At 32.9% G+C, this 57,671-nt stretch carries 62 protein-coding genes (2 of these 62 cut by a window edge); 23 read left to right on the forward strand and 39 right to left on the reverse strand.

The features are described 5' to 3' along the window. Both AAFP94_RS02075 and AAFP94_RS02080 read right to left on the reverse strand, forming a co-directional pair. Positions 1–375: the start of a dimethylarginine dimethylaminohydrolase family protein gene (locus AAFP94_RS02075; protein ID WP_316660810.1), read on the reverse strand. The gene continues 504 nt to the left of window position 1, outside the view; 375 of the gene's 879 nt are visible here — the first part of the coding sequence; it begins with the start codon at positions 373–375; its stop codon lies off the left edge, out of view. Continuing rightward, complete coding sequence (locus AAFP94_RS02080) at positions 376–1,680, reverse strand: amino acid permease (RefSeq protein WP_316660809.1); 1,305 nt, start codon at positions 1,678–1,680, stop codon at positions 376–378. Positions 1,681–1,826: 146 nt separating this feature from the next. Between AAFP94_RS02080 and AAFP94_RS02085 the strand changes: the two genes are divergently transcribed. From AAFP94_RS02085 to AAFP94_RS02100, 4 genes are read left to right on the forward strand one after another with little or no spacing between them, the layout of a single operon-like run. Next, positions 1,827–3,005 (forward strand): acyl-CoA dehydrogenase family protein, encoded by a 1,179-nt coding sequence (locus AAFP94_RS02085; protein WP_316660807.1) that lies wholly within the window; start codon positions 1,827–1,829, stop codon positions 3,003–3,005. Between the two features lie 34 nt (positions 3,006–3,039). Then, positions 3,040–3,816 (forward strand): SGNH/GDSL hydrolase family protein, encoded by a 777-nt coding sequence (locus tag AAFP94_RS02090; protein WP_316660805.1) that lies wholly within the window; start codon positions 3,040–3,042, stop codon positions 3,814–3,816. A gap of 28 nt (positions 3,817–3,844) precedes the next feature. Beyond that, a complete protein-coding gene (locus AAFP94_RS02095) occupies positions 3,845–4,741 on the forward strand; it encodes a metallophosphoesterase family protein (protein ID WP_316660804.1) in 897 nt (298 codons plus the stop codon). Positions 4,742–4,747: 6 nt separating this feature from the next. After that, positions 4,748–5,848 carry a bestrophin family protein gene (locus AAFP94_RS02100; RefSeq protein WP_316660803.1) on the forward strand — a complete coding sequence of 367 codons (1,101 nt, stop codon included), beginning with the start codon at positions 4,748–4,750 and terminating at the stop codon, positions 5,846–5,848. A gap of 3 nt (positions 5,849–5,851) precedes the next feature. Here AAFP94_RS02100 and AAFP94_RS02105 read toward each other — a convergent pair whose 3' ends face one another. The 15 genes from AAFP94_RS02105 to AAFP94_RS02175 all read right to left on the reverse strand — a co-directional run bounded on the left by AAFP94_RS02105 (position 5,852) and on the right by AAFP94_RS02175 (position 19,419). Beyond that, a complete protein-coding gene (locus tag AAFP94_RS02105) occupies positions 5,852–6,181 on the reverse strand; it encodes a 2Fe-2S iron-sulfur cluster-binding family protein (RefSeq protein WP_316660802.1) in 330 nt (109 codons plus the stop codon). A gap of 155 nt (positions 6,182–6,336) precedes the next feature. Then, positions 6,337–6,666: a hypothetical protein gene (locus AAFP94_RS02110; RefSeq protein ID WP_316660801.1), complete on the reverse strand. Its 330-nt coding sequence runs from the start codon at positions 6,664–6,666 to the stop codon at positions 6,337–6,339. A gap of 5 nt (positions 6,667–6,671) precedes the next feature. Further along, complete coding sequence (locus AAFP94_RS02115) at positions 6,672–8,075, reverse strand: NADH-quinone oxidoreductase subunit N (protein WP_316660799.1); 1,404 nt, start codon at positions 8,073–8,075, stop codon at positions 6,672–6,674. 36 nt (positions 8,076–8,111) lie between these two features. Further along, positions 8,112–9,599 carry a complex I subunit 4 family protein gene (locus tag AAFP94_RS02120; RefSeq protein ID WP_316660798.1) on the reverse strand — a complete coding sequence of 496 codons (1,488 nt, stop codon included), beginning with the start codon at positions 9,597–9,599 and terminating at the stop codon, positions 8,112–8,114. A 9-nt stretch (positions 9,600–9,608) separates the two neighbouring features. Next, complete coding sequence (gene nuoL, locus AAFP94_RS02125; protein ID WP_316660797.1) at positions 9,609–11,528, reverse strand: NADH-quinone oxidoreductase subunit L; 1,920 nt, start codon at positions 11,526–11,528, stop codon at positions 9,609–9,611. A gap of 10 nt (positions 11,529–11,538) precedes the next feature. After that, positions 11,539–11,856 carry an NADH-quinone oxidoreductase subunit NuoK gene (gene nuoK, locus AAFP94_RS02130; protein ID WP_316660795.1) on the reverse strand — a complete coding sequence of 106 codons (318 nt, stop codon included), beginning with the start codon at positions 11,854–11,856 and terminating at the stop codon, positions 11,539–11,541. Between the two features lie 2 nt (positions 11,857–11,858). Continuing rightward, complete coding sequence (locus AAFP94_RS02135; protein WP_316660794.1) at positions 11,859–12,377, reverse strand: NADH-quinone oxidoreductase subunit J family protein; 519 nt, start codon at positions 12,375–12,377, stop codon at positions 11,859–11,861. Between the two features lie 4 nt (positions 12,378–12,381). Beyond that, a complete protein-coding gene (locus AAFP94_RS02140) occupies positions 12,382–12,858 on the reverse strand; it encodes a 4Fe-4S binding protein (protein ID WP_316660793.1) in 477 nt (158 codons plus the stop codon). A gap of 4 nt (positions 12,859–12,862) precedes the next feature. Next, positions 12,863–13,927, reverse strand: a complete 1,065-nt coding sequence (gene nuoH / locus AAFP94_RS02145; protein WP_316660791.1) for an NADH-quinone oxidoreductase subunit NuoH — start codon at positions 13,925–13,927, stop codon at positions 12,863–12,865. Positions 13,928–13,937: 10 nt separating this feature from the next. Beyond that, positions 13,938–15,059, reverse strand: a complete 1,122-nt coding sequence (locus AAFP94_RS02150) for an NADH-quinone oxidoreductase subunit D (protein WP_316660789.1) — start codon at positions 15,057–15,059, stop codon at positions 13,938–13,940. A 3-nt stretch (positions 15,060–15,062) separates the two neighbouring features. Next, complete coding sequence (locus AAFP94_RS02155; RefSeq protein ID WP_316660787.1) at positions 15,063–15,623, reverse strand: NADH-quinone oxidoreductase subunit C; 561 nt, start codon at positions 15,621–15,623, stop codon at positions 15,063–15,065. Between the two features lie 2 nt (positions 15,624–15,625). Beyond that, positions 15,626–16,195 (reverse strand): NADH-quinone oxidoreductase subunit B, encoded by a 570-nt coding sequence (locus AAFP94_RS02160; protein ID WP_316660786.1) that lies wholly within the window; start codon positions 16,193–16,195, stop codon positions 15,626–15,628. Continuing rightward, complete coding sequence (locus tag AAFP94_RS02165) at positions 16,186–16,536, reverse strand: NADH-quinone oxidoreductase subunit A (protein ID WP_316660784.1); 351 nt, start codon at positions 16,534–16,536, stop codon at positions 16,186–16,188. Before AAFP94_RS02165 ends, AAFP94_RS02160 begins: the two co-directional genes overlap by 10 nt. 11 nt (positions 16,537–16,547) lie before the next feature. After that, the gene (locus tag AAFP94_RS02170; RefSeq protein WP_316660782.1) at positions 16,548–17,561 is read right to left on the reverse strand and encodes a 2-oxoacid:ferredoxin oxidoreductase subunit beta; all 1,014 of its coding nucleotides are present in this window, start codon (positions 17,559–17,561) and stop codon (positions 16,548–16,550) included. 1 nt (position 17,562) lies between these two features. Beyond that, positions 17,563–19,419, reverse strand: a complete 1,857-nt coding sequence (locus tag AAFP94_RS02175) for a 2-oxoacid:acceptor oxidoreductase subunit alpha (protein WP_316660781.1) — start codon at positions 19,417–19,419, stop codon at positions 17,563–17,565. 174 nt (positions 19,420–19,593) lie between these two features. Between AAFP94_RS02175 and AAFP94_RS02180 the strand changes: the two genes are divergently transcribed. From AAFP94_RS02180 to AAFP94_RS02190, 3 genes are all read left to right on the forward strand, one after another. Beyond that, positions 19,594–19,944, forward strand: a complete 351-nt coding sequence (locus AAFP94_RS02180; protein WP_316660779.1) for a 4Fe-4S dicluster domain-containing protein — start codon at positions 19,594–19,596, stop codon at positions 19,942–19,944. 288 nt (positions 19,945–20,232) lie between these two features. Next, positions 20,233–23,763 (forward strand): pyruvate:ferredoxin (flavodoxin) oxidoreductase, encoded by a 3,531-nt coding sequence (gene nifJ, locus AAFP94_RS02185; RefSeq protein ID WP_316660778.1) that lies wholly within the window; start codon positions 20,233–20,235, stop codon positions 23,761–23,763. 78 nt (positions 23,764–23,841) lie between these two features. Continuing rightward, positions 23,842–24,216 (forward strand): hypothetical protein, encoded by a 375-nt coding sequence (locus tag AAFP94_RS02190; protein ID WP_316660777.1) that lies wholly within the window; start codon positions 23,842–23,844, stop codon positions 24,214–24,216. Between the two features lie 17 nt (positions 24,217–24,233). Here AAFP94_RS02190 and AAFP94_RS02195 read toward each other — a convergent pair whose 3' ends face one another. The 5 genes from AAFP94_RS02195 to trmB all read right to left on the reverse strand — a co-directional run bounded on the left by AAFP94_RS02195 (position 24,234) and on the right by trmB (position 27,347). Beyond that, positions 24,234–24,473 (reverse strand): NifU family protein, encoded by a 240-nt coding sequence (locus tag AAFP94_RS02195; protein WP_316660776.1) that lies wholly within the window; start codon positions 24,471–24,473, stop codon positions 24,234–24,236. Further along, the gene (locus AAFP94_RS02200; protein ID WP_316660774.1) at positions 24,474–25,613 is read right to left on the reverse strand and encodes an Mrp/NBP35 family ATP-binding protein; all 1,140 of its coding nucleotides are present in this window, start codon (positions 25,611–25,613) and stop codon (positions 24,474–24,476) included. A gap of 94 nt (positions 25,614–25,707) precedes the next feature. Further along, on the reverse strand, positions 25,708–26,037 hold the full coding sequence (locus tag AAFP94_RS02205; protein ID WP_316660773.1) for an MGMT family protein: 330 nt from the start codon (positions 26,035–26,037) through the stop codon (positions 25,708–25,710). Positions 26,038–26,040: 3 nt separating this feature from the next. After that, positions 26,041–26,670, reverse strand: coding sequence for a lysine transporter LysE (locus tag AAFP94_RS02210; protein ID WP_316660772.1), 630 nt, complete (start codon positions 26,668–26,670; stop codon positions 26,041–26,043). A 2-nt stretch (positions 26,671–26,672) separates the two neighbouring features. Next, positions 26,673–27,347, reverse strand: coding sequence for a tRNA (guanosine(46)-N7)-methyltransferase TrmB (gene trmB / locus AAFP94_RS02215; RefSeq protein WP_316660771.1), 675 nt, complete (start codon positions 27,345–27,347; stop codon positions 26,673–26,675). Between the two features lie 75 nt (positions 27,348–27,422). Between trmB and AAFP94_RS02220 the strand changes: the two genes are divergently transcribed. After that, positions 27,423–28,475, forward strand: coding sequence for a glycosyltransferase family protein (locus AAFP94_RS02220; RefSeq protein WP_316660769.1), 1,053 nt, complete (start codon positions 27,423–27,425; stop codon positions 28,473–28,475). On the opposite strand, the gene AAFP94_RS02225 is transcribed toward AAFP94_RS02220, so the two are convergent. Both AAFP94_RS02225 and AAFP94_RS02230 read right to left on the reverse strand, forming a co-directional pair. Beyond that, entirely contained in the window at positions 28,458–29,501 is a 1,044-nt protein-coding gene (locus AAFP94_RS02225) for a sensor histidine kinase (RefSeq protein ID WP_316660768.1), read from the reverse strand. The two genes, AAFP94_RS02220 and AAFP94_RS02225, sit on opposite strands and share 18 nt — an antisense overlap. Continuing rightward, complete coding sequence (locus tag AAFP94_RS02230; RefSeq protein ID WP_316660767.1) at positions 29,501–30,184, reverse strand: response regulator transcription factor; 684 nt, start codon at positions 30,182–30,184, stop codon at positions 29,501–29,503. Before AAFP94_RS02230 ends, AAFP94_RS02225 begins: the two co-directional genes overlap by 1 nt. A gap of 201 nt (positions 30,185–30,385) precedes the next feature. On the opposite strand from AAFP94_RS02230, the gene AAFP94_RS02235 reads away from it, so the two are divergent. From AAFP94_RS02235 to AAFP94_RS02245, 3 genes are all read left to right on the forward strand, one after another. Next, complete coding sequence (locus tag AAFP94_RS02235) at positions 30,386–30,718, forward strand: T9SS type A sorting domain-containing protein (RefSeq protein ID WP_316660766.1); 333 nt, start codon at positions 30,386–30,388, stop codon at positions 30,716–30,718. A gap of 108 nt (positions 30,719–30,826) precedes the next feature. Then, positions 30,827–31,741 (forward strand): T9SS type A sorting domain-containing protein, encoded by a 915-nt coding sequence (locus AAFP94_RS02240; protein ID WP_316660765.1) that lies wholly within the window; start codon positions 30,827–30,829, stop codon positions 31,739–31,741. A gap of 70 nt (positions 31,742–31,811) precedes the next feature. Beyond that, positions 31,812–32,792 carry a LuxE/PaaK family acyltransferase gene (locus AAFP94_RS02245; RefSeq protein WP_316660764.1) on the forward strand — a complete coding sequence of 327 codons (981 nt, stop codon included), beginning with the start codon at positions 31,812–31,814 and terminating at the stop codon, positions 32,790–32,792. Positions 32,793–32,893: 101 nt separating this feature from the next. Here AAFP94_RS02245 and tyrS read toward each other — a convergent pair whose 3' ends face one another. Continuing rightward, a complete protein-coding gene (gene tyrS / locus AAFP94_RS02250) occupies positions 32,894–34,189 on the reverse strand; it encodes a tyrosine--tRNA ligase (RefSeq protein WP_316660763.1) in 1,296 nt (431 codons plus the stop codon). Positions 34,190–34,277: 88 nt separating this feature from the next. On the opposite strand from tyrS, the gene AAFP94_RS02255 reads away from it, so the two are divergent. Beyond that, complete coding sequence (locus tag AAFP94_RS02255) at positions 34,278–35,285, forward strand: NAD-dependent epimerase/dehydratase family protein (protein ID WP_316660761.1); 1,008 nt, start codon at positions 34,278–34,280, stop codon at positions 35,283–35,285. Here the strand turns inward: AAFP94_RS02255 and AAFP94_RS02260 are convergent. Genes AAFP94_RS02260 through AAFP94_RS02270 form a run of 3 tightly spaced genes read right to left on the reverse strand, consistent with a single transcriptional unit; the run spans position 35,248 to position 37,791 of the window. After that, positions 35,248–35,724 (reverse strand): DUF4296 domain-containing protein, encoded by a 477-nt coding sequence (locus AAFP94_RS02260; protein ID WP_316660760.1) that lies wholly within the window; start codon positions 35,722–35,724, stop codon positions 35,248–35,250. The genes AAFP94_RS02255 and AAFP94_RS02260 overlap by 38 nt on opposite strands. Next, on the reverse strand, positions 35,721–37,067 hold the full coding sequence (locus AAFP94_RS02265) for a dihydroorotase (protein ID WP_316660759.1): 1,347 nt from the start codon (positions 37,065–37,067) through the stop codon (positions 35,721–35,723). Before AAFP94_RS02265 ends, AAFP94_RS02260 begins: the two co-directional genes overlap by 4 nt. Positions 37,068–37,071: 4 nt before the next feature. After that, complete coding sequence (locus tag AAFP94_RS02270) at positions 37,072–37,791, reverse strand: polyprenol monophosphomannose synthase (RefSeq protein WP_316660758.1); 720 nt, start codon at positions 37,789–37,791, stop codon at positions 37,072–37,074. Between the two features lie 107 nt (positions 37,792–37,898). Between AAFP94_RS02270 and AAFP94_RS02275 the strand changes: the two genes are divergently transcribed. Together AAFP94_RS02275 and AAFP94_RS02280 are read left to right on the forward strand one after the other, a co-directional pair. Continuing rightward, entirely contained in the window at positions 37,899–38,546 is a 648-nt protein-coding gene (locus AAFP94_RS02275) for a DUF4271 domain-containing protein (protein WP_316660757.1), read from the forward strand. A gap of 23 nt (positions 38,547–38,569) precedes the next feature. Beyond that, on the forward strand, positions 38,570–39,319 hold the full coding sequence (locus AAFP94_RS02280; protein WP_316660756.1) for a uroporphyrinogen-III synthase: 750 nt from the start codon (positions 38,570–38,572) through the stop codon (positions 39,317–39,319). Positions 39,320–39,400: 81 nt separating this feature from the next. Here the strand turns inward: AAFP94_RS02280 and AAFP94_RS02285 are convergent, their stop codons facing one another. The 3 genes from AAFP94_RS02285 to AAFP94_RS02295 form a co-directional block, all read right to left on the reverse strand. Next, a complete protein-coding gene (locus AAFP94_RS02285) occupies positions 39,401–40,354 on the reverse strand; it encodes a T9SS type A sorting domain-containing protein (RefSeq protein ID WP_316660755.1) in 954 nt (317 codons plus the stop codon). Positions 40,355–40,478: 124 nt separating this feature from the next. Further along, entirely contained in the window at positions 40,479–42,095 is a 1,617-nt protein-coding gene (gene pckA / locus AAFP94_RS02290) for a phosphoenolpyruvate carboxykinase (ATP) (protein ID WP_316660754.1), read from the reverse strand. Between the two features lie 64 nt (positions 42,096–42,159). After that, positions 42,160–42,552 carry a DUF423 domain-containing protein gene (locus AAFP94_RS02295; protein WP_316660753.1) on the reverse strand — a complete coding sequence of 131 codons (393 nt, stop codon included), beginning with the start codon at positions 42,550–42,552 and terminating at the stop codon, positions 42,160–42,162. Positions 42,553–42,630: 78 nt separating this feature from the next. Between AAFP94_RS02295 and AAFP94_RS02300 the strand changes: the two genes are divergently transcribed. After that, the gene (locus tag AAFP94_RS02300; protein ID WP_316660752.1) at positions 42,631–43,995 is read left to right on the forward strand and encodes a saccharopine dehydrogenase family protein; all 1,365 of its coding nucleotides are present in this window, start codon (positions 42,631–42,633) and stop codon (positions 43,993–43,995) included. A 63-nt stretch (positions 43,996–44,058) separates the two neighbouring features. After that, positions 44,059–44,529 carry an Lrp/AsnC ligand binding domain-containing protein gene (locus AAFP94_RS02305; protein WP_316660751.1) on the forward strand — a complete coding sequence of 157 codons (471 nt, stop codon included), beginning with the start codon at positions 44,059–44,061 and terminating at the stop codon, positions 44,527–44,529. A 47-nt stretch (positions 44,530–44,576) separates the two neighbouring features. On the opposite strand, the gene AAFP94_RS02310 is transcribed toward AAFP94_RS02305, so the two are convergent. The 5 genes from AAFP94_RS02310 to AAFP94_RS02330 all read right to left on the reverse strand — a co-directional run bounded on the left by AAFP94_RS02310 (position 44,577) and on the right by AAFP94_RS02330 (position 50,212). Continuing rightward, positions 44,577–45,269 carry a zinc metallopeptidase gene (locus AAFP94_RS02310; RefSeq protein ID WP_316660750.1) on the reverse strand — a complete coding sequence of 231 codons (693 nt, stop codon included), beginning with the start codon at positions 45,267–45,269 and terminating at the stop codon, positions 44,577–44,579. A 76-nt stretch (positions 45,270–45,345) separates the two neighbouring features. Further along, positions 45,346–45,609, reverse strand: coding sequence for a SemiSWEET family sugar transporter (locus AAFP94_RS02315; protein ID WP_316660749.1), 264 nt, complete (start codon positions 45,607–45,609; stop codon positions 45,346–45,348). Between the two features lie 162 nt (positions 45,610–45,771). Next, positions 45,772–46,041, reverse strand: coding sequence for a SemiSWEET family sugar transporter (locus AAFP94_RS02320; RefSeq protein ID WP_316660748.1), 270 nt, complete (start codon positions 46,039–46,041; stop codon positions 45,772–45,774). 122 nt (positions 46,042–46,163) lie between these two features. After that, positions 46,164–49,145, reverse strand: a complete 2,982-nt coding sequence (locus AAFP94_RS02325; protein WP_316660747.1) for a leucine--tRNA ligase — start codon at positions 49,143–49,145, stop codon at positions 46,164–46,166. A 140-nt stretch (positions 49,146–49,285) separates the two neighbouring features. Further along, a complete protein-coding gene (locus tag AAFP94_RS02330) occupies positions 49,286–50,212 on the reverse strand; it encodes a ketopantoate reductase family protein (RefSeq protein WP_316660746.1) in 927 nt (308 codons plus the stop codon). 70 nt (positions 50,213–50,282) lie between these two features. Between AAFP94_RS02330 and AAFP94_RS02335 the strand changes: the two genes are divergently transcribed. The 5 genes from AAFP94_RS02335 to AAFP94_RS02355 all read left to right on the forward strand — a co-directional run bounded on the left by AAFP94_RS02335 (position 50,283) and on the right by AAFP94_RS02355 (position 53,756). Further along, positions 50,283–51,164: a cell division protein FtsX gene (locus AAFP94_RS02335; protein WP_316660745.1), complete on the forward strand. Its 882-nt coding sequence runs from the start codon at positions 50,283–50,285 to the stop codon at positions 51,162–51,164. A gap of 65 nt (positions 51,165–51,229) precedes the next feature. Continuing rightward, entirely contained in the window at positions 51,230–51,484 is a 255-nt protein-coding gene (locus AAFP94_RS02340) for a DUF3098 domain-containing protein (protein ID WP_316660744.1), read from the forward strand. Further along, the gene (locus AAFP94_RS02345) at positions 51,484–52,278 is read left to right on the forward strand and encodes an undecaprenyl-diphosphate phosphatase (RefSeq protein WP_316660743.1); all 795 of its coding nucleotides are present in this window, start codon (positions 51,484–51,486) and stop codon (positions 52,276–52,278) included. Before AAFP94_RS02340 ends, AAFP94_RS02345 begins: the two co-directional genes overlap by 1 nt. A 1-nt stretch (position 52,279) precedes the next feature. Beyond that, positions 52,280–52,972: a tRNA pseudouridine(55) synthase TruB gene (truB, locus tag AAFP94_RS02350; RefSeq protein ID WP_316660742.1), complete on the forward strand. Its 693-nt coding sequence runs from the start codon at positions 52,280–52,282 to the stop codon at positions 52,970–52,972. Between the two features lie 64 nt (positions 52,973–53,036). After that, complete coding sequence (locus AAFP94_RS02355; protein WP_316660741.1) at positions 53,037–53,756, forward strand: energy transducer TonB family protein; 720 nt, start codon at positions 53,037–53,039, stop codon at positions 53,754–53,756. Here the strand turns inward: AAFP94_RS02355 and AAFP94_RS02360 are convergent. Continuing rightward, positions 53,740–54,357: a thioredoxin family protein gene (locus tag AAFP94_RS02360; RefSeq protein WP_316660740.1), complete on the reverse strand. Its 618-nt coding sequence runs from the start codon at positions 54,355–54,357 to the stop codon at positions 53,740–53,742. The two genes, AAFP94_RS02355 and AAFP94_RS02360, sit on opposite strands and share 17 nt — an antisense overlap. A 109-nt stretch (positions 54,358–54,466) precedes the next feature. Here AAFP94_RS02360 and AAFP94_RS02365 point away from each other — a divergent pair, with 109 nt between their 5' ends. Next, a complete protein-coding gene (locus AAFP94_RS02365; RefSeq protein WP_316660739.1) occupies positions 54,467–55,033 on the forward strand; it encodes a DNA-3-methyladenine glycosylase I in 567 nt (188 codons plus the stop codon). 110 nt (positions 55,034–55,143) lie between these two features. Here AAFP94_RS02365 and AAFP94_RS02370 read toward each other — a convergent pair whose 3' ends face one another. Together AAFP94_RS02370 and AAFP94_RS02375 are read right to left on the reverse strand one after the other, a co-directional pair. Beyond that, positions 55,144–56,688: a ribonuclease E/G gene (locus AAFP94_RS02370; RefSeq protein ID WP_316660738.1), complete on the reverse strand. Its 1,545-nt coding sequence runs from the start codon at positions 56,686–56,688 to the stop codon at positions 55,144–55,146. A gap of 304 nt (positions 56,689–56,992) precedes the next feature. After that, entirely contained in the window at positions 56,993–57,283 is a 291-nt protein-coding gene (locus tag AAFP94_RS02375) for an HU family DNA-binding protein (protein WP_055442767.1), read from the reverse strand. A gap of 135 nt (positions 57,284–57,418) precedes the next feature. Between AAFP94_RS02375 and mutY the strand changes: the two genes are divergently transcribed. After that, on the forward strand, positions 57,419–57,671 hold the start of the coding sequence (gene mutY, locus AAFP94_RS02380; protein ID WP_316660736.1) for an A/G-specific adenine glycosylase. It continues 788 nt past the right edge of the window; the window shows 253 of its 1,041 coding nt (coding positions 1–253); the start codon lies at positions 57,419–57,421; its stop codon lies off the right edge, out of view.

Consider the following 57,671-nt stretch of genomic DNA (forward strand, 5'->3'; position numbering starts at 1 on the left):
AATTTCTCCCAGAATAGAAATATTACATTTTAAATATTCTTCTCTATGGGATTTTGGTTCGTTGATTCTACCCGCTTTACCCATATTACAAAGTATCATTCCAAAATCTGTTGCTATAGAGGCATCTCTGCAATAGATTGAATCTATTTTTACAGAATTGTCTTCTGGGAAATATTTTAAATCAATTTTTGAAGCTTTCAATAATTTTTCAAATGCTCTATATTCTTTGATGGCCACTTCAAAATCAGGCTGTGCTAAATAATTCAATTCTTTCCATTGTTTATTTAATTCATTTTGAGAAACGAATGCATTTTCAGCTGATTTGATATAAACCGATTTAAGTTTTAAATATTCTGAATGACTTGTTGTTTTCATTTACTTTTCGCGTTTATTCCATTGCATCAATACATAGAACGGAATCCCTGCCAGCAATAACAAAAATCCATAAAAAACAGTATTGGGTCCTGCACCAAAAATAGCCCAGATGGAGTATGTAGCTCCAAGAGTTCCTAAAGTGAATGTTTTAAAAGCATTATTCAAATGAAGTTTCTTTTCTATTAAAACTATAATATAGGCAGCAGCCGTAAATAAATAAGGGATAAGGGCTGTGAAAACAACCAAATTAGCAATAAATGAAAATTGATCTACCAACCCTTTGGTGTAATTCATCAACATTACCACAGAAGTTAAGATACTTCCAATAATTAACCCTAAATATGGTGCACTATTTTTATTTTCTTTCTTAAAAACTCTTGGGAACATATTATCATTCGCTGTGGCCATTGGTAATTGCCCAGACATTAAAATCCATCCGTTTAAACATCCTAAAGCAGAGATAGCAGCGCCTGCCGCAACAAAATATCCTGCATATTCACCTCCAATAATTTTCCCAGCATCTGCAAAAGGTGCTGGTGAAGTTTGTAAAGTATCAATTGGTAACATCCCAAATAACACAACCGTTCCTAAAATATAAACAAGTGTAGAAATGATGGTTCCTAACATAGTTGCTCTTGGAATTGTTTTCTCCGGATTCTTGACACTTCCAGCTGGAATTGAAGCAGATTCAATGCCTAAAAAAGCATAAAGTGTAAACGTTGCAGCTCCAGCTAATGCAGCCAAATCAGAATTTCCAGTTAAATTAAATGATGGGAAGTTGTTGCTATTAAAATAAAATACCCCAAATAAAATAACAAATACTAAAGGGGAAAGTTTTAAAATTGTAGTAATCACCTGAAATTTTCCCGAAGCACTAACACCTCTACTATTAATCCAGGTTAACAACCAAATTATTCCCAATCCAATAGAAATTGCCAAAATGGAATTGGTTTTTAACTCTGGAAAAAATACACTTAATGCGCTTATAATTGCAGTAATCAAAGCTGCATTACTTACCCAAATTGATATCCAATAGCCCCAAGCCACCAAAAATCCTATAAAATCCCCAAAACCAGCTTTAGAATAGGCATAAGGTCCACCACTTATTCCCGGGAGAATTCTACTCATGTTGCTAAATATTTTAGCCAAAATCATTGCCCCAACAGCTGTAAACAACCAACCTAGTAAACTTATACTTCCATATTTAGCCAATGTTGCTGGCAATAAAAATATTCCCGCGCCAATCATATTCCCTACAACTAATGACGTGGTGGTTATTAATCCGATTTTTTGAGGTTTTGACATGCTGTTAATGGTTAGTTAAGAATGAACTAAATGTACAATTATATTATTTATGAAAGAAAATTCTTTATCGTACAAAATATTTCTATAGAATTTAAATCGTTTTCACTAGATATAGTTAACTTTGAAAACATTAAATTCAACCTTAAATGAGACCAGATTTATTTGAAGCTCCTGACTATTACAATCTTGATGAACTTCTATCAGATGAGCACAAATTAGTGCGAGATGCCTCCAGAGAATGGGTAAAACGAAGTGTATCTCCTATCATTGAAGAATATGCGCAAAAAGCAGAATTTCCTACACAAATTATAAATGGCTTGGCAGAAATTGGGGCTTTTGGCCCATATATTCCTATCGAATATGGTGGCGCAGGTTTAGATCAGATTTCTTATGGGCTGATCATGCAAGAAATAGAACGGGGTGATTCTGGTGTTCGTTCAACTGCATCTGTTCAATCATCTTTAGTGATGTATCCTATCTGGAAATACGGTACTGAAGAACAACGTCAAAAATACTTGCCTAAATTAGCTTCTGGTGAATGGATGGGTTGTTTCGGATTAACGGAACCAGATCATGGAAGTAATCCTGCTGGTATGGTAACCAACTTTAAAGATAAAGGTGATCATTATCTTTTAAACGGTGCCAAAATGTGGATAAGCAATGCGCCTTTTGCTCAAGTTGCAATTGTTTGGGCAAAAAATGAAGAAGGTCGTATTCATGGATTAATAGTAGAACGTGGAATGGAAGGTTTTTCTACTCCAGAAACGCATAACAAGTGGTCGCTTCGGGCAAGTGCAACTGGAGAACTTATTTTTGATAATGTTAAAGTACCCAAAGAAAATTTATTGCCTAATAAATCAGGGCTTGGTGCACCGCTTGGCTGTCTAGATTCTGCGCGTTATGGCATTGCTTGGGGAGCTATTGGAGCAGCTATGGACTGTTACGATACCGCACTTCGGTATAGTAAAGAACGCATGCAATTTGGGAAACCCATTGGACAATTTCAGTTACAACAAAAAAAACTAGCTGAAATGATTACCGAAATTACCAAAGCTCAATTACTAACTTGGCGATTGGGTGTTTTACGTAACGAAGGTAAAGCAACTTCAGCACAAATTTCAATGGCAAAACGCAACAATGTAGACATGGCTATTAATATTGCAAGAAAAGCAAGGCAGATTTTAGGCGGTATGGGAATTACTGGAGAATACAGTATTATGCGCCACTCAATGAATCTTGAAAGCGTTATTACTTATGAAGGCACTCATGATATTCATCTTTTAATAACTGGATTGGATATTACAGGATTGAACGCATTTAAGTAATACATAAAATTTTAAAGCCAATTTAAGTTTAAACATGAAAAAAGTATTACTAATATGTTCATGTATGATTTGCATTCTGCTGTCATGCCATGGAAATCAAGATATGGCTTTATCATCAAATATAAATTTAGATAATCAGGGTAATCTAGACGATGATAATGATGAAAGCAATACAGTAGATAATGAAGAAGAAATACTGATCAAAGAATTCAAAATTTTATCATTAGGAGATAGTTATACAATAGGACAAAGCGTCTGTGAAACTTGTAGATTCCCAGAACAACTTAAAGACAGTTTAATTAATAATATTGCAAATAGTAATTATACTTTAGATGTTATTGCTAAAACAGGTTGGACAACCACTGACCTTAAAAATGCAATAAACTCTCAAAACACTTCTCAAGATTATGATTTAGTTACACTTCTTATAGGAGTAAACAATCAGTATCAAAATAAACCTTTTAGTTTGTATGAAACTGAATTTCCTGAATTACTTGATACTGCTATTATTCATGCACAAGGCAACAAAAATAAAGTCATAGTTATTTCAATTCCTGATTATGCCTATACTCTTTTTGGTCAAGGCATCTCAAATTCTGAACAAATATCTGAAGAATTAAATCACTATAATGACTTCGCGAAGCAATATTCAACTGAAAAAGATGTCACTTTTATCTACATTACAGATATAACTAGAGAAGGTTTAAACAATCCTAATTTAGTTGCTTCTGATGATTTACATCCATCTGAATTTGCATATTCATTATTCGTTGAGCGCCTACTCCCAAATGCTATAGAAAAATTACAATAAGTTTTACTACATTAGTTAAAACTATTTTATGTCTTCAAAATCCAGATTTGATAGAGCTTATAAAAATGCCAATATTATAGATTTTGACAATAATAGTAAGTTTATATTATTTAGTGATTGTCATCGTGGCGATAATAGTTTTGCAGACGATTTTGCTAACAACCGAAATATTTATTTTCATGCTTTAAAGCATTACTACAATGAAGGGTTTACCTATTGTGAATTAGGTGATGGCGATGAACTATGGGAGAATTTGTCTTTCCAACCTATTCTGCAAGCTCACAAAAATGTTTATATGTTGATGAAACAATTTCATCAACAGGATAGGCTGCATATGATTTGGGGAAATCATGATATGGTATATAGAAACCCCAATTATGTTGAAAAAAACCTAACCACCTATTTTGACCAAAAACTAGGTGAAGATGTAGAATTGTTTTGCGACTTGAAATACCATGAAGGCATCATATTAAAACACTCCGAAACTGGGCAGGAATTGTTTTTAACTCATGGGCATCAAGCAGATTGGTGGAACTATACGATTTGGAAATGGAGTAGATTTTTAGTTAGAATACTTTGGAAGCCATTAAACGTAATGGGTATTGCAGACCCAACAAGCCCAGCAAAAAATTATAAAGAGCTTATTAAAGTTGAACGCAGAACAAAAAAATGGATCATAGAAAATAACAATCTCATAACGATTGTTGGACATACACATAGGCCTCGTTTTCCTGAACCAGGAGATATTGCTTTTTTTAATGATGGTAGTTGTGTACATCCTAGAAGTATTACCGGTTTAGAAATTGAAAATGGAGAAATATCACTTATAAAATGGCAAATATCGACTAAAGAAGATGGCACACTTCAAATTGTGAGGGTATTGCTTGAAGGTCCTAAAAAACTGATAAATTACAAAACTAATTAGAGCATTATGTACACTAAAAGAAATTACTCATTAAGAGATATGTTACGATGGACTAGATATGACATTTATAGGTTTATCCTTATAGCTCTTATTCCTATTATACTTTATTACTTTTTAAACTGGAAATGGCTGCATTTACCATGGCTTCCGATAGCCCTAATTGGTACCGCAGTTGCATTCATTATTGGTTTTAAGAACAATGCATCTTATGGTCGTTTATGGGAAGCCAGAATGATTTGGGGTGGCATTGTGAATGCAAGTAGATCATGGACTATCATGGTAAAAGATTTTATTACCAATGAATTTTCTGAACACAAGATTTCTGAAGAAGAATTAAATGCTATTAAAAAAGAATTGGTTTATAGACATATTGGTTGGATAACGGCTTTAAGACATCAAATGCGTGAATCTAGACCATGGGAAATATTCATGACAATTAAGGCCAATAAAGAGTATAGGAGGCTTTATGATATTCCAGAAAAAAATATTTCTATAGAAGATGACCTTAAAAAGCATCTGTTTTCTGAAGAGCTGTCATATATCATGAAAAAATCAAATAAAGCTACGCAAATTTTGTCCTTACAATCTAAACAACTAAAGACACTAAAACTTAAAGGATTAATTGATGATTTCAGACATATGGAAATGGAGAAAATGCTAGTTGAATTTTATACACTTCAAGGTAAAAGTGAACGTATTAAGAATTTTCCTTATCCTAGACAGTTTGCTACATTAAACAGGTTTTTTGTATGGATATTTATTTTTCTATTACCATTTGGCATAATGCACGAATTTGATAAAATAGGTATGACTTTACTTGAAACTTTGCAGGAAAATCATATGGCATATACGGCTACAGGGCAAAAAATATTTGAAATTATAGCTAAATATTTTATCTGGTTGAGTTTACCTTTTAGCGTTATTGTTGCTTGGGTATTTCACACCATGGAACGAATTGGTGAGACTAGTGAAAATCCTTTTGAGGGCAATGCAAACGATGTCCCAATTTCAACCATTGCCAATGGTATTGAGATAGATATCAAGGAAATGATTGATGATGAAAACCTACCTGAAAAGCTTAAACCTAAATACGATGTGCAAATGTAAATATTAGCTTTCTGGTGCAAGCTCTACTTCCAGTCCGTACATTTCTGGAGTCATTTGAATTTGGCAGCCTAATCTAGAATTATTTTTTACATAAAATGCTTCACCAAGCATAGCCTCTTCGTCATCCTGCATTTCTGGTAATTCATGATCTGACAAAACATAGCATTGGCAAGAAGCACACATAGCCATACCACCGCAAACACCAATAGTTCCTTCTGGAGCAAGTTCATAGCTTCTTACTACTTCCATCAAGTTCATTGCCATATCTGTGGGTGCTATTACTTGGTGAATTGTGCCTAATCTATCTTTTATTTTTATTGAAATATCTTCCATCAAAATTAAAGTCTTTTATAAAATAGTCGTAAAAATAGACTATAATTTCAAATCCTAAAATATAATTCCTACTAAATTAGTAGGAATTATAAATTTCGTATTTTTTTCAATATATATTTTAAAACAATGCAGTAAAAAATAGCAGTCATGAAGGGCTAGTTCCTTCCGTTATTCCAATATTGTGGTTTGGTGTCTTCGGTTTCTTGATTCCAATAATCTTGTGTTACTTTATGACCATCGAAAGTTTCAAGTTTACGTTGGAAAACCCAAATAGTTGGGTTAAAAACCATATCGGTAACTGCTACCGTGTAAAGTTGTGGGTCATCTTCTGTTTTTCTTTTTTCTTCTTCAATAAGAACTTCAAAACCATTGTACTCTAATAGTTTTTTTAAAAAATCTCTTCTGTTTGCATTGACTCCTTTTTCCACAAAAGTAACTCTTGTATCCTCAATACTACCGAACATATGTTTTCCAGATAATGCCATGTCAACTAATAAAGGTTTTTACTTAATTCATAAATATAGTCGTATAACGGACTGTAAATTCCAAGTACTAAAATACCTATTGCAGTCATTAATAATCCTAATCTCATATAAATCTTACTTTTAAAATAAGGGATAGCATTTTCACTTTTTCTCAAGAACATGGCTCGTACTACTAAAAGATAATAATATAAAGATATTGTCACATTAACCACTGCTAGAAATACCAGTAGATAATAACCTTCGCTGGCTGCTGCTGTAAACAAAAAGAATTTTCCGAAAAATCCTGCAACAGGTGGTATTCCTGCCAAAGAAAACAACGCCAACATCATGACTAAACTTAAATTCGGATTTGTTCTGTAAAGCCCTTCATAATCTTTAATCTGTTCTTTTCCTGTTTGTAATGATATTGCTTGAACAACACCAAAGGCAGCCAAATTCGAAAAAACATAAATTAAAACAAAATATACAACAGTGGCAGTTCCTAATTGGTTCCCTATAATTAGTCCCAACAAAATAAAGCCAGCTTGTGCAATAGATGAAAATGCTAAAAAGCGTTTCATATTTTGTTGCCGAAGTGCAAATAAATTTCCGATAAACATCGTAAGAATTGCCACAATATAAACTATATTTTCCCAAATATGCATTAGCGGTTTTAAAACAGTAAATAATAAAATCATTAATATAAAAACAGCTGCACCTTTTGAAATAACCGACAGATAAGATGCAATACTAATTGGCGCGCCTTCATAAACGTCGGCTGTCCAAAAATGAAATGGCACCAACGAAATCTTAAAGGCAAGACCAGCGAAAAACAATATAAATCCTAAAAGTGTTAAGTTTGCAGAAGTAATTGTTTCATTAATATCGTTAAAATAAATTGACCCCGTTGTTGCGTATAACATAGAAATTCCAAATAAAGATACACCAGATGCTAAAGCAGCTGATAATATCAACTTAATACCAGACTCACTTGATATACGCTTTGAAGTTTCAAAAGCAGCCAATGCAGCTACTGGAAGTGTTGATAATTCCAATCCCAAGTAAAACATTAGAAAATCTCCGGATGAAATCATAAAGTACATTCCTAGCAGAGAAGCGAAAAGCAGCATGAAGAATTCTGTACCACGATGTTGTTCAACTATTTTTTCCTGTAACCAATCTCCAGATTGCAATAGCAAAATAAAGACGCCCAAATTTAGAATATTTTTAAAAAATTGAATCAAAGCATTTGTGTGAAACATACCTCCAAATAGGCTGCCATAATCTATATTTAAAAACCCAATAGCCGTATGCAAACCAAACAGGAATATAGCCAAATGAACGATGCTGTTTTTTTTATTGGACGCTATAAAGACTTCTCCTATGATCAACAATAAAATTACTCCTAAAAGAATAATTTCGTGTCTCATTAATAAAAAATTACTAAAATCCATTTTTTAAGTTTTCTATATTAAACCTTGAATAAAAGGTTGTAAACTTTCTAGTATCATATCACTTAACCAAAGTGGTGCTACTCCAATTCCAACAATAGGAATAAGCAATAACAAAATTCCAGATTTTTCATACCATGTTACTCGTTCCAACTTCAAATAAGCCTCATTTTTAACTGGTCCCATAAGCATAATTCCAACAACACGTAAAATATAAACCGCTGTAATTACAATTACTGCAACTGAAAGTATTGTTGCTACCCTAATAAACACATCTTCATTTTGAAATGCGCCAACAAAAATGTTCATTTCAGCAATAAAACCGCTAAATCCAGGTAATCCCAAAGACGCTAATCCTGCAATGACATAAACCACCGAAATAAATGGAATGACTTTTAATAATCCTCCCAATTTTGCTATATCTCTGGTATGTGTTCGTTCATATATCATTCCAATTAATGCAAAAAATAATGCCGTCATAAATCCGTGTGAAAGTGACTGAAGAATCGCACCGTTCCATGCTGTTTTATTCAGCATCAATAAAGCAAATAGAACCAATCCTAAATGACTTACAGATGAATAAGCGTTAATATATTTTAAGTCTGTTTGTTTTAAAGCACTGAAAGCGCCATATATTACTCCAATTACAGAAAGGATTATAAACACCCATGACCAATCAATCGCACCTTCAGGCAATAAATACATAGCTACCCTAAACACACCATAACCACCCAACTTCATTAACACACCGGCATGTAACATCGACACTGCTGTCGGTGCCGAAGCATGACCATCTGGTGACCAGGTATGGAAAGGGAATAAGGCTCCAATAACAGCGAATCCAATAAAAGTTAATGGGAAAAACAATTTTTGGGCTTCAAAGGGAATATTGACTTTGGCAATTTCAAGTATGTTAAAAGTTAACGCTCCACCATCGGCATCTGAATTGAAGTAAATTCCTAAAATACCAACCAATAAAACCGCAGATGCTCCCATAAGCATTAAGGTTAATTTCATTGCAGAATATTCCTTCGGTCCAGAACCCCAAATCCCAATTAATAGGTACATTGGGATTACGGCAATTTCAAAAAACACAAACATGGTGAAAAGATCAATCGAAATAAAGAATCCATAAACACCAATTGAAAGTACAATTAGTGAAATAAAGAATTCTTTAGGTAGATCGTACATTTTCCAAGAAATAAAAACACCTGCAAGAACTACAATGGACGTTAATAATAATAACGCCACTGAAATACCATCGACTCCAACACTGTAATAAATATTAAATTGTTTGAACCAAATCATATCTCTGGTAAAAACCATAATATCTTCATTGATCGCTCTTTCTTTGAAATAGGCGAATACAAGATTTATAGACATCCCTAACTGAATAATGCTCCCCAACATGGCAACAATCCTAGCTTGTTTTAAGTTTCTAGTGAACACTAAACCCAAAATGGTTATGAGAGGAACAATTACAAAAAGTGATAAAATATCCATATTTCTCGTTTAACTTGTCAGTAAATAAATAGAGACTAATGCAATAACAACAACTCCAGCGATGAATGCAAAAGCATAATCCTGTACTTTACCAGACTGAATTCCTTTTATTTTCTCTGAAGCCCATACTGTTTTGTTTCCAATGCCCACCATAGTTCCATCCACATATTTATTGTCAAATTTTGCTATTGGACCTGAAACTCTTTTGAACAGGATTTTTTTAGTCACAAACATATAAATCTCATCAAAGTAGAACTTGTCACTTGCCCATTTATAAAATGGACCAAATGCTTTTGCATACTTATCTGATAAACTATTTTCCTTCTTATAAAATACCCAAGCCATTATTATTCCAATTAATCCAACAGCAGTTGCAATGGCTGCCAACGAGTAATTTAAATGTGCGTCAAATCCATTTTTGTCTGCAGTGACAAATTCACTGAACGGAATAAACCCAGCTGTAATGCTCAGAAATGCTAATACCATTAATGGAAAAGTCATCGATAGTGGTGACTCTTTTGGCGTATGATTATAGGTTTTTTCTTTTCCCCAGAATATCCCAAAGTAAATTCTGAATATATAAAATGCCGTAAGTCCAGCAACGAAGACGCCAACATAATAGATCAATTTATTATGCTCATAAGCAGCGACTAAAATTTCATCCTTACTCCAAAATCCAGCAAAAGGTGGAATCCCTGCAATGGCAATTGCTGCTATTAAAAAAGTGAAATTGGTAATTGGCATATACTTTCGCAATCCTCCCATATCTTTTAAATAATTGCTATGAACTGCATGAATTACAGAACCAGCTCCAAGAAATAAGAGCGCCTTAAACATGGCATGTGTAAATAAATGAAACATGGAGGCCATATATCCAACGCCTTCTTGACCATCATATCCAGAAACACCCAACGCCAACATCATGTAACCCAATTGTGACATCGTTGAAAACGCAAGAACGCGTTTTATGTCGGTTTGTGTTATTGCTATAATTGCGGCAAATAATGCCGAAAACGCACCCACATAAGCTACTATATTTAAAGCGAATCCATCTTCAACAAAATAGAACATCGGAAACAATCGGGCTACTAAAAATATACCTGCTACTACCATAGTCGCTGCATGGATTAAAGCCGACACCGGTGTTGGACCTTCCATGGCATCAGGTAACCAAATGTGAAATGGAAACATGGCAGATTTTCCTGCACCACCAATAAAAATAAGAATCAGTGCCCAAGTAATTACAGATAACCCCATAAAGGAAGTTGCGGCCCAATTTAGAATAGCGCTTCCTTCTGGATTGTTTAATGTTTCAAAATCAAATGTCCCAGTGTAAAACCCTATAATTAATATTCCTATAAGGAATCCGAAATCGGCAAATCGTGTAACAATAAATGCCTTCTTTGCAGCAGCAATTGCAGAGGTTTTTGTATAATAATATCCTATTAACAAATATGAAGACACACCTACTAATTCCCAAAAGATATAAATTTGAAATAGGTTGGTAGCCAATACTAAACCATACATTGAAAAGGTAAACAAGGATAGAAACGCAAAGAATTTGGTATAACCATTATCACCTTTCATATAACCTCGACTATATATATGAACCATCAATGAGACAATCGAAACCACCACAAGCATCATCATAGAAATTGGATCAATTAATATGCCCATATCTATATGAAGTGCATCCGTAAAATTCATCCAGATAGACTTTTCAGTAAATGTTTGATACGTTCCATCAACTTTACCACTTATAAAGAAATAATGATACGCTGCATATAACGACAAGGATGCAGATGCCAATAATCCAAATACACCAACATATCCCGAAACAGCTGGCTTTATTTTTTGATTAAATATCCCAAGCAGTAAGAATACTACCAAAGGAATTAACGGAACTAATATGATGTAACTAATGTTCATGTTTTAAATATTAAAACTTCATAACTTCAGTATCTTTAACCTCAACAGAACTAATTTGTCTATATAGGTTAATAATTATTGCAACAGCCAACGCGGTTTCGGCCGCTGCAATTGCAATAATAAAAATTGAGAACAATACACCTTGTAATACATCTGGATATAAATACTTATTTATGATTACAAAATTCACAACAGAAGCATTTAATATCATCTCCACCGAAATTAAGATTGATATCAGATTCCTTCTTGTTAAAAACCCATAAATACCAATGAAAAATAATATCGTTGTTAGGGTTAATATTTCATATATGCTAATGCCTTCTATCATAATCAATTATCATTTTTTTCGTTCAGTTTTTTACCTTTCGCAATAACAATCCCACCAATCATAGCTGCCAATAAAACGACACTAATAACTTCGAATGGTAAAATAAAACCGCCAGAATCATAGCTTAATAATTTTGATCCGATTTGCGCTGTAGTGGTCGATATATTATTTTCTACAACTTCAAATTGATGAGAATAAATTGTCGTTAAAATAATGCCAATGCCAATTAAACAAACTATCGCTGTTAAAAACTGTCTAAAAGGTTTAGCCATTTCCAATTTCAATTCGATATGATGCACTAATAGAACGGAAAAAATAATAAGTATAATAATACCACCAGCGTAAACAGTTAGTTGAATTGCTGCCAAAAAATTATAATCTATCAAAAAGAAAATACCTGCTATACCAACTAAAACAAATAGTAAATAAATAACCGATCGAAGCATCCTACGGCTACTTACAGCTGCAATCGCAAATATAATCATTGATAAAGCTATGATGTAAAATAGTATTCGTTCCATATAATTAATCTTCTACTCCTGGCCTTAATTTTGAACCAGGTTCGTTCAGAACTCTTGTTAATTTTGTTCTATCGTAAACTGAATTTTCAAAATTCTGTCCCCATTCAATGGCATCAGTTGGACAAACATCAATACACAAACCACACATGGTACATAAGCTTAAGTGATAAACAAACTTGTCTATTTTTTTCTTCTTTTTACCAGAATATTCGTCAATGCCACGATCCCAAATAATTTCAATTGTACCATTAGGGCATGCAATCTCACACTTTTGGCAGCCAGTACAGGCATGTTCATTGTTTTCGTCATGTGGCATAATTACCTCGCCACGAAAACGATCAAACATTTTAAGAGTTTCTCTGTTGTCTGGATATTGTTGAGTAATTGCTCCTTTTCTTGAATTTAAAAAGTATTTCCCTGTAACACTCATTCCTTTGAGAAGTGTTTTTATACCTTGATATATATTTGAAAAATAACTCATTCTATTATATCTGAATTGTTAATTTTTGCCAGACAATTAATGCCATAATAAGTATGTTTACCAAATTCATTGGCAACAAATATTTCCATTCAAGTGTTAGTAATTGATCAACCCTTAATCTTGGAAATGTCCATCTAAACCACATCATTAAAAATACCAGAACCAGAGTTTTAGACAAAAACCAAAATAGACCCAACCATGGAATAGATTCTGTTATTCCGAATGGTGACAACCACGCTCCAAAGAAAACGGTGGTAGCAATTGCTGCGATTAAAAACATGTTAATAAATTCAGCCAAAAAGAAATAAGCGAACTTCATTCCAGAATATTCTGTATGGAAACCAGCACCAAGCTCTGATTCGGCCTCGACCATATCAAAAGGTGCTCTGTTTGTTTCGGCAGTTCCTGCTATCATAAATATCATAAATGCAATTATTGCCGGAACATGGCCTTGAACAATTAACCAGCCACTTTTTTGTACTTCTACAATTTCTGAAAGCTGTAACGAACCGGTTAATAAAATCATGGTTAGTAATGATAAGCCAACTGAAAGTTCATAGCTAATGGTTTGTACACCACTTCGCATTGCACCAATTAAGGCAAACTTATTATTGCTTGCCCAACCGCCCAGTAAAATACCGATAACACCGATAGATGAAATGGCAATTAAAAAGAAGATCCCAATATTAATATCAAAGGCCTGAAAGTCTTTAGTAAACGGAATAAGTCCAAGAGCCATTAAAGCTGAAATGATCACAAAGTATGGTGCTAGATTGTATAAAAACTTATCAGCCCTGTCAGTACCAGTTAATTCTTTGGATACCAGTTTTAAGGCATCAGCCATTGTTTGTAGTAATCCTTGAAACCCAACTCTATTTGGTCCTATTCGCAGTTGAAACCAAGCGGCAACACGGCGTTCCATTAATACTAAAAACAAGCCTGCAACGGCAAAAACAGTTAAGTACACCAAAGCAATAAGGATCATTTCAACAATACTTGCTGTGGTTTCTGGCATAATGCCGAAAAGCCAATCGTGAATGGTTTTTGTTATACTTAAAGCTATACTCATTATTCTTAAATTATCTATCAATATCTGGAATCACTAAATCCAGAGTCGCCATTGTCGCAACCAAATCTCCTATTTTTCCTCCAACTGAAATATGATTTAACAAGGATAAATTTGAAAATCCAGGTGATCGAAATTTCAATCGGTATGGGTTTTTAGTTCCTGTACTAATAATATAAACACCCAATTCTCCTCTCGCTGTTTCTACTCTTTGATAGAATTCTCCTTTAGGCAATTTTATAACCGCATTTGTAGCTACTCTATGTTCGCCTTCTGGAATATTATCGATTAATTGTTCTATTATTGACAATGATTCCCACATTTCCTGAATTCTAACCTGATAACGCGCAAAGGTATCGCCAGCCGTTTGTAAAGCCTCGTTAAAGGTGACTTTATTCAAAGCACTATAAGGATGGTATTTTCTAACATCGCAAGAGTATCCAGAACCACGCCCAACAGGACCAGAAGCTCCAAACGAAATAGCATCCTCTTTAGACAAAATTCCAACGCCTTTTGTTCTTTTTTGAAAAATGATATTCCCTGTTAATAATCTGTCATATTCAGGGATTTTAGTTTTAAAATGTGCTACAAAATCTTTAGTCCTTTTTACAAAATTTGGATGAATATCCCACATTAATCCTCCAGGGACATTATAGTTCATTGTCAATCTCGCACCACACGTTTCTTCGAAGATATCATTAATCATTTCACGGTCCCTAAAACCATAAAAATATGTTGTAAGTGCACCTACATCCATACCCATAACACCCCACCAAAGGCAATGGGATGCTATTCTTGTTAGTTCTCCAATAATGGTTCTAATGACTTTCACACGATCTGGAATTTCCAATTCCAAAGCATTTTCGACAGTCAAGCATACTGCTTCATTATTGATATGAGATGACAGATAATCCATCCTGTCTGTTAAGTGGACAATTTGCTGATAGCTATCGCGCTCACACATTTTTTCTATAGAACGATGTATATATCCTAAATCAGGCTCGACTTTTTTAATGATTTCTCCATCAATTGTCAATAAGAGACGTAACACACCATGGGTTGCAGGATGCTGCGGTCCCATATTGATGAAATACTCTTCAGATTTAAAATTAGTATCTACAGTTGTAGTTTCCATATTTTACTTGATAACCATATTGATTTCATCTACATAATCCTTTCTCAAAGGAAATCCTTCCCATTCATCTGTTAAAAAAAGTCGTTTTAAATTTGGGTGATTATTGAATTTTATCCCGAAAAAATCAAACACTTCACGCTCATGAAATTCTGCAGTACGCCAAATATCGCAAACCGAGTCAAATGCTGGATTTTCTCTGTCTTCAGTTGTAACTTTTACAACAATAGTATGTCTATATTTTGTTGATTCTAGATGGTAAACAACTCCTAATTCATTTCCCCAATCTACTCCTGATAAACAAAATAAATAATCAAAGCTTGTCTCTGAATTGCTTTTTAACTTCTTCATGAGACCATGTAAGTATTCTTTTGGAACAATAACATTCAAAAACTGGGATCCTTCTTCTTTGAATTCCAAAAGGCTTGGATTAACTAATGCCTGTGCCTCCAGATTTTCATCTAAAACTTCAACATCATTCGAAACTTTTGCTTGTAAAGAAGTTTCACTTGCTTCAGGATTTGGGAACCAACTTCCTAATAATTCTTGTAAAGATTCGTTAGTCATAATTATTTGTTATAAAATCCTTCGTCAAAACCTTCAATTGGGTTTTTCTTATTTTTCATATTTTCTGTTCTTATTTTGTCCTGAAGCATCAGCATACCTTCCAATAAGGCTTCGGGTCTTGGTGGGCATCCAGGCACATAAACATCGACAGGAATAACATGATCAGCTCCTTTTACTACAGAATATGTGTTGTAAAAAAATGGCCCTCCAGAAATCGCACAAGCTCCCATGGCAATTACATATCTTGGCTCTGCCATTTGATCATAAAGTCGCCGTAAAACTGGTGCCATTTTATTCACAATGGTTCCTGCTATAATAATTAAATCGGCCTGTCTTGGTGAAGGTCTTGCTACTTCAAATCCAAATCTCGAGTAATCATGTCTAGCTGCACCAGTCTGCATCATTTCAATTGCACAACAACTAGTCCCAAAATATAATGACCATAATGAATTAGCTCGCCCCCAATTAATGATTTTATCGAGTGATGTTACTACGATATTAGCACCATTCCCTGCAGGAATTACTTTTCCGGGGAAATCGTCTGGAATCTTATATGTATTGTCTACTCCCATTTTAAAGCTCCTTTTTTCCATGCGTATAATAATCCTAACCCTAGAATGAAAAGAAAAATGAATATCTCGATAAAGGCAATGCCTCCATAATCTTGAAATACAACCGCCCATGGCACCAAAAATGCCACCTCAACGTCAAAAATCAAAAATAAAATAGCGAACAAATAATAACCAACTTTGAATTGGACCCAAGTTGGGCCAATGGTTTTCATTCCGCTTTCATAAGGTTCTCTTTTTTGAGGACTATCTGATTTATGCGAAATTAAATTTGACAAAAAATTTGCACCTGCGACTAATACCACACCTGCTATGAAAAATACAATTATCGCTTCTGAACCCATAAATGATTTTATTAAAATACTTGATAAATGTCTCCCGAAAAGAACAAATCATCAGTTTTTCTAAACTTCGAATCTGCTTTTACCTGACTAGTCTGTTCAGCCTCTCTTTCTTCAAAGGTAGTATCTTCAAAACTTCTTATAATACCTGTTACCAATGGATATTTTAATCTCACTAACATCTGATGCAATGTTGGATCTTCATCTTTAGCATTATGAACTAATATGTCTTCTTCAGTTATTCCATTTTCACCTAAAGTAACAACTTCTAGCTTAAGACCATTTAAAACCAACCCTTTGTTAAGTTCTTTGCCAAAGATCATAGGCTTTCCATGTTCTACAAATAATTGCTTATCTGCTCTTACTTGTTTGTCTGTAAATTCTGTGAAACACCCATCATTAAAAATTGGACAGTTCTGCATGACCTCAATTAATGAGGTTCCTTTAAATTTAGTAGAGTCAATAAAAATTTGAGACATTTCTTTAGGCGTATTTCCTCCAACTCTTGCAAAAAAGCGAGCTTGAGATCCTAAAGCTAATTCACCCGCTGAAAATGGTGGTTGTGTATTACCATAAGGAGATGATTTTGTTTTTTGACCAACAAGAGAAGTTGGTGAAAATTGTCCTTTAGTTAGTCCATATATTTCATTATTAAACAAAATTATATTTAAGTCAATATTTCTTCTTAATACATGGATAAAATGATTACCACCAATGGCCATGGAATCGCCATCTCCTGTAACAACCCAAACACTTAAATTTGGATTCGCCAATTTGACTCCGGTTGCTATTGCTGGTGCCCTACCATGAATACTGTGCATTCCATATGTGTTCATATAATATGGAAATCGTGAAGAACATCCAATACCAGAAATAAATACTACATCTTCTCGCTTCACTCCAATTTCAGGCAAAGCTTTTTGTACGGATCTTAAAATTACATAATCATCACAACCTGGACACCATCTTACTTCCTGATCACTTTCAAAATCTTTATATGTATACTTTTTTTCAGCTGTAGTTTCCATATTAATTTAATAATTGTTTAAATTTTTCCATTAATTCACCATTGCTAAAAGGAAGTCCCTGAATTTTATTAAACTGTATTAGTTCTAATTCAGGAAAATTCATCCTTAATACTTTGGCAAATTGCCCTGTATTTAATTCACATACCACAATTTTATCATACTGTTTTAAAACTGCTTCAGTATTCTTTGGAAGTGGATTTATATAATTGAAATGAGCATATCCGATGTTATTGATTCCTTCCTCTTTCAAATGCTTTATCGCTGAATGCAAAGACCCATAAGTCCCGCCCCAACCTACAACTAACAATTCTCCCTTTTTAGAAAACTCGGTTTTCAATTCAGGAATATAGTTTTGAACTCTTTTGATTTTCTCTGCTCTTATTTTAGTCATATATTCATGATTCTCGGGGACATAAGAGACATTTCCACTTACCTTGTCTTTCTCTAAACCTCCAATTCTGTGTTCTAAATCTGGAGTGCCTGGTATTGCCCATTTACGAGCAAGGGAATCTTTATCTCGTTCGTAAGGATGCCAATCATCATGAGCCTTATTGATAATATTATTCTTTATTTCTGGCATATCATTTACTGATTGGATTTTCCATGGAGCAGATCCATTGGCAATATAACCATCTGATAAAAGAATAACTGGAGTCATGTGTTCTAGAGTCAATTTTGCTGCTTCATAGGCAAAGTTGAAACAATTAGATGGTGTACTGGCTGCGATTACAATAACTGGGCTTTCACCATTTCTTCCATACAATGCTTGTAAAAGATCAGATTGTTCTGTTTTTGTAGGTAATCCTGTTGACGGACCACCTCTTTGTACATTTACAACAACCAAAGGAAGTTCTACCATCATAGCTAATCCAATAGCTTCACCTTTTAATGCTAATCCGGGTCCTGATGTCGTTGTAATAGCCAAATCTCCCGCAAATGAAGCTCCAATGGCAGAAGTAATACCAGCTATTTCATCTTCTGCCTGAAGAGATTTCACGCCAAAATGTTTATGTTTTACTAATTCATGTAATATATCCGACGCTGGCGTAATAGGATATGAACCTAAAAATAATTCTAATCCAGATTTTTCAGCTGCTGCCAAAAATCCCCATGCCGTAGCCGTATTTCCCATAATTATTCTATAAGTACCGGGTTCCATTTTGGCAGGAGAAATAGAATAGGCATTTGGAATCAACTCCAAAGTTTCAGCAAAGTAAAATCCTGTATTTAGAACTTTAGTGTTAGCCTCAATTATTTTAGGATTGGATTTAAACTTTTTATTAAAAAACTCTATTGTATGGTCAAGTGAACGATCATACATCCAATATACCATTCCTAAAGCAAACATATTTTTGGTTCTTGTAATACTTTTATTATCAAGCCCAACTATATCTTTTAAAGCTTCTTTAGTCAAGGAGGTCATAGCAACTTCAATTACCCTGTAATTCTCCAAACTCCCATCCTCTAAAGGGTTTGTTTCATATTGTGCTTTTTCTAAATTCTTTTTTGTAAAAGCATCTGTATCTACAATTATTGTATGCCCAGGTTTAACTGCATGCAAATTTGTTTTTAAACCTGCTGGATTCATTGCAACCAGTAAATCTACTTCATCTCCAGGAGTACTAATTTCTACGCTGCCTATATGTACCTGAAAGCCTGATACACCATATAGGCTTCCTTGAGGCGCTCTAATCTCTGCAGGGTAATTAGGAAAAGTTGCAATGTCATTACCAAACATCGCCGAAGTATCCGAAAATTGAGTGCCAGTTAATTGCATACCATCTCCAGAATCTCCCACAAATCTGATAATAACAGCTTCAAGTATTTCTGTTTGACTATTTGTTTTCTTTATTGACATAATTTATATTATTTTATAAAAAACAATTAACTTTATATAAATTATTAATGTTTTAAGCCTAATGGCATCAAAGATAATTTCACTTTTTAGAACTAAATATGATTTTTATCACATTTAAATTCGAAAATGACGTTTAATTTTACAAATAATTATTTTACTAAAAATACTTAAATTATGGCTATTATAATAACTGATGAATGCATTAATTGTGATGCCTGTGTTTCAGAGTGTCCAAATAATGCTATTTACGAACCTGATCAAGAGTGGTCATATTCTGATGAAACTGCATTAAGTGGCATAGTCACACTACCTAGTGGAGATGAAATTGATGCCGACATCGAAAACGAACCGATATCAGACGAGTTTTATTTTATTGTGCCCGATAAATGTACAGAGTGCAAAGGATTTCATGAAGAACCACAATGTGCTTCTGTTTGCCCTGTTGATTGCTGTATTCCAGATGATAATCATGTTGAAACTGAAGAAGTTTTGTTACAGAAGAAAGCATGGTTACATGGTGAATAAAATATCTTAATACATACACTAACTTTAGTTTAATTTAATTTAATTTAATTTAAAGCTGATTAAAAATAAGTCACTTAAGACAATATTTTATTGCTTTAGGTGATTTTTTAATGCGATACTATTCTTTAAACACCAGTCTTCCTCTTTCTAATAATATTTCTATTTTCTAATTACTTAATAATGCATATTCTATTTGTTAACCTGATATAAGTCATAGAATTTTTAGTATACAATTTTTAATTTCACAAGATAAATTAAAGATATTCATACTAATAAAATACATTTATTATGGAAAACAAATTCCAAAAGTTAATTTGTGATGCAAACGAAGCAGTTGCTCGAGTCGCTCATAAAACTAATGAAGTATGCGCTATATATCCTATTACTCCAGCATCTCCAATGGGTGAACACGTAGATGTGTTTAGTGCAAAAGGACAAAAAAATATTTGGGATAATATCCCTAGAATTGTAGAAATGCAAAGTGAAGGTGGTGCTGCAGGTGCAGTTCATGGTTCTTTACAAGCTGGAGCACTTACTACAACCTTTACAGCCTCTCAAGGATTATTATTAATGATTCCTAATATGTATAAAATTGCAGGAGAATTATTGCCTTCTGTCATACATGTAGCAGCAAGAACTGTTGCTACACATGCACTTTCAATTTTTGGTGATCACTCTGATGTCATGGCAACTAGGCAAACGGGATTCTCAATGTTGTTTGGTGGTTCTGTTCAAGAAGCTCATGATTTTGCGTTAATTTCTCAAGTGTCTACATTGAAATCAAGAGTTCCATTTTTAAATATTTTTGACGGTTTTAGAACATCTCATGAAATCTCTAAAATTGATGGTATTACCGATGAAATTATAAAAGAAATGATGCCAGAAGAAGAAATTCTTCAACATAGGAAGCGTTCTTTAGATCCGGATCATCCTGTAGTTCGAGGTACATCACAAAATCCAGATGTATTCTTTCAAGCAAGAGAAGCTGCCAATTCATTCTATCAAAAAGTACCTGGCATTGTCCAAGATACAATGGATGAGTTTTATAAACATACTGGCCGGAAGTATAGTCTATTTTATTATATAGGTCATCCAGAAGCAGAACGTGTAATAGTAATTATGGGTTCTGGTCAAGGCCCTGTAATAGAAACTGTTGAAGCAATGGTCAAAAATGGAGAAAAAGTTGGAGCCATTATAGTTCGACTATTTCGACCATTCTCTATTAGTCATTTTGTAGACGCACTACCAAATAGTGTCAATAAAGTTGCTGTATTGGATAGAACAAAGGAGCCCGGAAGTTTAGGCGAGCCTCTATATCAAGATGTTATTACAGCGCTTACAGAAAGTAATAGAGATATGCCTAAAATAATTGGTGGTCGTTATGGTTTGAGTTCCAAAGAATTTGATCCAGCCATGGTTAAAGCAGTATTTGATGAGCTCAATAAACCTCAACCTAAAAATCACTTTACTATTGGTATAGTAGATGATGTAACTCATTCAAGTTTAGAAATAGGTGAAAGATTTAGAACCGCCAAAAACACTTTTAACTGTATGTTCTTCGGGTTAGGTTCGGATGGAACTGTAGGTGCAAACAAAAATTCTATTAAAATAATTGGGGAAACTACAGATAACTATGTACAAGGGTATTTTGTATACGACTCAAAAAAAGCGGGAGCGCAAACAGTTTCACACTTACGCTTTGGACCAAAACCAATATATTCTACATATTTAATTCATAAAGCAAATTTTGTAGCCTGTCATCAATATAATTTTATTGAAAAATATGATATTTTAAAACATGTTAAAAAAGGAGGAACTTTCTTATTGAATTCTCCATATAATAAGTTTGAAATATGGGATAAACTTCCAAAATTAATGCAAGATGAAATCATTAAAAATGAAGTGGAGTTTTATGTAATTGATGCTTCAAAAGTTGCTCATGAATCGAATTTAGGTAAACGCACAAATACAATATTACAAACCTGTTTCTTTGCTATTTCGGGTGTATTACCAAAAGATGAAGCCATTGAAAAAATTAAAGCAGCTATTGTAAAATCTTATTCCCATAAGGGAGAAAAGGTTGTACAAATGAACTTTAACGCAGTTGATAATTCACTCGCAAACCTTCAAAAGGTAGATTATCCAAAACATATTACAAGTGATAATGAACTAAAACCAATGATGACGGGTAATGCTGATCCATTTGTGAAAGAAATTCTTGGTAAAATACTTGCAGGTAGAGGAGATGAACTTCCTGTAAGTGCTTTTCCTGTGGATGGTACATTCCCTACAGGAACTACACAATTTGAAAAACGAGGAATCGCAGATTTTATTCCTGTTTGGGATGGAGAAGATATCTGTACACAATGTAATAAGTGTGTTGTCATTTGTCCGCATGCAGCAATAAGAGCCAAAGTTGTGTCTAATAAAGGATTAAACAACAAGCCAGTATCCTTGAAAACTGTGCCTGCAAAAGGCAGACCTTTTGATAAAGAAAATGAGTCTTATGTATTACAGGTATCTCCTCAAGACTGTACAGGTTGCGATTTATGTGTTGCAGTCTGTCCAGCTGTAAGCAACGATAATCCTGAATTCAAAGCAATAAACATGCATAATAAACTTACCGTTGAAAAAGAAGAAAATGAGAATTGGGATTACTTCATAAATTTACCAAATTACAATAGAACAGAATTACAAATCACAAATATTAAAGGTTCGCAATTTTTAGAACCATTGTTCGAATTTTCTGGAGCATGCTCTGGTTGTGGAGAAACGCCATATATTAAATTATTAACACAACTTTTCGGAGATAGTATTTTAATAGCTAATGCAACAGGTTGTTCTTCGATTTATGGAGGAAATTTACCAACTACTCCTTATAAAACTAATTCCTTCGGAAGAGGTCCAGCGTGGGCAAATTCACTATTTGAAGACAATGCTGAATTTGGTCTGGGCATGAAGCTTGCATTAACTAAAAAACAAGAAATAGCAATTAGTTTATTAAAATCTTTGGAGACTGAAATAGGAGTTGATCTGGTTGAAGCTATCTTAAATAATCCTGAAAAAACGGAGACAGAGAAAGCAGAAAATTTTAAAAATATTGAAAAAGTAAAAAGCAAATTGGTGAAAATAGATAATGATGCTTCAAAAAAACTTTTACAATTAACCGAATACCTTCGTAAAAAGAATGTTTGGATTCTTGGAGGTGATGGTTGGGCTTATGACATAGGGTATGGTGGCGTAGATCATGTATTGGCATCTGGTGAAGACATAAATATAATGGTTTTAGACACAGAAGTATATTCCAATACTGGCGGACAAACCTCTAAAGCTACACCATTAGGAGCAAGTGCAAAATTTTCTGTTTCTGGAAAGCGTACTAACAAAAAAAGTTTAGCTCTACAAGCAATTTCATACGAGAATGTATACGTGGCTCAAGTTGCAATAGGCGCTAAAGATTTACAGACTCTAAAAGCTATAGAAGAGGCGGCTGAATATCCTGGTCCTTCAATAATCATTGCTTATTCACATTGTGGCGAGCATGGTTACGATTTAAAAGATGGAGCTTTACAGCAAGAAAAAGCGGTTGATTCTGGTTATTGGCCATTATTTAGATTTGATCCTTCAAAGCCTAAAGGAAAAAGATTTAAACTAGATTCTAAGTCACCTACTTTACCATTAAGTGATTTTATGTATAATGAAACACGTTTTACCAGAGTTGTTAAAGACAATAAAGAACTAGGTCAAAAGCTTCTGGAACAAGCACAAATTGAAGTAGATTCTAAATGGGAACGTTTAGAACTTTATAGAGATATGTAAATAGATCATTAAAAACATCTGTTTCTAAATAGAAACAGATGTTTTGCTTTTAATTGCTAACCTATAAATAAATTTAAAATGGAAAAAAAAGCAAAAAAATTATTTGAAGAAGCTGTTCATAAATTAAATGCAGCTAATGAAGAGCTTTACAGACCGCATGAAGATATTGTTTCTTATTCGGTATGTAAAAACTCTCAACATGCTATTGAAAACTTTTTGAGAGGATATCTGTTAAAAAATGAAATTGACACAGACAATCTTAAAACGATTAAAAGTCTATATGATGAATGTGTGAAAGTTAACAAAAAATTTAAGCAAATAGATTTATCAGATTTTGAATGTAAGTCTTATAATACTGATAATGTATATTGCAATGAAGTAGAAAAAGTTAGTAGCTGCTTTAATATTGCAGATAATTTAGACACGCTATTAAGACGTGAGAAAATTATTTAATAAGACTATCGATTTGATTATTCAATGTTTATGACTTTCTCTATTTGAGGAGCATACTTTTTAATGGTCATTTCTACACCAGACTTCAATGTCATTTGATTCACAGTACATCCCACACAAGCTCCCTGAAGTTGTACTTTTACAAGTTTGTCATCTTCAATTGAAAGCAATGAAATATCACCACCATCGCTTTGCAAGAATGGTCTAATCTCATCTAGAGCCTTTTCAATATTTAATTTTAATTCTTCGGTGGTCATTTATTGTTTTTTTATTGCCGAACATCCTGCCATTGTTGTAATTTTAATTGCTTCAGTAGGTGGTAAATCTTCATTTCTTCTTACTACTTCTTGAACAACATTCTGTGTCAATTTTTCAAAAGCTTTTTCTAATAATGTTGCTGTTTGCAAAGCTGCTGGACGTCCAATATCTCCTGCTTCTCTAATACTTTGCACCAATGGTATTTCGCCTAAAAAGTTCACATTTAAATCTTCTGCAAGATTCTTGGCTCCTTCTTTTCCAAAAATGTAATATTTGTTTTCAGGCAATTCTTCTGGTGTGAAATACGCCATATTCTCTATAATTCCTAAAACTGGAACACTGATACTTTCCTGCTGGAACATTGCCACTCCTTTTTTTGCATCTGCCAAAGCAACATTTTGCGGAGTACTTACAACAACAGCTCCCGTAATAGGTAGTGATTGCATAATACTTAAATGAATATCTCCTGTGCCTGGAGGTAAGTCTATCAAAAGAAAATCAATTTCTCCCCAATGTGCATCAAAGATCATTTGGTTCAGAGCTTTGGAGGCCATTGGTCCACGCCACACAACCGCTTGATCTGGTTTAGTAAAAAACCCAATTGATAAAATTTTTACCCCATAATTTTCAATAGGCTTCATTTTAGATTTTCCATCGACATTTACTGCTAGAGGTTTTTCATTTTCTACATCAAACATAATTGGAATAGAAGGTCCATAAATATCTGCATCTAAAATTCCTACTTTAAAACCCATTTTTGCTAATGAAACTGCAAGATTTGCTGTAACAGTAGATTTACCAACACCTCCTTTACCAGATGCTACAGCTACAATATTTTGAATTCCAGGAATTGGTTTCCCTTTTATAACATTTGGCTTTGGTTTTGATGGAGCATCTACTTTTACATTCACTGTAATTTTTGCCTTTTCATAAACCTTGTCATGAATAGTTTTCATGATGTCCACCTCAACTCTTTTCTTTGCTTGTAGACTTGGATTAGTAATGGTGATATCAACTATTACCTCATCTCCAAAAGTCACTACATTCTTTACTGCGCCACTTTCTACCATGTTCTGACCATCACCAGGTGCAGAAATAGTTTCAAGTGCTTTTAATATGTCTTGTTTATTTAATTTCATTTATTCAGAATAATTCTAAACTACAAATATACAGTGAATTGTTTAGAATATTAAAAGGTTTTATTGAAATGATTTATTCGGAAATTAAGATTTATTATAATTCATTTGAAGGATCCCAAAACACTTTATCAAAACCTTGAATTTGATTATCGATAATTTTGATGCCTTCGCTTTCCAACAGTTCCTGCATAAGATTGGTGCCTTCAAAATGATGTTTTCCTGTTAACAAACCTTTCCTATTCACTACACGATGTGCAGGTACATCTTTGCCTACAGAACCATTCATGGCATAACCTACCATTCTTGCACTCTTCGCTGCTCCTAGATAGTTAGCAATGGCACCATAACTTGTCACACGGCCGTAGGGAATCTGTTTTGCAACTTGGTAAACCTTATCAAAAAAATTAATAGTTTCGGTTTTCATGAATTAAAATTCTTTAATAACATTTATAAGTGTAACGATAGAAATGATTGCGGTAATCGTGCCAATAAAATAGTTCATGCTTTTTTGTGTAATAACCGATTTCCCTTTAATCTTATCAAAAAAGAAAATATAAATGTAGAGCATTACAAATGTTCCTGTACCTACTCCTGCAATATAAGAAGAGACACTAGTGTAATCAAACGTAAGCCAACCAAAGCCAGCTAAAGTAATACTCATATACGCCTGGTAAGGTATCGGTAATACATTCAGACATGCCAAAAACATTCCTAAAAAAAATCGGCTATGTTTACTTTTTACATTCTCTTCGATATCAGGTTTTGGTTCTTTTTTGGCAAATACGAAAAAATAAATGGTCAATAATATAAAAAGAACCAAAGCTACACGTTCTAAAACATTTATAATATCTGGATGTCTGCTTAAATATCTAGCAAAAGTTACTGCTATTATAGTTTGGATAATTACTGTAATACATACACCTATTGAAAATATGACACCTCTACTATACCCTTCTTTTAAACTTATTTTTGCAGTAGTCATATTAAGCAAACCAGGAGGAATCATCCCAACAAATGCTATAATTAATCCAACAAAAAAAATGACAGTGATATTCAACGTTAATTTATTTTAAACCTAATATAAGTAATTGGTTTGTTTTCTTCTAAATATTGAGACTCATAAAATGTTTGAATACTTGTAACTTCTTCTGGACTTCCTTCCTGTTTATAAACATTATGATTGGCATATAAAATCTCATATTCTAAACCATGTAATAATCCCAGAGTATAACCATGCATAAATTCACTATCAGTTTTTAAATTTATTACACCGTCCGATCTCAATATTTTTTTGTATTTATTTAAAAAATCTGAATTTGTTAATCTATGTTTTGTGCGTTTATATTTAATTTGAGGATCTGGAAAAGTAATCCAGATTTCATCAACTTCATTTTCTTCAAAAGCATATTCAATGAGTTCAATTTGAGTTCTTAAAAAAGCCACATTAGGAATGTTTTCTTCAATTGAGGTCTTTGCGCCTCTCCAAAAACGGGCTCCTTTGATATCAATACCTATAAAGTTCCTGTCCGGAAACTTTTTTGCCAGCCCAACTGAATATTCTCCTTTACCGCAGCCCAACTCTAAAACCAAAGGATTGTTGTTTTTAAAAACCTGCGTATTCCAGCTGCCCTTTAATGCAAAATCATGATTGACCAATTCTTCACGCGTTGGTTGAAATACATTGGCAAAAGTTTCGTTTTCCTTAAACCGTTTAAGTTTGTTTTTGCTTCCCACAAGTTTTTAATATTTTGGCAAAAATAAGGAAATATCTGTGAGCACTAATTATTCTTTACCTTTGATTTTATTTAGATGAATAAGCGAATTTTAGTTGCTCCATTAAATTGGGGATTAGGTCATGCCACACGATGCATTCCAATAATCAATGCATTGATAGACAATAATTTTGAGCCCATAATAGCTAGTGATGGTATGGCTTTGTTATTACTAAAAAAAGAATTTCCAGAATTAAAATGCCTTGAGTTACCTTCTTACAATATTTCATATTCAGAAAACGAGAAATGTTTTAAATTAAAATTAATAAAACAATTTCCACAACTACTTAAAGCCATAAAAAAAGAAAACAATTTAGTAAATGACATTATTGAAGAACATCATATAAACGGAATTATTTCCGATAATAGATTGGGAGTTTATAGTTCAAAAATACCATCGGTTTATATAACACATCAACTTCATGTTTTAAGTGGTAAAACAACTTGGTTAACTACAAAAATTCATCAATACGTCATTAAACAATTTGATGAATGCTGGGTTCCAGATTTTAAAAAAAGTTTTAATTTAAGCGGTTCTTTAGGGCATATAAATGACTCTAATCTTAAAACTAAACTCAAATATATTGGACCTTTATGCAGGATGAAAAAAGAAAGCTTAAATTCTGTTTATGATATAATGGTTTTATTGTCTGGACCTGAACCACAGCGTACTTTACTTGAAGATAAATTAATGAAAGAACTTAATAGTTTTGATGGAAAAATACTATTTGTAAAAGGTGTAGTTGATGACCATCAGGTTTTAAATGAGGAAGGTCAATTCACCATTTGCAATTTTATGGAAACCAAGGACCTTGAAAAAACTATTAACCAAAGCAAATTGGTTATTGCTCGTTCTGGCTACTCAACCATTATGGATTTGGCAAAACTGCGTAAAAAAGCCTTTTTTATTCCAACACCTGGACAATACGAACAAGAATATTTAGCTTCATATTTACAGGATCTGAAATTGGCGCCATATTGTAAACAAGAAGATTTTAATAATAAAAAACTGGAAGAAGTAAGTTATTATAAAGGTCTAATAAACGTTGGAAACAAGGTCGATTTTAAAGAATTATTCAGCCTTTTCTAGAGTAAACGAAAATTCACTACCAATACCAAGCTCACTTTCTATATAAATTTTCTCATCATGAGCCTCAATAATATGTTTCACAATGGCCAAACCTAAACCCGATCCTCCTTCTTTTCTTGAACCACTTTTATCTACTCTATAAAAGCGTTCGAACAATCTCGGCAAATGTTCTTTGGCAATACCTTCTCCATTATCGGTAACTCTAACGATTACTTTATTTTTTATAAGATTCTCAATACTTACTTCTGTAGTTCCTCTTTCGTGCCCATATTTTATAGAGTTCACAATTAAATTAGAAAGCACTTGTTGTAATCTTTCTTTATCACCATTTACCATTATGGGTTTTTTATAATCCATATCAAAAGTCAAAGTGATTTTTTTCTTTGCAGCTTTCATCTCTAAAAGGTCAAATACATTTTGAACTAATTGTACAATATCAAAAGATTCAATATCTAATCTTAAAGTACCTGATTCTAATTGTGTAATCATGTCTAAATCTTTAACAATATAGATAAGGCGTTCTACTCCTTTGTCTGCTCTTCTTAAATATTTGCTTCTTATGTTTTTATCTTTAACAGCGCCATCAATAAGCGTAGATATGTAACCTTGTACAGTAAATAGCGGTGTTTTTAATTCGTGAGATATATTACCAATAAATTCCTTTCTATATTCCTCTCTAATCTTAAGGGCTTCTATTTCTAGCTTTTTGTTTTTGGCAAAATTGTCAATATCCTGCGTTAAAGTCTTCATATCTGTAGTAATCTGACTTTTGGTAAAAGTGCTTGACTCAAGCAAAGTTAAATCGTCATATATTTTTTTTACGCGTTTATAGATAAACTGTTCAACACGATATTGAATAATAATAAAGCTGAAGAGATAGCAAACTACTGCAAATAATAATAGTAGCCAAAAATTGAAGGTGTAAAAGACGTATAAAAAAACACTCGTGAAGAGCGTTAAAAATATGGTAATAAATAACGATGATTTAAAGGCAAATTTATATGACTTTTTAAAGTTCTCTGACATTAACTAACAAACTTATATCCAACTCCTTTAACTGTTTTAAAAGAGTCGTCTCCAATCTTTTCTCTTAACTTTCTTATATGAACATCTATAGTTCTGCCTCCGACAACCACTTCATTTCCCCAAACTTTATCTAATATTTCGTCACGTTTAAATACTTTTCCAGGCTTAGAAGACAAAAGAGATAATAATTCAAATTCTTTTCGTGGTAACACAATTTCTTTTCCTTTTAAAATGACCTTGTAAGCCTCATGGTCTATAATTAATTGCCCTATTTTTACAATACTTTCGCTTACTTCTTCTTCTTTTAGTCTTCTCAACAAGGCCTTAACTTTGCTCACTAAAACTTTAGGTTTTATGGGTTTTGTTATATAATCATCTGCTCCGGCATCAAATCCAGCAACTTGAGAATAATCTTCACTTCTAGCCGTTAGGAATGTAATTATAGTCTCTTTAAGATCTGGAATATTCCTAATATGTTCACAGGCTTCAATGCCATCCATCTCAGGCATCATAACATCAAGGATAATTAACTGCGGTTTCTCTTTTTTAGCTTTTTTAACAGCCTCAACACCATTTGTAGCTGTAATTATTTGATAGCCTTCTAAAGATAAATTGTATCCAACTATCTCTAAAATATCTGGCTCATCATCAACCAATAGAATCTTAATGTCTCTTTTACTCATTATTTGAATTTAAAAAAGTAAAGATAAAGTTAATAACCTTGATTTATAATTTTAATATAACAAATAACATTTAGGTAACATTTAAATTACAAATTATTAACTGTTAAACAAAAAGTGTGAATTTTTAACATCAATTTGGTATGGCTTTTGCGACACTTTAATTATATTTACTAGTACTAATGCGAGTACAATTTTAAATTTATGAAAAAAAACTACATATTCTTATTGTTATTCGTTTTACTTTTTCTGGTTTCAAACCAAAGTCATGGTCAATCAGGTTTTCAGAATAATGATTCAAACAATATAGAAGGGCTAACTATTTATCCGAATCCTGTTAGCCATGGAAAGCTATATATTACTACCAAGCAAAATCTAAACAAGGAAGTTGAAATCTTCAATGTTTTGGGTAAAAGTATTTATAAAACTACATTGTTTAGCAAAGAATTAAATGTCTCGAAATTGCACTCTGGAGTTTACCTGTTAAAGATTACTGAAAATAATATTAGTACAACAAGAAAATTGGTGATTAAATAAACACAACATTATATAATTGTAAAAAAGCGACTTAAAAGTCGCTTTTTTTGGTTTAAAGTATAAATTCTGTTTATATTTATTGTCTTAATTAAATTAATCCTTACAATTATGAAAAAACTTTACTTTTTATTTCTTACATTTTTAATTACTTCTTTGTCATTTGGTCAAATGATTAGTGAATTTGAACCTAATCCTGCAGGCGGTGATCCACCTGACACTACGTTTGAGTTAACAGGTACTGCAACTGCTGCATTTGATTTATGGATTTTAAGTATTGAAAATGATGGCTATAACGGACTTGTTGATAGAGCTACAAATGTTACTGGAAATTTCGATGCAAATGGACGCGCTGTTGTAATGGTCCCAGATCTTGAAAATCCATCATTTACTGTTGTATTAACAGATAATTTTACAGGTACAACTTCTACTGATATTGATCCAGCTGATGATGGCACTTTAGATACTTCAACATTCGGAACTATATTGGACGCAGTTGGTGTATCTGATGCTTTTGCTGATGATGCTACTATGTATGGTGCTAGTTTAGGAGGAACTGACATTTTATACAATGGTGAATTTGAGCCTTTATTAGTATTTAGAGATGGTACATCTGGAGATTGGTATCAAACTGTAACGGTAGATTTTGGTGGTGCTGGTGAGCATGTTGGAGTATTTGCTGCCTCAGCAGGAAGTGAAATTAGTACTGGAGACTTTGACATTGATCCTACTGTAGGTCCAACTTATGGATCTGTAAATCCTTCAAATTTTACAGCTTCAACAAAGGACAATCAAATTGAAGGCTTCAGTCTATACCCTAACCCAACTTCTTTAGGTTATGTGAATCTTAAGAGTAGAAATGGAAATGCTTTTGATGTTGCTGTTTACGATGTTTTAGGAAAACAAGTCATTAAGAGTTCTGTAACTGATGGTAAATTAGGCGTGTCTAGTTTAAATACGGGATTATATATTATGAAAGTATCTCAAGACGAGGCTACGGTTACTAAAAAACTAGTTATTAAATAAAGTTTTTTATTATGTAGTTTAAAAGCGTTGCAAATAGCAACGCTTTTTTATTTTATATACTTTTGTCTGGATGATACAAAGTGATGACATTTTCAATATAAAAACAGATCTGGAGTTTGAAACTAAAGCTTTGGAAATTTTTAAATATCAGTTTGAAAATAATAAAGTTTACAGGTCGTTTTGCGATTTATTGTACAAACATCCCAGTGAAGTTAAAACTATTTGTGATATCCCTTTTTTACCAATTGAATTTTTTAAAACTCACAAAATTGTTAGCTCCCAAAAAAAAATAGTAACAACCTTTAGTAGTTCTGGAACAACTGGAAGCATGACCGGCAAACATTATATTTCAGATCTAGAAATCTATAAAACCAGCTATACAAAAGGGTTTGAATTTTTTTATGGTGACATCAAAGATTATGTTGTTCTGGCTTTATTACCTTCTTATTTGGAACGTGAAGGCTCTTCATTGATCTTTATGGTGAATGATTTAATAAAACAGTCGAGACATAAAGAAAGTGGATTTTACTTAAACAACTTATCAGAGTTGAAGACCAATTTAATTTCTCTTGATAAACAAGGAAAAAAAGTATTGCTCATAGGGGTGTCTTTTGCGCTTTTAGATTTAGTAGAAAATTATCGTTTCAGTTTAAAGAATACTGTTGTCATGGAAACTGGCGGCATGAAAGGCAGACGCAAAGAGCTTGTAAGAGAAGAACTTCATCAAATATTAAAAGAAGGATTCGGTGTAAAATATATACATAGCGAATATGGTATGACAGAACTTTTAAGTCAGGCATATTCTAAAGGTAATGGTATATTTAGATGTGCCAATTGGTTACGAATTTTAGTACGAGATACTGAAGACGCTTTTACTCTTCAAGGCATAGGAAAAACTGGTGGTATTAATATCATAGATTTGGCAAATATTAATTCCTGTTCATTTATAGCAACTCAAGATTTAGGTAAAGTTTATCATGATAACTCATTTGAAATTATTGGCAGGTATGATACTTCAGACATACGTGGCTGTAACTTAATGGTATTGTAAGGTTTTCAAAAAACAACGACAAACAAAGCAGCTAGAATAAGAAAGATTGATTTTCTAGTTGGTTGGTTAGTTTTAAGCCTGATTGAAAAATCAGGCTTTTCTTATTTTAAAGTTAAAATAAAGTAATTTTTCTTTCCGCGCTGAAGTAACACAAACTTATTGTTAATAAGGTCGTCTTTAGACAATGTGTAATTGTCATTAACCTTTTCTTTATTTACTGAAATAGAGTTTTCTTTTAGCGCTCTTCTTGCTTCACCATTAGATTTTAAAAATCTTCCTTTTTCTACTAATGCAGAAACTATATCTAGGCCATTGTCAATATCGATAGAATTAATTTCTGAACTAGGAACACCATCAAAAACATCTAAAAATGTTTGTTCATCCAATTGTTTTAAATCGTCACTTGTAGATTTTCCAAAAAGTATAGAGCTTGCTTTTATTGCATTCTCCAAGTCTTCTGTAGAATGCACCATACTGGTAATTTCTTCAGCTAAACGTTTTTGTAAAACTCTTAAATGCGGTGTTTCTTTGTGTTCATTTACCAAAACATCGATCTCCTCTTTATTTAAAAACGTGAATATTTTTATATATTTTTCAGCATCCTCATCACTTGAATTCAACCAATATTGATAAAACTTATAAGGTGACGTTCTTTTAGCATCTAACCACACATTACCACCTTCGCTTTTACCAAATTTTGAGCCGTCTGATTTTGTAATTAATGGACACGTAATGGCGTAGCCTTTCCCACCAGCAATTCTTCTAATTAATTCTGTTCCAGTTGTAATATTTCCCCATTGGTCACTTCCACCCATTTGTATAGTACAGTTTTTCTCTCTAAACAAATGTAGAAAATCATAACCCTGAACTAATTGATACGTGAATTCTGTGAAACTCATCCCTTCTGTAGATTCTGAAGAAATTCTATTCTTTACAGAATCTTTAGACATCATGTAATTTACAGTAATGTGTTTACCTACATCACGAATAAAATCAAGGAATGAAAACTTTTTCATCCAATCATAATTGTTGACCAAAATTGCAGCATTAGGAGCTTTGCTTTCAAAGTCGAGAAAATGAGCCAATTGATATTTTATAGCATTTTCATTATGTCTTAAAGTATTTTCGTCCAACAAATTACGCTCATTGGATTTCCCGGAAGGATCGCCAATCATTCCAGTAGCTCCGCCAACCAATGCAACCGGTTTATGACCGCAACGTTGATAGTGTGCTAAAAGCATTATGGGTACCAAATTACCTATATGTAAAGAATCTGCTGTTGGGTCGAAGCCAATGTAAGCACTTCGCATGTCTTCTAATAAATGTTCCTCCGCTCCTGGCATAACATCGTGTATCATACCTCTCCAACTTAACTCTTCTACAAAATTCTTTATCATTTAAAAATAATTTATGGTAACATGTGGCAAAGATAAAAATCAATGCATAATTACTAACCTTTAATACATAATTCTTTACATTAGCCATATGGTATTAGTTACAGGAGGCACTGGTTTAATTGGTTCTCATTTGCTTTACAAGCTCATTAAAAACAATGAGCAAGTTAAAGCCATCTACAGAACTGAAAAAAAACTAAAAATTGTTGAAAAAGTGTTCTCCTATTATACTGAAAACTATAAAACAGCTTTCGAAAAAATTGAATGGATCAAATCAGACCTTTTGAATATTCCATCGCTTACTGATGCCTTTAAAGATGTGACACATGTTTATCATTGTGCTGCATTTGTTTCTTTTGAACCAGACAAATACCATCTTTTAAGACAAACCAATATTGAAGGCACAGCCAATATTGTAAACTTATGTGTTGCCAATGGTATTAAAAAACTATGCTATGTGAGTTCTATAGCAGCAGTTGGAGAAGCTAATAAAAATGGTGAAATATCTGAAAAATCTGAATGGAATAAAGAAGCAGATAACAGTGTATATGCCATAACAAAATATGGTGCAGAAATGGAGGTTTGGAGAGGTTCGCAAGAAGGATTGGATGTAGTTATTGTAAATCCGGGTGTTGTTTTAGGTGCTGGTATTTGGAGTTATGGAAGTGGTAGTATCTTTAACAGAGTATATAAAGGCAATCCATATTATACTAATGGTACCATAGGATTAATTGATATTGAAGACGTCGTGAATATTATGATTAACCTAATTGAAAGTAATATTAGAAATGAGCGATTTATATTAATTGCTGAAAACTGGACCTACAAAAAGTTTTTACAAACCGTTGCAGAAGCTCTTTATGTTAAAAAACCTTATAACGAAGCCAAAAAATGGCAGCTTCAAATAAGTTGGAGGCTTGATTGGCTTATACATAAACTTAAAGGTAGAAGAAGGCGGTTAACTAGACAATTGGTAAAAGCTTTAATGACCAAAAAAAAATATAATAATCAAAAAATCAAAAGTTCGATTAATTATTCTTTTAAACCTATCGATAAAAGTATTAGCGAAGTGAGTCAGGTATTTTTGAAAGAGGTTTAGTAAGACTATCCTTTATTAGTTCATTTTTTACTTTAATACCATTCAGAACACTTGTTTTTTTAATAGAATCTTCCTTTTTCCTACTGTATCTTTCTTCTTCGTCTAATCTTGTAAATTTTGTTTTAAGCTTCTCCAGACTATCATGTACTCTTTGATAAATAGCTTCATAAACCTCTACATCATAACTGTAATACTCATTACTCTTTGCAAATCTTATGCTATCTACACGATGTTTTTCTAATATATATTCTTTGGGAATAATACCATTTTCCTGTAACTCAAACTTGTTAGATCCTTTAGCAGAGGTCAATAATGTCATGTCTATAATAACCTCAACCATTCTATCTTTTGAAAGTAAATCTTTTGGTTTTTCTGGTCTTTCAATATCATGACATGATACCAGAACAAGACAAATGAAAAATACTAATAATTGTTTCATCTATTAAACGTTAATTGTTTAGCATATTTCTTCTCGCTAAATTTAAAGTTGTTATAAGCTAGCCCTCCATTTACAAAGGTATGTGTAATCCTTGATTTGAAAGAAGTTCCTTCAAAAGGAGACCACTTACATTTGTACAAAATGTTTTCTTTATTTACTGTCCAAGGACTAACTAAATCTACCAAAACCAAATCGGCAAAATACCCTTCTCTTATAAAACCTCTTTTCTCGATTTGAAATAGAATTGCTGGATTATGGCACATTTTTTCAACTATCTTTATAAGATTTATCTTCCCTTTGTTATACATTTCGAGCATTGCAGGAAGTGCGTGTTGTACTAAAGGTCCACCTGAAGGTGCACTTGTATAAGCGTTGTTCTTTTCAGATAATGTATGAGGCGCATGATCTGTAGCAATAACATCAATTCTATCATCTAAAAGCGCTTTCCATAGCAGGTCTCTGTCTTTAGATGTTTTAACCGCTGGATTCCATTTAATTAAAGTGCCTTTTTTTTCATAATCTTCATCAGAAAACCACAAATGATGTATGCAAACTTCGGCAGTAATTTTTTTATCTTTTAATGGAATTTTGTTACTGAATAAACTCGTTTCTTTTCCTGTTGAAAGATGAAATACATGCAATCTTGCTCCTGTTTTTTTAGCAAGCTCAATAGCTTTTGAGGAAGAAAGGTAGCAGGCTTCTTCACTTCTAATTATAGGATGGTATTTAATTGGAATATTGTCTCCATATTCTTTTTTATACCTTTCTAGATTGGTTTTTATGGTTGTTTCGTCTTCACAATGAACAGCAATTAATAATTTCGTATTTGAAAATATCTTTTCTAAAATTTGTGGATCATCAACCAGCATATTACCGGTAGATGAGCCTAAAAATAATTTTAGAGCAGCGACTTGTTTAGGATCTACTTTTAAAATTTCATCCAAATTATCATTGGTGCCGCCAAACATAAATGAGTAATTAGCAAAAGAAGTCTTTGACGCAATATCAAATTTTTCGTTTAATTTCTCGATAGTTGTTGTTTGCGGATTGGTATTAGGCATTTCTATAAAAGAGGTAATGCCTCCTGCTATAGCCGCTATAGATTCTGTTTGAATGGTTGCTTTTTGAGTTAAACCTGGTTCTCTGAAATGAACCTGGTCATCAATAATTCCAGGTAATAGGTACTTTCCTTCCGCATCTATAATATTAATGTCTGACGATTTAGCGCTAATAGAATTATCAACCTCTTTAATGTAGTCACCATCTATTAAAATATCTCCATTAAAAATTTTACCCTCATTTACTATGTTGGCATTTTTAATAAGTGTTATTTTGTGTTGCATATTATTATTTAAATAAGCTTTTTAACTTTAATGAAATAACCCCAAAAACAGCTTCAGAAATTATACCAGAACTTAATTTGGATTCGCCTTTGACTCTATCTGTAAAAATAACTGGCACTTCTACTATTTTAAATTTTTTCAGATATGATTTAAATTTCATTTCTATTTGAAACGCATAGCCAACAAACTTAATTGCATCTAAATCTAGAACTTCTAATACTTTCCGTTTGTAGCATATAAACCCAGCAGTCGTATCGCGGATTTTCATCCCTGTAATTACACGTACATAAATAGAGGCACAATAAGATAATATAACTCTGCTTAAAGGCCAGTTTACTACATTAACTCCTTTGATATAGCGAGACCCAATGGCCACATCTGCTCCATGAATATGACACTCCTCATAAAGCTTGATTAAATCCTTTGGATCATGAGAAAAATCAGCATCCATTTCAAAAATGTATTGATAATCTTTCTCAAGGCACCATTTGAAACCGTTAATATAGGCAGTACCTAATCCCGATTTTTCTTTTCTTGACAACAAAAAAAGTTGGTCAGAAAATTCTTTTTGTAGCTCTTTTACTTTAAATGCAGTTAAATCTGGTGAATTGTCATCAACCACCAAAATATGGAAAACAATGGACTGTGAAAATACAGCACGAATTATAGATTCAATATTTTCAATCTCATTATATGTAGGAATGACAACAATCCCTCTAACCATAAAATCTGTTATTTTTAGCAAATGTAAACTTTTTAAAAGATTCTTTATTTTAAATATTACTTAATAATTATACAGTTTTGTATGAAAAATTATAATAATTTTAAGGCATGCTTCGAGATATTGCTTCAAATGAGATATTTACCGTTTTAATCATTTTAGGATTATTTTTTATTGCATCTGCAAAACTATTATCTCCTAAAAGATTTGATGAGTTTGTACTTGTTTTAGGAAACTCTAAATACCTTAAAATTTATTCTAGAGAACAAAAATTTCTCGATATGTTTGATGCTTTATTGTTTGTGAATCTTATAATATCGATTACTGTTTTTATTTTTTTAGTATATCAAAATTTAGTCGAAAATATAAACCCTTCTACAGGATTATTATTAAAGCTAATTTTTGGACTTGGTATTTTTATATTAATAAAAGTTCTTATTGAACGCCTAGTTGGAAGCCTTTTTGATATGGATTCAATAATTGATCAATATTTATTTCAAAAAATTAGCTATAAGAATTTTATAGGCATCATCTTAATTCCAATTAATGCACTTTTAATTTATAGCTTTAATGCGAATAAAATTGTTGTTTTCATTGTCATCGGAATTTTGTTTTGCATCAGCATTATGGGCTTAATTACCTCAATTAAGTCATATCAAAGTTTAATAAAAAATAACTTATTTTATTTTATTTTGTATCTTTGCGCACTTGAAATCGCGCCTTACCTTGTTTTATACAAAGTAATAAGTGCCAATTAAAGCCGTAAAATACTAATCTGTCTATGAAAGTAAAAACAATTTTAGTATCTCAACCAGAACCTAAAATAGAGAATTCACCTTATTTTGATCTCCAAGAAAAGCAAAAAGTTAAAATAGATTTCAGACCTTTTATACATGTAGAAGGCGTGTCTGCAAAAGACATCAGGCATCAAAAGGTTGACCTGAATAACTTCACAGCAATTATTTTGACTAGTAGAAATGCTGTAGATCATTTTTTTAGGGTGGCTGAAGAAATGCGCTTTAAGGTTCCTGACACTATGAAATATTTTTGTCAATCTGAAGCAGTTGCCTTCTATCTTCAAAAATATGTGGTGTATAGAAAAAGAAAGATATATGTTGGTAAAAGAACATTTCAGGATCTTTCTCCACTAATTAAAAAGTATAAAGACGAATCTTTTTTATTACCAACAACAGATAAGCTGAAACCCGAAGTTCCTGAGACTTTAAATGGTTTAGGTGTAAAGTGGAAAGAAGCTATTTTTTATAGAACGGTAATTAGTAATTTGTCTGATTTGGCAGATGTTTATTACGATGTATTGGTTTTCTTTAGCCCTTCAGGTATAGAATCTTTATTTAAAAACTTTCCAGATTTTAAACAAAATAATACCCGTATTGCGGTATTTGGGGATACTACAATTAAAGCTGTTGAACAACATGGTTTAAGAGTAGATATTGCTGCTCCAACACCTGAAACACCTTCTATGACTATGGCTTTAGAGAAGTACATAGAAAAAGTAAACAAAAAGAAATAACCTATCTATATTAGCTGAACAGCACATAAATAAAAAGGCGTCACTTGTTAGTGACGCCTTTTTATTTATTCTTTTCTAATGTTAATTAACAACGATTAGTTTTTTAGTTTCAGATCTGTTTTCAGAAGTAAATCTAGCCAAGTAAACTCCAGATGATAATGATGTAATACCAACTTCATTTTCTCCAAAGGCTAGTTCTTTTGTTAAAACCAACTTTCCAGTAATACTATAAACGTCCAATATAGAAGATTGTGTTTTAGATAGAATTGAAAAAGAGCTTCTTGCTGGATTAGGATACATACTAAAAGCAGTTAATGTCTTATCGTCTGTTCCTAAAAGGTCACACTCTCCTTGGTTCTCTACAAAATTACTATTCAAATCAATAGACCAAGTTGCTAAATTAGGTTCGGAAGAGTCATCAACAAAAATACAGGTCAAATTATTGTTACTGTCAGAATCTACATATACTGTAGCATTGGTGCCGTTTCTCATGTCTAAACTTGTAAGTGATGTTGCAGATCCTTGGTTAGTACAAACAACACTTGTTAAAGCAGTATTCAATGATAAATCCAATTCTGTTAATTGGTTGGCATGAATATTTAAGGTTGTCAAAAGTAAATTATTCGATAAATCTATAGCAGATAATGCAGCGTCAGGTGCAGAAAAACTAGTTAATTGACTACCAACACTAGGCATTGTAACTGAAGTTAAGTTAGCACATCCTTCAAGCGTTAATGTTTGAACGGCCAAATTTGTTGACAAATCTAGTGTTGTCATATTATTATAGTTTAGGTTCAATCCTGTAGCATTTATGAACGCTTCAATTCCTGTAAAATCGGAAATTCCAGCAGCTCCTAGCCCTAAAGTACCTGTTTCCGCTTCCATTGAAGCTGTAGGAACTTGTCCATCCGCAGGAATATCATCATAGAATGATAATGCTGCTTCAAAAGTTGCATCTGGTACTGCAGTATATTGTGCAAAAAGTGAGGTTTGGGCTACTAAAAAAAAAGCCAATAAGTAAGTAATTTTTTTCATGTGTTTAGGATTTTTAATTAAGGACTAAACTTAACAATTTCCTATGCTTCAAACAAAAAAAATATGTGTATTTCAGCCAATAATATTGCAGTTCAGCTATTTATGAAAAAAATTAGTACATTATCTAAAAAGCATACCTCTGTGGGCCACCCCTTCTTATCTCCTCACTTGCATAAGATTCAAATTTTTTAAAGTTTTCTCTAAAGGCATTGGACAGTTTAAATGCAGTCTTATAGTATGCTTGATCATCATTCCAAGTCGCCCTTGGACTTAAAACACTTGTTGGTACACCAGGGCACGTTCTTGGCTGTGCAACACCAAAAACAGAATGTATATGATAATGGTCATAGTCGTATAGTCCTAAATCACCGTTAAGTACAGCATTAATCATGGCTCGAGTGTATTTTAATTTCATTCGTGTGCCTATCCCATAAGGTCCTCCTGTCCAACCAGTATTAACCAACCATACATTTACTCCAGCTTCTTTCATTTTTTTGCTTAACATTTCAGCATATTTTGCTGGGTGCAAAGGCATAAATGGTGCACCAAAGCAAGCGGAAAAAGAAGGTTGCGGTTCTTTGACACCAGCTTCTGTTCCTGCTACTTTTGCAGTATAACCAGAAATAAAATGATAAGCAGCTTGTGCAGGCGTTAATTTAGATATTGGAGGTAAAACCCCAAAAGCATCAGCTGTTAAAAAAAATATATTTTTAGGATTCTTCCCAATTGAAGGAACTTGAATATTATCTATATGATCTATTGGATAACTTACCCGTGTATTTTGTGTAATAGAAGTGTCTTCAAAATTAACTTCTCCATTTTTATCTAAAATCACATTCTCAAGTATTGCTCCAGATTTGATAGCATTAAAAATATCTGGTTCATTTTCTTCTGATAGATTTATAACTTTGGCATAGCAACCTCCTTCAAAATTAAAAACCGTATTCTCGTTGGTCCATCCATGCTCATCGTCTCCAATTAAACGACGATTTGGGTCTGCTGACAAGGTTGTTTTTCCGGTACCTGACAATCCAAAGAAAATGGCAGTATCTCCATCTTCACCAATATTAGCACTACAATGCATTGGTAACGTGTTTTTAAATACTGGAAGTATGAAATTAAGGGCTGAAAATATTCCTTTTTTAATTTCTCCTGTATAGCCTGTTCCTCCTATTAAAGCAATTTTCTTTGTAAAATTTAAAATGGCAAAATTATGTTGTCGAGTTCCATCTTCTTCTGGATCTGCAATAAATCCAGGTGCGTTGATTACATTCCATTCTGGAGAAAATGTTTCCAATTCAGATTCATTTGGTCTTAAAAACATGTTATTAGCAAACATGTTACTCCAAGGGTACTCATTAATAACCCTAATATTTAATTTATAGTTTTCATCAGCGCATGCATAGCAATCTCTTACAAAAATTTCTTTTTCAGAAAGGTAATTTACAACTTTATCATGCAATTTATCAAATGTGTCTGGCTCAAAAGGAATATTTATATTTCCCCACCAAACCCTATCTTTAGTTATTTCATCTTTTACAATAAACCTGTCTTTAGGTGACCGCCCTGTAAATTCACCTGTATTGACAGCAAGAGCTCCAGAAGACACTTGAACTCCTTGTTTTTTTTCTATGGTTATATCATGCAATTGATTTGGCGATAATTGATAATGAATTTTAGCATTTTTAATTCCGTGTTTATCTAACGAAATCGTTTTCGTGGTTTGGGTGTAATCCACCATAATTTTGTTGTTTTGTTTACGGAGCAAAATTAAAATATTATTTTAAAGTAGCTGTTAAAACTTCCTATTTATCTTGTTTAATTTTGAAAAAATTGAATAGCATAATAAGCCAAGAAGCAATTAGCAACAAACCACCCAAAGGCGTTAATAAAGCAATGGTTTTAAAATCGAAACTAGTAAGATCATTAGTAGCCAATGCATAAATTGAACCTGAAAAAAACACCATCCCAAAAACTAAAAAGTAGTACGTACTATTTTTGGATCTATTACTTAAATATGATGTTTGTCCTACAATCAATAACAATATGGCATGATACATTTGGTATCTTACTCCAGTTTCAAAAGTTTGTTGTGCTTCAAGAGATATAAGGCCTTTAAGTCCATGAGCTCCAAAGGCACCTAATGCAACAGCTAAAACTCCGAAAATGGCTCCCGCAATCAATATTTTTTTGTTCATATAAAATTCTATTTTGGATTTTTAAAACAGTTTCATTTTATTACATTCGTTAAACAAAATTAGTCAACAAATTTCACTATGCGAAAGATATTAGTAATAGGTTCTGGAAAATCTTCATCTTATCTAATCAAATATTTTTTAGACAAATCTGAATCAGAACAATTACAAATTATTATTGGTGATGTCAATATTTCTAATGCAAAAAAAATAATTGGTAACCACAAAAATGCCACTGCAATTGTACTGGATGTTTTTGATAAGAATTCTCGCGAAGAAGCTATTAAAAATACTGATATCATTGTCTCAATGCTTCCAGCAAGGTTTCATATAGAGGTTGCCAAAGATTGTATTTTGTATGGGAAACATATGGTTACTGCATCGTATGTAAGTCAAGAAATGCAGCAGTTGAATGTATCTGCAAAGGAAAAAGGGCTAATCTTTATGAACGAGATTGGAGTAGATCCTGGTATTGATCACATGAGTGCCATGCAAGTTATAGAAAGAATCCGTGATCAAGGTGGAAAGATAATTTTGTTTGAATCTTTTACCGGTGGTTTGGTTGCTCCAGAAAGTGACAACAATCTTTGGAATTATAAGTTTACATGGAACCCAAGAAATGTAGTGATTGCTGGACAAGGTGGTGCCGCAAAATTTTTACAAGAAGGTGCTTATAAATACATTCCATATGATAGATTATTTAGGCGAACAGAATTTCTTGATATTGATGGTTATGGTCGGTTTGAAGCCTATGCCAATCGAGATTCTTTAAAATACCAAAGTGCCTATGGTTTAGATAATACAAAAACTTTATATCGGGGCACTATGCGTCGAGTAGGTTTTAGTAGGGCCTGGAATATTTTTGTACAATTAGGAATGACAGACGATAGCTATACCATTGACGATAGTGAGAACATGAGTTATCGTGATTTTGTTAATGCATTTTTGCCTTATAGTCCTACAGATTCTGTTGAGCTAAAGTTCAGACATCAATTAAAAATAGATCAGGACGATATTGTTTGGGATAAGCTTGAAGAATTAGATATTTTTAATCCAGAGAAAAAAGTAAATCTCAAAAAGGCAACTCCAGCACAAATTCTTCAGAAAATCTTAATGGATAGTTGGACCTTGTCAGACGATGATAAAGATATGATTGTAATGTATCATAAATTTGGTTACGAGCTAGCAGGCAAAAAACATCAAATTGATGCCACTATGGTTGTAACAGGTGAAGATCAGACCTATACAGCCATGGCAAAAACAGTTGGCTTGCCTGTAGCCATGGCAACACTTGCCATATTAAATGGTACGATTACAACACCTGGTGTTCAAATTCCAATTAAAAAAGAAGTTTATGAGCCAATATTAAAAGAACTTGAGAGTTTTGATATTGTTTTCAATGAAAAGGAAGTAAAATATTTAGGCTATAATCCATTAAATCTATAACATCTCCTTACAATTCTAAATCATTTCATTAATTTTATATTTCATATCGAAAATATAAACATAATGAAAGTTGTAAATCAAAATATTCAAATTGATGGTATAGACAAACAAATTCTTCGTGCTCTTATGGAAGATGCCAGAACGCCAATTCTGGAAATTGCCAGAAACGTTGGTATTTCTGGAGCTGCTATTCACCAACGATTAAGAAAGCTGGAAAAATCTAAACTAATTTCTGGTTCTAAATTTATTATTGATGCCCAAGTTTTGGGTTATACAACCATGGCATTTATTGGTATTTATTTAGATAAAGCGGTTAGCAACCCAGAAGCGGTAAAACAGTTAAAGAAAATTCCTGAAGTTTTAGAATGTCATTACACTACAGGAAATTGGAGTATATTCATAAAGATTCTTTGTAAAGATAATTCACATTTAATGTACTTACTTAATAAAGAAATCCAATCTATTCCTGGTGTGTCTCGTACAGAAACTTTCATTTCACTGCAACAACAAATAGATAGACAAATTGCGATATAAAAAAAGCGTCTTAAATAAGACGCTTTTTAGTTTTATGTTTTCAGTTATTAATCTCTTCCTAAAATCTGTAATGCCCAATATACTAACGAAGCTAATGCACCAATAGCTGCGACCAAATAGGTTCTGGCTGCCCACTTTAAAGCATCTTCAGATCCAGTAAATTCTTCTTGAGATAACATGTGCTTATTTTTTAGCCAAGCTAATGCTCTGTTACTTGCATCATATTCAACAGGAAGTGTGATGAAGCTAAACAAAGTTGCCATACCCATCATAGCTAATCCTGCCACTGCAACCCAGTAACCAATTCCCATTCCTGCCGCCGCTCCTAAAATCAAGCCTCCAATGATTAACCATTGCGACATACCTGAAGACACACTTACAACAGGAACTAAAGTAGAACGCATTTGTAACCAGCTATATGCTTGAGCATGTTGCACAGCATGACCACACTCGTGTGCTGCCACAGCAGCAGCAGCTGCATTTCGCTCACTATACACAGATTCACTTAAATTAACTGTTTTGCTTTTTGGGTTATAATGGTCTGTTAAGCTTCCTGCAGTCGAAACCACTTTTACATCTGTAATGCCATGATCTGCTAACATTTTTTCAGCTATTTCTGCTCCGCTCATACCGTTACGCAAACGTATTTTTGAGTATTTAGCAAACTTTCTTTTTAATTGACTACTTACTAACCAACTTACTAGTGCTATTGCACCAATTAATATATAATATCCTAACATGTTTTTTTAAATTTTTATAAATATACTCTAATTGTATCAAAAAATAAGCCAATTTTTCAGTGTGTAATTTTGTCAGTTATTGCCTTGAAAACCTAATTTTATAATTCAGCAATAAAACAATTAAACATGCTGTAAACAGATTGGCCACAATAATGGAATAACTTTCAATATATATACCATAAATGAGCCATAAAATCACACCTGTTAGCATGACTAAATACATAGATAACGATAAGTTTTCTACAGATCTGGTCTTTCTTGTTTTATATACTTGAGGAATAAATGCAGACGTTGTTAAAATAGCTGCAATAAATCCTATTATTTCTATACTTAATTTCATTTTATTTCAATTTTAATTTGGGTAAATCTCACTTTGAAATTTCGCAGCAAAATTGAGAAGACTTTAGAAATAAAAAGTAGTTAAAATTGATGAGTTTGTTTACTATATTAACCTTAATGATAAATTAACATAGTTTTTAATGTTAATTAACAACAAGATGATCTATTTTTTATGATGCTTAATCTTGAAATAGACCAATAAAAATATAGAAATAATAGTAATGCTATTGGCTATGATTATGGAAATACTTTTCATTAAGAACCCATAAAGCAACCAAAGCGCAACTCCAATAAAAAGCATTAAAACCATTGGAAGCGATAAGCCTGCCACATCTTTAGTTTTCCAGGTTTTATAAACTTGAGGCAAAAAAGCAGCAGTTGTACAAGTAGCTGCTATTAATCCTATGATTTCAATATAGTCTATTTGAAACATTAACTTATATTATTTGTCATTGCGAAACTTTTGATAAAAAGTTGTGGCAATCTGCTCAATATCTAACTTAATCAAAATTCAATTAAAAAAATTACCACGTCGCTATGCTCCTCGTAATGACATTAGCCTACAATATTGACTATTTTACCTGGAACCACAATCACTTTTTTAGGTGTTCTTCCTTGCAATTGATCTTGGGTTTTCTCATATTCTAGAACAGCTTTTTCTATGTCTTCTTTGCTTAAATCTAAAGGTAATTCTAACGTAAAACGCATTTTTCCATTAAACGAAATAGGATAATTTTTGGTGCTTTCCACCAAGTATTGTTCGTCAAAAACTGGAAAATCTGCTGTAGAAATACTCTCATTATGTCCTAAAGCTTCCCAGAGTTCTTCTGCAATATGCGGTGCATAAGGAGAAATAAGAATCAACAAAGGCTCCAAAATGGCTTTACTAGTACACTTTTGAGCAGTCAATTCATTTACTGCTATCATAAAAGTTGAAACTGATGTATTGAAAGAGAAATTCTCAATGTCTTCTTCTACCTTTTTTATGGTTTTATGAAGCGTTTTCAAACTATCGCTTGATGGTTTTGTGTCAGTCACTTTTAAACCTTTGTCATCAAAATACAATTTCCAGAGTTTTTTAAGAAAACTGTGTACGCCTGTAATTCCAGCAGTATTCCAAGGCTTGTATTGCTCTAAAGGCCCCAAAAACATCTCATACAAACGTAAACTGTCTGCACCATAGTCGTGACAGATGTTGTCTGGATTTACCACATTATATTTGGATTTGGACATTTTTTCTACATCACGCTTCACTTTAAAAGTTCCATCTTCTTCACAAATAAATTCTGCGTCTTTAAATTCTGGTCTCCAGTTTTTAAAAGTTTCAATATCTAGTTCATCTGAAGAATTGACAAAAGAAACATCTGCATGAATACCTTGCCGAATACTAATAGAATATTCTTCAATGTCACTAATTATCTTATTGTAAGCTTTGAGAGCTATTTCACCTTCAGGTTTAATTTTTATTAATAAATCCTTTAAGAATGTTTGATTTTGAGCCAATCCATTTGAAACTAAAATATTTGTTTCAACATTATATCCTCCTGTATGAAAATCAGTAACTCCTTGTTTTCCTTTTTCAAACATAAAGCTATCTATTCTTCTAACAAATGCACTGGTGCCCAAAATCATCCCTTGATTAATCAGCTTTTTGGCATATTCGTCATGTGGTACTAAACCCAAATCAAACATAAACTTTTGCCAAAAACGAGAATACAGCAAATGTCCCGTCGCATGCTCACTTCCTCCAATGTACAAGTCCACTTGCTGCCAATAATTAATGGCTTCCTGTGAGAAAATTTCATTATCGTTATGTGGATCCATATACCGATTAAAGTATTGGCTACTTCCTGCCCAACCTGGCATGGTATTTAACTCTAATGGGAAAATGGTTTTATGGTCAATGTCACTATTATTCACAACAATATGTCTTTGAGCATCCCAAGCCCAAACTGTGGCATTACCTAAAGGTGGCTCGCCAGTTTCAGTTGGTAGATATTTCTCAACTTCTGGCAATGTAATTGGCAAGTACTTTTCATCAATCATTTGTGGCATACCATTCACATAATACACTGGAAAAGGTTCGCCCCAATAACGTTGTCTGCTAAATACAGCATCACGTAAACGGTAATTGGTCTTACCTTGACCTTGACCAATCTTTTCTAATTCCTCGATGATCTTTTTGGTGGCTTCTTTATAGTTCAGGCCATTTAAAAAATCACTATTGGCAATAATGGTTTTTTCTTTATCAGTAAAGGCTTCTTCACTAATATCAACACCTTCAAAAATATTAGGAATCGGAATATTAAAATGTTTCGCGAAATCGAAATCGCGTTGATCTCCACAAGGTACAGACATGACTGCACCTGTACCGTAGCCTGCCAATACATAATCACCAATCCAGATTGGAATAGGTTCTTTGGTAAACGGATGGTCTGCATAAGCTCCTGTAAACGCACCGGTGATGGTTTTTACATCTGCCATTCTATCACGCTCGCTTCGTTTTGCGGTGGCTTCAATATAGGCTTCTACTTCAGCTTTTTGTTCTGGAGTTGTGATTTTTGAAACCAATTCATGCTCCGGAGCCAAGGTCATAAAACTTGCTCCGAAAATGGTATCTGGTCTGGTTGTAAAGACGTCAATAACCTCATCATGATTTTTAACTTTAAAAGTAACAGAAGCACCAACCGATTTTCCAATCCAGTTACGCTGACTTTCTTTAAGCGAATCTGTCCAATCAATAGTTTCTAAACCTTGAAGTAAACGTTCAGCATAGGCAGAAATTCGCATACTCCATTGCGTCATTTTCTTTCTCACTACTGGATGACCGCCGCGTTCTGAAACACCATTGACTATTTCGTCATTGGCTAAAACTGTTCCTAAAGCCGGACACCAATTTACTTCGGTTTCTGCTAAATAGGTTAGCCTGTATTTTAATAGAATTTCCTGTTGAGTTTTAAAAGAAAAAACCTTCCATTCGCCTGCCGAGAAAAAAGTAACATCTTCATCACAAGCTGCATTAATTCTTAAATTTCCTTCTTGATTAAAAACTGTAATTAATTCGGAAATAGGTCTTGCTTGATTTGAATCTTTACAATAATAAGACTCAAACAATTTAATGAAAATCCATTGCGTCCATTTGTAATATTTTGGATCACTAGTTCTAACTTCACGCGACCAATCAAAAGAAAAACCAATCTGATCTAACTGACGACGATAGGTTTTAATATTTTCTTCGGTAGTAATTGCAGGGTGCTGTCCCGTTTGAATGGCATATTGTTCAGCAGGCAAACCAAAACTATCATAACCTTGAGGATGCAATACATTGAATCCTTTATGACGTTTGTAACGCGCATAAATATCACTGGCAATATAACCTAGCGGATGCCCAACATGTAACCCTGCACCACTTGGATATGGGAACATGTCCAGAACATAATATTTTGGTTTGTCACTTTGGTTTTCAGCTTTAAAAGTCTGGTTTTTTGCCCAGTAATCTTGCCACTTTTTCTCTATCTCGTTGAAATGGTATTTCATTTAATTTTTAAAATCTAAAGTCATTGCGAAGCAACTTGATTGCTGTAGCAATCTGTTTCTTTATTGAGAGATTCCCACGCTTCGCTCGGAATGACAAATTGATTAGCAAATTTAAGCTTTATTGTAAGACTATAAAACCTTTAAAGTTCCTTTCTTGCTTTCTTTTCTTGTGGCAATAAGCAATGATAGGTAAAACTATTTATTGGTGTGGAAATGTGAAGCTCATTTCCCATTCTTGAAATATAGCCATTGAAATTCTCAAGTTCACTTGGTTTGCTTTCCATAATATCACGTTGCATTGAGGCTGTAGTATGATAATCTAGATTGTCAATAACACCCATTACCATTTCTACATCTGAATTTTCTAACGCAATGCCTTTCGCATTTGCAATAGCTACAATTTCTTTTGCGGTTTGATACAGCATTTGCCTTATATCTTCATCTTCACGAAATTCTCCAAAAACAACTCTAGTCATGGCTCCTATACCACTTACTGTTGCAATGAACAAGAATTTCTTCCAAATATCAAGATGGATATTGTCTGAAATGGTATTGTTAAACCCTGCTTTATCAAAAATGGTTTTTATGTTTTTTACACGTTCTGTTTTTGAATTATCATACTCGCCGAAAACAATTTCAGGATTAAACGCAAAATGATTGATGACTCCGTAAGATTCAACTTTACTTACAATTTTACATAATCCTGCAAGAACGTGTTTAGTATCTAGAACAGAGCGTAACTTGTCTGCATTATCTGCTCCATTTTGAAGTGGTAATACAATCGTATTTTCATGAAGAATGGGTTTTATCTGCTTTGCAACATCAATAACTTGCCAGGATTTAACACCAAGAATAATTAAATCTGGATTTTTTATTTGTGAAACATCATCTGTTACTTTTGGATTAACTGTAAAATATCCATAATTACTTTTCACCTGAAGTCCTTTATTTTTAATAGCTTCAAGATGTTTTCCTCGTGCAATAAATGTGACATCAAAACCAGCTTTTGCTAATTTCCCTCCAAAATATCCTCCAACACCTCCAGTGCCAAATACAACAATGTTCATATGTTTGAGTTATTATAAATTTAAGATTAAAGATACTTTATTATTTTTACACCATTAATGAAAACATTTTATGAGTTCATCGTTTGAAACGTATCAAAAACGCAGATTAATTACCTCTTATTTTTCGGTTGTTTTAAGTATTGCTTTGGTTCTTTTTTTATTGGGAGTATTAGGATTATTAATTCTTAATGCCAAAAAAGTAGCCGACCATTTTAAAGAGCAGGTAGTGATGACCATCTATTTAAAAGATTCTGCTAAAGAAGTTGACATAAACCAACTTGAAAAAAGCCTCGCCATGGCTGATTACGTGAAATCCACGGAATATGTGTCTAAAGAGCAGGCTGCAGAATTTATGAAAGAAAAAAATGGTGAAGATTTTATGGATTTTGTGGGTTACAATCCGTTGCAAAACTCAATAGATATCCATTTCAAAGCAGATTATGTAACTTCAGAGCAATTGGAAGAGATTTCGGCAGAAACACTCACCAAAAGTTTTGTAGATGAAGTAAATTATGATAATGATCTAGTGACCTTAATGAACAATAACGTAAAGAAAATTAGCTTTTGGGTACTGGTCTTGAGTGCTATTTTTACACTTATTGCTGTCTTATTAATTAATAGTTCTATTCGGCTTTCGGTATATTCCAAGCGGTTTACCATTAAAACTATGCAAATGGTTGGTGCTACGAAACAATTTATAAGACGACCTTTTGTTTGGAAAAGTGTAAAATTAGGAATTATTGGAGCTGTCTTGGCTCTTATAGGAATGGCTGTAGTCTTATATTATGTGAATAAAACTTTTCCTGAATTGCAGTTGTTAAATTCCCCTGTTTTAATTGCTTCATTGTTTGTTGTTGTTTTTGCTTTAGGAATATTAATAACCTGGTTTAGTACTCATTTAGCAACACAACGATTTTTAAATTTAAACACTGACCAATTGTATTACCAATAAGTTTTAAATTCATTAACATTAAGATTTAAAATAAAACCTTTAATTTGCAATTGTAAATTATTCTTATGGGAGAAAAAAAACGAAAAGAGCAGGCTAAAAACGATTTTGTTTTTGGAAAGAAAAACTACAAATTCATGTTTATTGGTTTGGTTTTTATTGCTCTTGGTTTTATTTTGATGGCTGGTGGTGGTAGTGACGATCCAAATATCTTTAATCCAGAAATCTTTAATTTTAGAAGAATTCGTATAGCACCAACACTTATTCTTATTGGTTTTGGTATTCAGATCTATGCTATTTTGTTGAATCCTGATAAAAAATAATGGACATCATTGATGCACTTATTTTAGGCATTATCCAAGGTCTTACAGAGTTTCTTCCAGTATCTTCTAGCGGACATTTGGAATTAGGAAAAGCTATTCTTGGTGACCATTCAATACCAAAAGAAAGTTTGCTTTTTACAGTTGTACTTCATTTTGCAACTGCTTTAAGCACTATTGTGGTTTTTAGAAAAGATATTGTTGAGATTATTAAAGGTCTACTTTCTTTTAAATGGAATGATGACACCAAGTTTATTGCAAAAATCGTTGTTTCTATGATTCCTGCTGTTGTTATTGGACTCTTTTTTGAACAACAACTCGAGCAACTTTTTGGCGGAAATATTTTGTTGGTTGGTTGTATGCTTATATTTACTGCTATTCTTTTGTTTTTAGCTGATAAAGCCAAAAACACCAACAAAAAAGTATCATTTAAAAATGCTTTTGTTATCGGAATTTCTCAAGCAATTGCTATGCTTCCTGGTATCTCTCGTTCTGGAGCTACCATTTCAACGTCTGTTTTATTAGGAAACGACAAAACCAAAGCTGCTCGTTTTTCTTTTTTAATGGTAGTACCTTTAATACTCGGGAAAATTGCTAAAGACATTTTAAGTGGTGAGCTTACTTATGAAAGTCATAATTTTACTTCTTTATCTATTGGATTTGTGGCTGCTTTTGTAGCTGGTTTGTTTGCGTGTACATGGATGATAACTTTAGTTAAAAATAGTAAGTTGTCTTACTTTGCCATTTATTGTGTAATTGTTGGTGTTGTTGCCATAGGTTTTGCTTTATTAAATTAAAATGTTGACTGCCGAAGACTACATTTCAGGACAAGTTTTGTTAATTGACAAGCCATTGCATTGGACTTCCTTTCAGGTTGTAAACAAGCTACGTTGGGAAATACGCAAAGCTTTCAAAATTAAAAAAATAAAAGTTGGCCATGCAGGAACTCTAGATCCTTTAGCCACTGGTTTGCTTATAATTTGCACAGGGAAAATGACCAAGCAAATTGACTCCTTTCAAGGTCAGGAAAAAGAATATACTGGTACTATTGTTTTAGGAAGCACAACACCATCATTTGATTTAGAAACCGAATTTAATGAGACTTTCCAAACACAGCATATTACTGAAGCATTAATACATGAAACCACAAAGCAGTTTATTGGAAATATTCAGCAATTTCCTCCAATTTTTTCTGCTGTTAAAAAAAATGGAAAACGTTTGTATGAATTTGCCCGAGCAGGTGAACATGTGGAAATTAAGTTGCGTGAGGTAAACATTTCAGAATTTGCAATCACAAAAATAGATTTACCTGAAGTGCAATTTAGAGTAGTTTGCAGTAAAGGTACATACATTCGTTCTTTGGCTCACGATTTTGGTAAAGCTTTAAATTCTGGAGCTCATTTATCTGTTCTGAGACGCACAAAAATTGGTGAATTTTCAGTAGAAAAAGCCATAGCTCCAGATGCTTTTCTAGAGAGTCTCAAAGACTAATTTGCATATTTTTACGTATATTTCACAAACAATTGCTACTAATAGCCTCAATATTGTAAGCATTTTGAAGTTGACAGATCAACATAGAGCCCTACTTATTACGTTTCTAATTTCCGGAACTATAGTCCTTTCTGTTTTTAATTTTAATATTAAGAAACAACAAGAGCGTATTGCTGAAACTTACTACGAGCTTGAGCCAGAAAAAGAATTAACAGAAGAGGAAATAAAAATTTTGGAAGCTTTAGATCAACTTAACGGTTCCAAAGCCGAAACCAACAAGGGTTTTAATGAAACCGTAAATCACAAACAATTTGCTCAAGCCTATAAAACTATTGAACCTCCAAAGGATTATGAAAATCCGTTATTAGACGCAAATCGTGAGTCTACTGCTCTAACTGATAAAAAAGCTTATGAACCTGAAGATTCTGGGATTGAAGAAGAGGAAATATCGAAATTTAGTAAGGTAAACGATCTTTTAAAGCAACAAAAAAACGAAGGGGCAAACACAAAAAGTACCATGAGCTATTCGTTGGTTGACAGAACAGATATTTATTTACCAACACCTATTTATTTGTGTGAAGAAGGTGGTAAAATAGTAGTAAATATAACAGTAAATGCCAATGGAGATGTTACAGATGCTTATGTAAATACATCTTCAACCTCGTCTAACGAATGCTTAATAGATCATGCTTTAGAATATGCTAAAGAGGCGCGTTTTAGTGCTAACATATCAAAACCTACACAGTTGGGCTCAATTACTTTCTATTTTATTGGCAAATACTAGGCTCTACACCACAAAGCATTTTTGTTAAATCTTCAATAATATTTTTTCCTTTATTATGGTTGTACCACCGTTGCAGATCTTCCTTAAACTCTGGACTTAATTTACCATGTTTCGCTTTATATTCGTTAACCATATTAGTGGCTATAGTTGGTCTTGGCCCATAGGTTTCTGTAACTTCACCCGTAAAATCATTAATCATGATAAGTTTTGGAATTGATCTCGTGCCATCTGTTAAAAATAGATTCATAAGATCTTCATTTTCATCGCGCAGAACAATTCTTAAATCAATATTTTTATTTTCGTTAGCCAATTTGTTAATTACAGGTAAAACATGTGCTGCATCACCACACCAGCTCTCAACTATTACCAACCACGTTACATGGTCATGTAGCCTTTGTGTAGCTTCAATTGCTTGATAATCTAATTTTAAGGTCTTATCCCAACGATTCATACGCCTATCGTTAAGCTTTGTATAGTTTATATTAGTTTCTGTTTTTTCAAAACCAGTTGTACTCTTATTCTCGACCAATTGCTTGAGCAAATCACGATATTCCTGATAAGTCATACTGTGTTTTAAACTTTTTTCTATAATTATATCCATTAACTTATTTTTTAATTTTTTGATGTCCAAAATTAGTATCTTAACTTTTTTTAAACCATGATTTTTATCATACTATGGTCAATTATTAATTAAAAAACTTACAAATCTTATGAGCATAAAACATAGATGTGGTTGGTGTGTAGGTGATGATTTATACGAAGCTTATCATGATCAAGAATGGGGCGTTCCTGTTTATGACGATGACATCTTGTTTGAATTCCTAATTCTGGAATCCTTTCAAGCTGGATTAAGTTGGATTACCGTTTTGCGTAAACGCGAAAACTTCAGAAAAGCTTTAGACAATTTTAATTACAAAAAAATAGCGAACTACAAGAAAGAAAAAATTGAAAGCTTGCTACAAGATGCAGGTATTATTAGGAACAAGCTAAAGATTAATGCCACAGTAACCAATGCTCAAGCTTTTATAAAAATTCAAGAAGAATTTGGAAGCTTTAGCAAATATATTTGGGATTTTGTTGATGGGAAACCTATTGTTAACAATCTAAAACATTATAAAGATGCACCTGCCAATACACCTTTAAGTGACACCATTAGTAAAGATTTAAAGAAACGAGGCTTTAAGTTTGTTGGCACTACTGTCGTTTATGCACACATGCAAGCTACTGGTATGGTAAACGACCATGAGATTGGGTGTTTTAGGTATAGAGAAGTTTGATAAATACAGATTATATCGTTTGCTCAAAAACAACGTCTTGTTAATTTAATTTGTTTTGGGAATAGTTCTAAAAAACAAAAAACCCTTACTAAAACTAGTAAGGGTTTTTATTATTTAAGTTGATTACCATCTCTATCAAAGATATGGTATTCTAAATATGTGTAAGCATCTCTTGGTAAAACTTTTACCCATTTTTTGTGTTCAAAAAACCATTTTGAACGAATAGATGGAAAGCCTTTCGTTAAAAAGGCTGCTATAAAAGGATGTGTGTTTAAAGTCATCTTTTTATAGTCTTTTTTGAAAAAGTGCTCAATATCATGTGATATTTTCTGCACAACACCTATTGGTGCTTCAATTTCTGAACCATTTAGACCATCAGGGTTCTCTTCTCGTGTTTTTATATTAACTTCTGGTCTTACACGTTGTCTTGTTATTTGTATCAATCCAAATTTACTTGGAGGTAATATTTTATGTTTAGCTCTATCATCTTTCATTTCTTCTCTTAAATGATTATAAAGCTTTTTTCTGTTTTCAGCATTAGTGAGATCGATAAAATCGATAACTATGATACCGCCCATATCTCGCAAACATAATTGTCTAGCGATTTCAGATGCAGCAATCAAATTAACTTCCAATGCAGTTCCCTCTTGTGTTTTTTCTTTATTTGATCGGTTACCACTATTTACATCTATAACATGAAGTGCCTCTGTGTGTTCAATTACCAGATATGCACCTTTTGCCATAGATACGGTTTTTCCGAAAGAGGTTTTTATTTGTCTTTCTACTCCAAACTTTTCAAATATTGGAACATTAGATTGATATAACTTAACGATTGATTCTTTTTTTGGTGCAATTTCATGCACGTAATCTTTAATTTGAATGTAAAGCTCTTCGTCATCAACTTGAATACTAGTAAAAGAGTCATTAAAAACATCTCGCAACATTGACGAGGCTTTATTAAGTTCTCCTAAAACTTTGCTAGGATGATGTGCTTTACGTAGCTTTTTACACATTGCGGTCCAACGACCAAGCAAATTTTGTAAATCTTTGTCTAGTTCTGCTACTTTTTTGCCTTCTGCTACAGTGCGTACAATTACTCCAAAATTTGGAGGTGTTATGCTTTTTACCAATCGTTTTAAACGGTCTTTTTCTTCTTTATCTTCTATTTTTTGAGAAATAGATATTCTATTGGAAAAAGGGACTAAAACAATATATCTACCAGCTATTGAAAGCTCCGAACTAATTCTTGGTCCTTTAGTGGATATTGGTTCTTTAACAATTTGTACTAACAAAGATTGATTCGATTTTAAGACATCTGTAATAATTCCGTCTTTATCAATATCTTTTGCAGATGGGAGATTTTTCAAAGAAAAATCATTGAGTTTACCTGTGCTTACACGTTTTGTGAATTGTAAAAGTGAAGGAAGTTTTGGACCTAAATCATGATAATGCAAAAATGCATCTTTTTCATAACCTACATTTACAAATGCAGCATTTAGTCCAGGAACAGCTTTTCTTATTTTGGCTATAAACACATCGCCAACCGAAAAGTTGTTACCATCTTCATCTTTATGTAATTCAATAAGTTTTCCATCTTTTAATAAGGCAAAATCAACATGTTCGGAACTAGACCTAATGATCAATTCTTTATCCATTGTGTTAATTTTTATCCATCACGCAAATGCGGGATAGATGGATTATACATTATTTCTTCACAGGATTTTAAAAAAATCCAGAGAGTTCATTTGTGTTAAGGTATTACACAATTAATAAACTCATTTTCAAAGAACGTTACTTTTAAAACCAAAAAAGTAGTTTAATAACTACTTTTTTAGTCTATTTTTTCTTTTTATGACGATTAGCTCGCCGCCTTTTTTTACGCTTATGCGTTGCTACCTTGTGTCTTTTACGCTTTTTACCACTTGGCATAAATTGTTACTTTTTTTAAATTAATATTTTTTATTTTACGTCAACATTTGTTTTTACGCCTTCAACAAAAACTTTTGCAGGTTTAAACGCAGGAATATTGTGCGCAGGAATTTTGATAGTTGTGTTCTTTGAAATGTTTCTACCGGTTTTTTCAGCTCTTGTTTTGATAATGAAACTACCAAATCCTCTTAAATACACATTATCACCGCCTTCTAAAGAAGTTTTAACTTCTTCCATGAATGTCTCTACAGTTGCTTGAACATCTCCTTTTTCAATTCCTAATTTTTCAGAAATTTTTGCTACTAAATCAGCCTTAGTCATTTTTATTATTTTATTATTGTTACTATTAATTATTAAGGGTTGCAAATATAGGAATTTAATATTCAATATTTCAAACCTAATTCACTAAAATTTAAGTTTATAAACGTTTATTTTTGCGTTTAGTATATATTTTAAATGGTTTTTTCTAAAACTTTAACACATTGGTATTCAAATAACAAGAGGGATTTTCCTTGGAGAAAAACTAAAAACCCATACTACATTTGGCTATCAGAGATTATTTTACAACAGACACAAGTAAAACAAGGATTACCTTATTATGAAGTATTTATAAGAACTTACCCTACTGTGTTTGACCTTGCTAATGCGAGTGAAAGTGAGATACTTAAATTATGGCAAGGACTAGGATACTATTCTCGAGCTAGAAATT

This window comes from Gilvirhabdus luticola, assembly GCF_040117515.1.
Lineage (GTDB): Bacteria > Bacteroidota > Bacteroidia > Flavobacteriales > Flavobacteriaceae > Gilvirhabdus > Gilvirhabdus luticola.

Bases quoted from the DNA above. Each gene is read 5' to 3' on its own strand.
- AAFP94_RS02080 (WP_316660809.1), bottom strand. From the start codon at position 1,680: ATGTCAAAACCTCAAAAAATCGGATTAATAACCACCACGTCATTAGTT.
- AAFP94_RS02085 (WP_316660807.1), top strand. From the start codon at position 1,827: ATGAGACCAGATTTATTTGAAGCTCCTGACTATTACAATCTTGATGAA.
- AAFP94_RS02090 (WP_316660805.1), top strand. From the start codon at position 3,040: ATGAAAAAAGTATTACTAATATGTTCATGTATGATTTGCATTCTGCTG.
- AAFP94_RS02095 (WP_316660804.1), top strand. From the start codon at position 3,845: ATGTCTTCAAAATCCAGATTTGATAGAGCTTATAAAAATGCCAATATT.
- AAFP94_RS02100 (WP_316660803.1), top strand. From the start codon at position 4,748: ATGTACACTAAAAGAAATTACTCATTAAGAGATATGTTACGATGGACT.
- AAFP94_RS02105 (WP_316660802.1), bottom strand. From the start codon at position 6,181: ATGGAAGATATTTCAATAAAAATAAAAGATAGATTAGGCACAATTCAC.
- AAFP94_RS02110 (WP_316660801.1), bottom strand. From the start codon at position 6,666: ATGGCATTATCTGGAAAACATATGTTCGGTAGTATTGAGGATACAAGA.
- AAFP94_RS02115 (WP_316660799.1), bottom strand. From the start codon at position 8,075: ATGAGACACGAAATTATTCTTTTAGGAGTAATTTTATTGTTGATCATA.
- AAFP94_RS02120 (WP_316660798.1), bottom strand. From the start codon at position 9,599: ATGGATATTTTATCACTTTTTGTAATTGTTCCTCTCATAACCATTTTG.
- nuoL (WP_316660797.1), bottom strand. From the start codon at position 11,528: ATGAACATTAGTTACATCATATTAGTTCCGTTAATTCCTTTGGTAGTA.
- nuoK (WP_316660795.1), bottom strand. From the start codon at position 11,856: ATGATAGAAGGCATTAGCATATATGAAATATTAACCCTAACAACGATA.
- AAFP94_RS02135 (WP_316660794.1), bottom strand. From the start codon at position 12,377: ATGGAACGAATACTATTTTACATCATAGCTTTATCAATGATTATATTT.
- AAFP94_RS02140 (WP_316660793.1), bottom strand. From the start codon at position 12,858: ATGAGTTATTTTTCAAATATATATCAAGGTATAAAAACACTTCTCAAA.
- nuoH (WP_316660791.1), bottom strand. From the start codon at position 13,927: ATGAGTATAGCTTTAAGTATAACAAAAACCATTCACGATTGGCTTTTC.
- AAFP94_RS02150 (WP_316660789.1), bottom strand. From the start codon at position 15,059: ATGGAAACTACAACTGTAGATACTAATTTTAAATCTGAAGAGTATTTC.
- AAFP94_RS02155 (WP_316660787.1), bottom strand. From the start codon at position 15,623: ATGACTAACGAATCTTTACAAGAATTATTAGGAAGTTGGTTCCCAAAT.
- AAFP94_RS02160 (WP_316660786.1), bottom strand. From the start codon at position 16,195: ATGGGAGTAGACAATACATATAAGATTCCAGACGATTTCCCCGGAAAA.
- AAFP94_RS02165 (WP_316660784.1), bottom strand. From the start codon at position 16,536: ATGGGTTCAGAAGCGATAATTGTATTTTTCATAGCAGGTGTGGTATTA.
- AAFP94_RS02170 (WP_316660782.1), bottom strand. From the start codon at position 17,561: ATGGAAACTACAGCTGAAAAAAAGTATACATATAAAGATTTTGAAAGT.
- AAFP94_RS02175 (WP_316660781.1), bottom strand. From the start codon at position 19,419: ATGTCAATAAAGAAAACAAATAGTCAAACAGAAATACTTGAAGCTGTT.
- AAFP94_RS02180 (WP_316660779.1), top strand. From the start codon at position 19,594: ATGGCTATTATAATAACTGATGAATGCATTAATTGTGATGCCTGTGTT.
- nifJ (WP_316660778.1), top strand. From the start codon at position 20,233: ATGGAAAACAAATTCCAAAAGTTAATTTGTGATGCAAACGAAGCAGTT.
- AAFP94_RS02190 (WP_316660777.1), top strand. From the start codon at position 23,842: ATGGAAAAAAAAGCAAAAAAATTATTTGAAGAAGCTGTTCATAAATTA.
- AAFP94_RS02195 (WP_316660776.1), bottom strand. From the start codon at position 24,473: ATGACCACCGAAGAATTAAAATTAAATATTGAAAAGGCTCTAGATGAG.
- AAFP94_RS02200 (WP_316660774.1), bottom strand. From the start codon at position 25,613: ATGAAATTAAATAAACAAGACATATTAAAAGCACTTGAAACTATTTCT.
- AAFP94_RS02205 (WP_316660773.1), bottom strand. From the start codon at position 26,037: ATGAAAACCGAAACTATTAATTTTTTTGATAAGGTTTACCAAGTTGCA.
- AAFP94_RS02220 (WP_316660769.1), top strand. From the start codon at position 27,423: ATGAATAAGCGAATTTTAGTTGCTCCATTAAATTGGGGATTAGGTCAT.
- AAFP94_RS02225 (WP_316660768.1), bottom strand. From the start codon at position 29,501: ATGTCAGAGAACTTTAAAAAGTCATATAAATTTGCCTTTAAATCATCG.
- AAFP94_RS02230 (WP_316660767.1), bottom strand. From the start codon at position 30,184: ATGAGTAAAAGAGACATTAAGATTCTATTGGTTGATGATGAGCCAGAT.
- AAFP94_RS02235 (WP_316660766.1), top strand. From the start codon at position 30,386: ATGAAAAAAAACTACATATTCTTATTGTTATTCGTTTTACTTTTTCTG.
- AAFP94_RS02240 (WP_316660765.1), top strand. From the start codon at position 30,827: ATGAAAAAACTTTACTTTTTATTTCTTACATTTTTAATTACTTCTTTG.
- AAFP94_RS02245 (WP_316660764.1), top strand. From the start codon at position 31,812: ATGATACAAAGTGATGACATTTTCAATATAAAAACAGATCTGGAGTTT.
- tyrS (WP_316660763.1), bottom strand. From the start codon at position 34,189: ATGATAAAGAATTTTGTAGAAGAGTTAAGTTGGAGAGGTATGATACAC.
- AAFP94_RS02255 (WP_316660761.1), top strand. From the start codon at position 34,278: ATGGTATTAGTTACAGGAGGCACTGGTTTAATTGGTTCTCATTTGCTT.
- AAFP94_RS02260 (WP_316660760.1), bottom strand. From the start codon at position 35,724: ATGAAACAATTATTAGTATTTTTCATTTGTCTTGTTCTGGTATCATGT.
- AAFP94_RS02265 (WP_316660759.1), bottom strand. From the start codon at position 37,067: ATGCAACACAAAATAACACTTATTAAAAATGCCAACATAGTAAATGAG.
- AAFP94_RS02270 (WP_316660758.1), bottom strand. From the start codon at position 37,791: ATGGTTAGAGGGATTGTTGTCATTCCTACATATAATGAGATTGAAAAT.
- AAFP94_RS02275 (WP_316660757.1), top strand. From the start codon at position 37,899: ATGCTTCGAGATATTGCTTCAAATGAGATATTTACCGTTTTAATCATT.
- AAFP94_RS02280 (WP_316660756.1), top strand. From the start codon at position 38,570: ATGAAAGTAAAAACAATTTTAGTATCTCAACCAGAACCTAAAATAGAG.
- AAFP94_RS02285 (WP_316660755.1), bottom strand. From the start codon at position 40,354: ATGAAAAAAATTACTTACTTATTGGCTTTTTTTTTAGTAGCCCAAACC.
- pckA (WP_316660754.1), bottom strand. From the start codon at position 42,095: ATGGTGGATTACACCCAAACCACGAAAACGATTTCGTTAGATAAACAC.
- AAFP94_RS02295 (WP_316660753.1), bottom strand. From the start codon at position 42,552: ATGAACAAAAAAATATTGATTGCGGGAGCCATTTTCGGAGTTTTAGCT.
- AAFP94_RS02300 (WP_316660752.1), top strand. From the start codon at position 42,631: ATGCGAAAGATATTAGTAATAGGTTCTGGAAAATCTTCATCTTATCTA.
- AAFP94_RS02305 (WP_316660751.1), top strand. From the start codon at position 44,059: ATGAAAGTTGTAAATCAAAATATTCAAATTGATGGTATAGACAAACAA.
- AAFP94_RS02310 (WP_316660750.1), bottom strand. From the start codon at position 45,269: ATGTTAGGATATTATATATTAATTGGTGCAATAGCACTAGTAAGTTGG.
- AAFP94_RS02315 (WP_316660749.1), bottom strand. From the start codon at position 45,609: ATGAAATTAAGTATAGAAATAATAGGATTTATTGCAGCTATTTTAACA.
- AAFP94_RS02320 (WP_316660748.1), bottom strand. From the start codon at position 46,041: ATGTTTCAAATAGACTATATTGAAATCATAGGATTAATAGCAGCTACT.
- AAFP94_RS02325 (WP_316660747.1), bottom strand. From the start codon at position 49,145: ATGAAATACCATTTCAACGAGATAGAGAAAAAGTGGCAAGATTACTGG.
- AAFP94_RS02330 (WP_316660746.1), bottom strand. From the start codon at position 50,212: ATGAACATTGTTGTATTTGGCACTGGAGGTGTTGGAGGATATTTTGGA.
- AAFP94_RS02335 (WP_316660745.1), top strand. From the start codon at position 50,283: ATGAGTTCATCGTTTGAAACGTATCAAAAACGCAGATTAATTACCTCT.
- AAFP94_RS02340 (WP_316660744.1), top strand. From the start codon at position 51,230: ATGGGAGAAAAAAAACGAAAAGAGCAGGCTAAAAACGATTTTGTTTTT.
- AAFP94_RS02345 (WP_316660743.1), top strand. From the start codon at position 51,484: ATGGACATCATTGATGCACTTATTTTAGGCATTATCCAAGGTCTTACA.
- truB (WP_316660742.1), top strand. From the start codon at position 52,280: ATGTTGACTGCCGAAGACTACATTTCAGGACAAGTTTTGTTAATTGAC.
- AAFP94_RS02360 (WP_316660740.1), bottom strand. From the start codon at position 54,357: ATGGATATAATTATAGAAAAAAGTTTAAAACACAGTATGACTTATCAG.
- AAFP94_RS02365 (WP_316660739.1), top strand. From the start codon at position 54,467: ATGAGCATAAAACATAGATGTGGTTGGTGTGTAGGTGATGATTTATAC.
- AAFP94_RS02370 (WP_316660738.1), bottom strand. From the start codon at position 56,688: ATGGATAAAGAATTGATCATTAGGTCTAGTTCCGAACATGTTGATTTT.
- AAFP94_RS02375 (WP_055442767.1), bottom strand. From the start codon at position 57,283: ATGACTAAGGCTGATTTAGTAGCAAAAATTTCTGAAAAATTAGGAATT.